At 72.7% G+C, this 54651-nt stretch carries 54 protein-coding genes and 1 tRNA gene (2 of these 55 only partly in view); 27 read left to right on the forward strand and 28 right to left on the reverse strand.

The window, feature by feature from the left end; translation table 11 throughout:
• The 10 genes from ccoP to ACSBPG_RS02170 form a co-directional block, all read left to right on the forward strand.
• Positions 1 to 703: the 3' portion of a cytochrome-c oxidase, cbb3-type subunit III gene (ccoP, locus tag ACSBPG_RS02125; RefSeq protein WP_435535441.1), read on the forward strand. The gene continues 194 nt to the left of window position 1, outside the view; the window shows 703 of its 897 coding nt (coding positions 195-897); its start codon lies beyond the left edge, outside the window; it ends in the stop codon at positions 701 to 703.
• 277 nt (positions 704 to 980) lie between these two features.
• Complete coding sequence (gene ccoG / locus ACSBPG_RS02130; RefSeq protein ID WP_435535442.1) at positions 981 to 2492, forward strand: cytochrome c oxidase accessory protein CcoG; 1512 nt, start codon at positions 981 to 983, stop codon at positions 2490 to 2492.
• Between the two features lie 34 nt (positions 2493 to 2526).
• A complete protein-coding gene (locus ACSBPG_RS02135; protein ID WP_435535443.1) occupies positions 2527 to 3057 on the forward strand; it encodes a FixH family protein in 531 nt (176 codons plus the stop codon).
• Positions 3058 to 5535 carry a heavy metal translocating P-type ATPase gene (locus ACSBPG_RS02140; RefSeq protein ID WP_435535444.1) on the forward strand — a complete coding sequence of 826 codons (2478 nt, stop codon included), beginning with the start codon at positions 3058 to 3060 and terminating at the stop codon, positions 5533 to 5535.
• A complete protein-coding gene (gene ccoS, locus ACSBPG_RS02145) occupies positions 5456 to 5632 on the forward strand; it encodes a cbb3-type cytochrome oxidase assembly protein CcoS (RefSeq protein WP_435535445.1) in 177 nt (58 codons plus the stop codon). Before ACSBPG_RS02140 ends, ccoS begins: the two co-directional genes overlap by 80 nt.
• Before the next feature lie 114 nt (positions 5633 to 5746).
• Positions 5747 to 6484 carry a Crp/Fnr family transcriptional regulator gene (locus tag ACSBPG_RS02150; protein ID WP_435535446.1) on the forward strand — a complete coding sequence of 246 codons (738 nt, stop codon included), beginning with the start codon at positions 5747 to 5749 and terminating at the stop codon, positions 6482 to 6484.
• 7 nt (positions 6485 to 6491) lie between these two features.
• Positions 6492 to 7523, forward strand: a complete 1032-nt coding sequence (locus tag ACSBPG_RS02155; protein ID WP_435535447.1) for a P1 family peptidase — start codon at positions 6492 to 6494, stop codon at positions 7521 to 7523.
• A gap of 58 nt (positions 7524 to 7581) precedes the next feature.
• A complete protein-coding gene (locus tag ACSBPG_RS02160; protein WP_435535448.1) occupies positions 7582 to 9093 on the forward strand; it encodes an ABC transporter substrate-binding protein in 1512 nt (503 codons plus the stop codon).
• 31 nt (positions 9094 to 9124) lie between these two features.
• Positions 9125 to 10072, forward strand: coding sequence for an ABC transporter permease (locus tag ACSBPG_RS02165; protein WP_435535449.1), 948 nt, complete (start codon positions 9125 to 9127; stop codon positions 10070 to 10072).
• Positions 10069 to 10914, forward strand: coding sequence for an ABC transporter permease (locus tag ACSBPG_RS02170; protein WP_435535450.1), 846 nt, complete (start codon positions 10069 to 10071; stop codon positions 10912 to 10914). The genes ACSBPG_RS02165 and ACSBPG_RS02170 overlap by 4 nt, the downstream gene beginning before the upstream one ends.
• Here the strand turns inward: ACSBPG_RS02170 and ACSBPG_RS02175 are convergent.
• Positions 10890 to 13271, reverse strand: a complete 2382-nt coding sequence (locus ACSBPG_RS02175) for a mechanosensitive ion channel domain-containing protein (RefSeq protein WP_435535451.1) — start codon at positions 13269 to 13271, stop codon at positions 10890 to 10892. The two genes, ACSBPG_RS02170 and ACSBPG_RS02175, sit on opposite strands and share 25 nt — an antisense overlap.
• Positions 13272 to 13464: 193 nt before the next feature.
• On the opposite strand from ACSBPG_RS02175, the gene ACSBPG_RS02180 reads away from it, so the two are divergent.
• Both ACSBPG_RS02180 and ACSBPG_RS02185 read left to right on the forward strand, forming a co-directional pair.
• Complete coding sequence (locus tag ACSBPG_RS02180; protein WP_435535452.1) at positions 13465 to 13920, forward strand: GFA family protein; 456 nt, start codon at positions 13465 to 13467, stop codon at positions 13918 to 13920.
• 102 nt (positions 13921 to 14022) lie between these two features.
• Positions 14023 to 14958, forward strand: a complete 936-nt coding sequence (locus ACSBPG_RS02185; protein ID WP_435535453.1) for a bifunctional helix-turn-helix transcriptional regulator/GNAT family N-acetyltransferase — start codon at positions 14023 to 14025, stop codon at positions 14956 to 14958.
• A gap of 195 nt (positions 14959 to 15153) precedes the next feature.
• On the opposite strand, the gene ACSBPG_RS02190 is transcribed toward ACSBPG_RS02185, so the two are convergent.
• Genes ACSBPG_RS02190 through ACSBPG_RS02200 form a run of 3 tightly spaced genes read right to left on the reverse strand, consistent with a single transcriptional unit; the run spans position 15154 to position 17186 of the window.
• Complete coding sequence (locus ACSBPG_RS02190) at positions 15154 to 15543, reverse strand: VOC family protein (protein WP_435535454.1); 390 nt, start codon at positions 15541 to 15543, stop codon at positions 15154 to 15156.
• Positions 15537 to 16535: a saccharopine dehydrogenase family protein gene (locus ACSBPG_RS02195; RefSeq protein ID WP_435535455.1), complete on the reverse strand. Its 999-nt coding sequence runs from the start codon at positions 16533 to 16535 to the stop codon at positions 15537 to 15539. Before ACSBPG_RS02195 ends, ACSBPG_RS02190 begins: the two co-directional genes overlap by 7 nt.
• Before the next feature lie 24 nt (positions 16536 to 16559).
• Entirely contained in the window at positions 16560 to 17186 is a 627-nt protein-coding gene (locus tag ACSBPG_RS02200; protein WP_435535456.1) for a nuclear transport factor 2 family protein, read from the reverse strand.
• 134 nt (positions 17187 to 17320) lie between these two features.
• Here ACSBPG_RS02200 and ACSBPG_RS02205 point away from each other — a divergent pair, with 134 nt between their 5' ends.
• A complete protein-coding gene (locus ACSBPG_RS02205) occupies positions 17321 to 18232 on the forward strand; it encodes an AraC family transcriptional regulator N-terminal domain-containing protein (RefSeq protein ID WP_435535457.1) in 912 nt (303 codons plus the stop codon).
• A 162-nt stretch (positions 18233 to 18394) separates the two neighbouring features.
• Here ACSBPG_RS02205 and ACSBPG_RS02210 read toward each other — a convergent pair.
• A tRNA-Arg gene (locus tag ACSBPG_RS02210) sits at positions 18395 to 18471 on the reverse strand.
• 174 nt (positions 18472 to 18645) lie between these two features.
• Between ACSBPG_RS02210 and gpt the strand changes: the two genes are divergently transcribed.
• Positions 18646 to 19134: a xanthine phosphoribosyltransferase gene (gene gpt / locus ACSBPG_RS02215; protein ID WP_435535458.1), complete on the forward strand. Its 489-nt coding sequence runs from the start codon at positions 18646 to 18648 to the stop codon at positions 19132 to 19134.
• 19 nt (positions 19135 to 19153) lie between these two features.
• Here gpt and egtD read toward each other — a convergent pair whose 3' ends face one another.
• From egtD to ACSBPG_RS02250, 7 genes are all read right to left on the reverse strand, one after another.
• The gene (egtD, locus tag ACSBPG_RS02220) at positions 19154 to 20134 is read right to left on the reverse strand and encodes an L-histidine N(alpha)-methyltransferase (RefSeq protein WP_435535459.1); all 981 of its coding nucleotides are present in this window, start codon (positions 20132 to 20134) and stop codon (positions 19154 to 19156) included.
• On the reverse strand, positions 20134 to 21435 hold the full coding sequence (gene egtB / locus ACSBPG_RS02225; protein WP_435535460.1) for an ergothioneine biosynthesis protein EgtB: 1302 nt from the start codon (positions 21433 to 21435) through the stop codon (positions 20134 to 20136). The genes egtD and egtB overlap by 1 nt, the downstream gene beginning before the upstream one ends.
• Positions 21436 to 21711: 276 nt before the next feature.
• Positions 21712 to 22185 carry a PRC-barrel domain-containing protein gene (locus ACSBPG_RS02230; protein ID WP_435535461.1) on the reverse strand — a complete coding sequence of 158 codons (474 nt, stop codon included), beginning with the start codon at positions 22183 to 22185 and terminating at the stop codon, positions 21712 to 21714.
• 82 nt (positions 22186 to 22267) lie between these two features.
• Positions 22268 to 22627, reverse strand: a complete 360-nt coding sequence (locus ACSBPG_RS02235) for a hypothetical protein (RefSeq protein WP_435535462.1) — start codon at positions 22625 to 22627, stop codon at positions 22268 to 22270.
• Between the two features lie 8 nt (positions 22628 to 22635).
• Positions 22636 to 25194, reverse strand: coding sequence for a cytochrome c oxidase subunit I (gene ctaD / locus ACSBPG_RS02240; RefSeq protein ID WP_435535463.1), 2559 nt, complete (start codon positions 25192 to 25194; stop codon positions 22636 to 22638).
• The gene (gene coxB / locus ACSBPG_RS02245; RefSeq protein WP_435535464.1) at positions 25191 to 26198 is read right to left on the reverse strand and encodes a cytochrome c oxidase subunit II; all 1008 of its coding nucleotides are present in this window, start codon (positions 26196 to 26198) and stop codon (positions 25191 to 25193) included. Before coxB ends, ctaD begins: the two co-directional genes overlap by 4 nt.
• Positions 26199 to 26333: 135 nt before the next feature.
• On the reverse strand, positions 26334 to 26795 hold the full coding sequence (locus ACSBPG_RS02250) for a PRC-barrel domain-containing protein (RefSeq protein WP_435535465.1): 462 nt from the start codon (positions 26793 to 26795) through the stop codon (positions 26334 to 26336).
• Positions 26796 to 26975: 180 nt separating this feature from the next.
• Here ACSBPG_RS02250 and ACSBPG_RS02255 point away from each other — a divergent pair, with 180 nt between their 5' ends.
• The 3 genes from ACSBPG_RS02255 (at position 26976) to ACSBPG_RS02265 (ending at position 28264) form a co-directional block, all read left to right on the forward strand.
• A complete protein-coding gene (locus ACSBPG_RS02255) occupies positions 26976 to 27524 on the forward strand; it encodes a hypothetical protein (RefSeq protein ID WP_435535466.1) in 549 nt (182 codons plus the stop codon).
• A 16-nt stretch (positions 27525 to 27540) separates the two neighbouring features.
• Positions 27541 to 28056: a hypothetical protein gene (locus ACSBPG_RS02260; protein WP_435535467.1), complete on the forward strand. Its 516-nt coding sequence runs from the start codon at positions 27541 to 27543 to the stop codon at positions 28054 to 28056.
• 76 nt (positions 28057 to 28132) lie between these two features.
• Positions 28133 to 28264, forward strand: a complete 132-nt coding sequence (locus ACSBPG_RS02265) for a hypothetical protein (protein ID WP_435535468.1) — start codon at positions 28133 to 28135, stop codon at positions 28262 to 28264.
• Positions 28265 to 28311: 47 nt separating this feature from the next.
• Here the strand turns inward: ACSBPG_RS02265 and pspC are convergent, their stop codons facing one another.
• From pspC to ACSBPG_RS02285, 4 genes are all read right to left on the reverse strand, one after another.
• Complete coding sequence (gene pspC, locus ACSBPG_RS02270) at positions 28312 to 28713, reverse strand: envelope stress response membrane protein PspC (protein WP_435535469.1); 402 nt, start codon at positions 28711 to 28713, stop codon at positions 28312 to 28314.
• A gap of 45 nt (positions 28714 to 28758) precedes the next feature.
• Positions 28759 to 28986, reverse strand: coding sequence for an envelope stress response membrane protein PspB (gene pspB / locus ACSBPG_RS02275; protein WP_435535470.1), 228 nt, complete (start codon positions 28984 to 28986; stop codon positions 28759 to 28761).
• Between the two features lie 101 nt (positions 28987 to 29087).
• Positions 29088 to 29759: a phage shock protein PspA gene (pspA, locus tag ACSBPG_RS02280; RefSeq protein ID WP_435535471.1), complete on the reverse strand. Its 672-nt coding sequence runs from the start codon at positions 29757 to 29759 to the stop codon at positions 29088 to 29090.
• A gap of 31 nt (positions 29760 to 29790) precedes the next feature.
• Positions 29791 to 29940 carry a hypothetical protein gene (locus tag ACSBPG_RS02285; protein ID WP_435535472.1) on the reverse strand — a complete coding sequence of 50 codons (150 nt, stop codon included), beginning with the start codon at positions 29938 to 29940 and terminating at the stop codon, positions 29791 to 29793.
• A gap of 163 nt (positions 29941 to 30103) precedes the next feature.
• Between ACSBPG_RS02285 and pspF the strand changes: the two genes are divergently transcribed.
• From pspF to ACSBPG_RS02300, 3 genes are all read left to right on the forward strand, one after another.
• Positions 30104 to 31186, forward strand: coding sequence for a phage shock protein operon transcriptional activator (gene pspF, locus ACSBPG_RS02290; protein WP_435535473.1), 1083 nt, complete (start codon positions 30104 to 30106; stop codon positions 31184 to 31186).
• A gap of 469 nt (positions 31187 to 31655) precedes the next feature.
• Positions 31656 to 33458 carry a transglycosylase domain-containing protein gene (locus ACSBPG_RS02295; RefSeq protein ID WP_435535506.1) on the forward strand — a complete coding sequence of 601 codons (1803 nt, stop codon included), beginning with the start codon at positions 31656 to 31658 and terminating at the stop codon, positions 33456 to 33458.
• Positions 33459 to 33628: 170 nt separating this feature from the next.
• On the forward strand, positions 33629 to 34177 hold the full coding sequence (locus ACSBPG_RS02300) for a YgjV family protein (protein WP_435535474.1): 549 nt from the start codon (positions 33629 to 33631) through the stop codon (positions 34175 to 34177).
• A 34-nt stretch (positions 34178 to 34211) separates the two neighbouring features.
• Here the strand turns inward: ACSBPG_RS02300 and ACSBPG_RS02305 are convergent, their stop codons facing one another.
• The gene (locus ACSBPG_RS02305; RefSeq protein WP_435535475.1) at positions 34212 to 36272 is read right to left on the reverse strand and encodes a protoglobin domain-containing protein; all 2061 of its coding nucleotides are present in this window, start codon (positions 36270 to 36272) and stop codon (positions 34212 to 34214) included.
• A 346-nt stretch (positions 36273 to 36618) separates the two neighbouring features.
• A complete protein-coding gene (locus tag ACSBPG_RS02310; protein ID WP_435535476.1) occupies positions 36619 to 37131 on the reverse strand; it encodes a ferritin-like domain-containing protein in 513 nt (170 codons plus the stop codon).
• Positions 37132 to 37340: 209 nt separating this feature from the next.
• Here ACSBPG_RS02310 and ACSBPG_RS02315 point away from each other — a divergent pair, with 209 nt between their 5' ends.
• Together ACSBPG_RS02315 and ACSBPG_RS02320 are read left to right on the forward strand one after the other, a co-directional pair.
• Positions 37341 to 37790 (forward strand): ferritin-like domain-containing protein, encoded by a 450-nt coding sequence (locus ACSBPG_RS02315; protein ID WP_435535477.1) that lies wholly within the window; start codon positions 37341 to 37343, stop codon positions 37788 to 37790.
• A 141-nt stretch (positions 37791 to 37931) separates the two neighbouring features.
• The gene (locus ACSBPG_RS02320) at positions 37932 to 38141 is read left to right on the forward strand and encodes a hypothetical protein (protein ID WP_435535478.1); all 210 of its coding nucleotides are present in this window, start codon (positions 37932 to 37934) and stop codon (positions 38139 to 38141) included.
• Here the strand turns inward: ACSBPG_RS02320 and ACSBPG_RS02325 are convergent.
• The 10 genes from ACSBPG_RS02325 to ACSBPG_RS02370 all read right to left on the reverse strand — a co-directional run bounded on the left by ACSBPG_RS02325 (position 38125) and on the right by ACSBPG_RS02370 (position 47616).
• Positions 38125 to 38331 (reverse strand): DUF1289 domain-containing protein, encoded by a 207-nt coding sequence (locus ACSBPG_RS02325; protein WP_435535479.1) that lies wholly within the window; start codon positions 38329 to 38331, stop codon positions 38125 to 38127. The two genes, ACSBPG_RS02320 and ACSBPG_RS02325, sit on opposite strands and share 17 nt — an antisense overlap.
• Positions 38332 to 38429: 98 nt before the next feature.
• A complete protein-coding gene (locus ACSBPG_RS02330) occupies positions 38430 to 40427 on the reverse strand; it encodes a methyl-accepting chemotaxis protein (protein WP_435535480.1) in 1998 nt (665 codons plus the stop codon).
• A gap of 188 nt (positions 40428 to 40615) precedes the next feature.
• Positions 40616 to 42394, reverse strand: coding sequence for a phosphoenolpyruvate--protein phosphotransferase (ptsP, locus tag ACSBPG_RS02335; RefSeq protein WP_435535481.1), 1779 nt, complete (start codon positions 42392 to 42394; stop codon positions 40616 to 40618).
• Positions 42384 to 42719 carry an HPr family phosphocarrier protein gene (locus tag ACSBPG_RS02340; RefSeq protein WP_435535482.1) on the reverse strand — a complete coding sequence of 112 codons (336 nt, stop codon included), beginning with the start codon at positions 42717 to 42719 and terminating at the stop codon, positions 42384 to 42386. Before ACSBPG_RS02340 ends, ptsP begins: the two co-directional genes overlap by 11 nt.
• Before the next feature lie 6 nt (positions 42720 to 42725).
• Positions 42726 to 43127, reverse strand: coding sequence for a PTS sugar transporter subunit IIA (locus ACSBPG_RS02345; RefSeq protein ID WP_435535483.1), 402 nt, complete (start codon positions 43125 to 43127; stop codon positions 42726 to 42728).
• Positions 43128 to 43206: 79 nt separating this feature from the next.
• Entirely contained in the window at positions 43207 to 44127 is a 921-nt protein-coding gene (rapZ, locus tag ACSBPG_RS02350) for an RNase adapter RapZ (protein ID WP_435535484.1), read from the reverse strand.
• Complete coding sequence (locus tag ACSBPG_RS02355) at positions 44124 to 44585, reverse strand: HPr kinase/phosphorylase (protein ID WP_435535485.1); 462 nt, start codon at positions 44583 to 44585, stop codon at positions 44124 to 44126. The genes rapZ and ACSBPG_RS02355 overlap by 4 nt, the downstream gene beginning before the upstream one ends.
• Positions 44586 to 44753: 168 nt before the next feature.
• Complete coding sequence (locus tag ACSBPG_RS02360) at positions 44754 to 45122, reverse strand: hypothetical protein (protein ID WP_435535486.1); 369 nt, start codon at positions 45120 to 45122, stop codon at positions 44754 to 44756.
• Between the two features lie 126 nt (positions 45123 to 45248).
• Positions 45249 to 46949 (reverse strand): stimulus-sensing domain-containing protein, encoded by a 1701-nt coding sequence (locus tag ACSBPG_RS02365; RefSeq protein WP_435535487.1) that lies wholly within the window; start codon positions 46947 to 46949, stop codon positions 45249 to 45251.
• Positions 46918 to 47616 carry a response regulator transcription factor gene (locus tag ACSBPG_RS02370; protein ID WP_435535488.1) on the reverse strand — a complete coding sequence of 233 codons (699 nt, stop codon included), beginning with the start codon at positions 47614 to 47616 and terminating at the stop codon, positions 46918 to 46920. Before ACSBPG_RS02370 ends, ACSBPG_RS02365 begins: the two co-directional genes overlap by 32 nt.
• Positions 47617 to 47816: 200 nt before the next feature.
• Here ACSBPG_RS02370 and ACSBPG_RS02375 point away from each other — a divergent pair, with 200 nt between their 5' ends.
• From ACSBPG_RS02375 to ACSBPG_RS02395, 5 genes are all read left to right on the forward strand, one after another.
• Positions 47817 to 48575 (forward strand): HugZ family protein, encoded by a 759-nt coding sequence (locus ACSBPG_RS02375; RefSeq protein WP_435535489.1) that lies wholly within the window; start codon positions 47817 to 47819, stop codon positions 48573 to 48575.
• A 400-nt stretch (positions 48576 to 48975) separates the two neighbouring features.
• Positions 48976 to 50799: a phosphoenolpyruvate carboxykinase (GTP) gene (locus ACSBPG_RS02380; RefSeq protein WP_435535490.1), complete on the forward strand. Its 1824-nt coding sequence runs from the start codon at positions 48976 to 48978 to the stop codon at positions 50797 to 50799.
• A 161-nt stretch (positions 50800 to 50960) separates the two neighbouring features.
• Positions 50961 to 52952: an ABC transporter substrate-binding protein gene (locus ACSBPG_RS02385; protein WP_435535491.1), complete on the forward strand. Its 1992-nt coding sequence runs from the start codon at positions 50961 to 50963 to the stop codon at positions 52950 to 52952.
• A gap of 245 nt (positions 52953 to 53197) precedes the next feature.
• Positions 53198 to 54058, forward strand: coding sequence for a flagellar motor stator protein MotA (gene motA, locus ACSBPG_RS02390; protein ID WP_435535492.1), 861 nt, complete (start codon positions 53198 to 53200; stop codon positions 54056 to 54058).
• Between the two features lie 4 nt (positions 54059 to 54062).
• Positions 54063 to 54651: the 5' portion of a lipid II:glycine glycyltransferase FemX gene (locus ACSBPG_RS02395; RefSeq protein WP_435535493.1), read on the forward strand. 362 nt of this gene lie beyond the right edge of the window; the window shows 589 of its 951 coding nt (coding positions 1-589); the start codon lies at positions 54063 to 54065; its stop codon lies beyond the right edge, outside the window.

Here is a 54651-nt window from a genome sequence, read left to right on the forward strand (position 1 = left end):
GCTGGGCTGGTCGATGCGCGAGGAGATCGTCGAGAAGCTGGCCGAGGCGAAGGCCGCCCAGGGCAAGTTCCTGACCGCCATCGCCGCCAAGTCGGTCGACGAGATCCAGCAGGACAAGGACCTGCTGGCCTTCGCCATGGCCGGCGGCCGCACCATGTTCAACGAGAACTGCGCGGCCTGCCACGGCGCCGGCGGCCAGGGGGCCAAGGGCTTCCCGACGCTCGCCGACGACGTCTGGATGTGGGGCGGCGGCACCACCGCCGACATCTACCGCACCATCCAGCACGGCATCCGCGCCAACGACGGCGAGACCCGCGGCGTCGTCGGCTCCGGCATGACCGCCTTCGGCAAGGACGGCATCCTCGACCGCACGCAGATCGACCAGGTCTCCGACTACATCCTGTCGCTCAACGGCAGGCAGCACGACGCCGCCAAGGCCGGGGCCGGCAAGACCGTGTTCGAGGAGAACTGCGTGGCCTGCCACGGGCCGAACGCCGAAGGGTCGGAGGCCGCCGGCCTGCCGGACGTCGGCGCCCCGCCGCTGGTGACCAGCAACTGGCTCTACGGCGGCGACAAGACCGCCCTGGTGGAGACCATCACCAACGGCCGCGCCGGCGTGATGCCGAACTGGGCGGCGCGCCTGGACGACACCACGATCAAGCAGCTCGCGGTCTACGTCCACAACCTGGGCGGCGGCAAGTAGGCCGTCGCCGCCGGCGACGCCATGGCACGACGGATGCCGGGGAGGCGACTTCCCGGCATTCGCCGTTTTCCGGCCAAACCTCGCCCAACGCGGTCAAACCCGCGCCTCGCTTGACGTTTTCCTAATGGACCATTGATCCATCGCAATGCCCCCTGCGACGGTTCGTCGCCATAGTCGCGACGCACGCGGAAGCCATCTCGCCCCTCGAACCGCAGCGGTCCGGCGAGCCCTTCCGCGGAGCGCCCGATCAGGCCACCGATCCAACAAGGCACAGCCCATGAGCATGGCGACCGACACGCAGGAGAAGCCCAGCGCCCACCAGCCGCCGCCGGAGCCGGCGCCTCAGGCGGAGAAGCGCCCGTCCAGCTCCCTGTACGCCAAGCACAGCAAGATCTATCCGAAGGCCGTGCACGGCCGCTTCCGCCGCCTGAAGTGGCTGGCGCTCGGCGTGCTGCTCGGCATCTACTACGCGCTGCCGTGGCTGCGCTGGGACCGCGGGCCGAACGCCCCGGACCAGGCGGTGCTGCTCGATCTGCCGGCGCGCCGCTTCTACCTCTTCTTCATCGAGCTGTGGCCGCAGCAGATCTACTATCTCACCGGCGCGCTGATCGTCGCCGCCGTCGGCCTGTTCCTGGCGACCTCGGTGGCGGGGCGCCTGTGGTGCGGCTACGCCTGCCCGCAGACGGTGTGGACCGACCTGTTCGTCTGGGTCGAGCGGCTGGTGGAGGGCGAGCGCGGCGAGCGCATCCGCCTCGACAACGCGCCCTGGTCCTTCGAGAAGCTGCGCAAGAAGGCCCTGAAGAACCTCGTCTGGATCCTCATCTCGCTGGCGACCGGCGGGGCGTGGATCTTCTACTTCGTCGACGCGCCGACCTTCGCCGGCGACCTGCTGCGCCTCGAGGCCAGCTCGACCGCCGTCGGCTTCATCCTGCTGTTCACCGCCACCACCTACCTGCTGGCCGGCTTCGCGCGCGAGCAGGTGTGCATCTACATGTGCCCCTGGCCGCGCTTCCAGAGCGCCATGATCGACGAGGAGAGCCTCGTCGTCACCTACGAGGAGTGGCGCGGCGAGCGCCGCGGCCACGTCCGCAAGTCGCAGAGCTGGGAGCAGCGCCAGGCCGAGGGCTTCGGCGACTGCATCGACTGCCACGCCTGCTACCACGCCTGCCCGACCGGCGTGGACATCCGCAACGGCTCCCAGCTCGCCTGCATCGGCTGCGGCCTGTGCATCGACGCCTGCGACGAGGTGATGACCAGGATCGGCCGCCCGACGGGCCTGGTGAAGTTCGACACCCACACCAACCAGGTGGCGCTGGCCAACGGCAACACGCCGGCGCCGATGCGGCTGATCCGGCCGCGCACCATCATCTACACCCTGATGCTGACGGTGGTGGGCGGGATGATCGCCGCCGGCCTGATCTTCAAGCCGGGCCTCGACGTCAGCGTGCTGCGCGACCGCGCCCCCCTGTTCGTGGCGCTGTCCGACGGCTCCATCCGCAACGCCTACACCTTCAAGATCTCCAACATGACGCGCGACCCGCGGGACTACACGCTGGCGGTCGACGACCTGGCGGGCGCCCGCCTGGCCGTCGCCGGCGAGGGTCAGGGCGCGGAGGCGGCGCGGGTCCGCCTGAGCGCGGCGCCCGACACCGTCGCCACCTATCGAATCTTCGTGACCGCCCCGCGCGCCGATGTGCCCCGGGCCTCGCGGCCGCTAAACTTCACCCTGACGTCGGCGACCGGCGAGACCGCGACCTACGAGACGGTCTTCATGGCGCCGGGCGACTGACCTTCCCCTCCCTCCCGCAAGGATCGATCGGACGATGAGCATGTCCACGGACGTCCGCACCGAGCTGTCAGCGAACCGCCGCGGGGGCCCCACGCGGGCCCGCGGCTGGTACATTCCCTGGCTGTTCGTCGCCTTCTTCCTGCTGGTCTTCACGGCCAACGGGTTCATGGTCTACATCGCCACCTCGACCTACAACGGCCTGGAGACGGAGAACCACTTCGTCAAGGGCATCCTCTACAACAAGTCCCTGGAGGGGGCCCGCGCCCAGGCCGAGCGCGGCTGGCAGGTCGACCTCGCCTTCGCGCCGACCGAGGCGCTGAAGGGCATCGTCGCCGTCACCCTGCACGACAAGCACGGCAACCTGCTGCGCGACAGCACGGTCACCGTGCGCTTCATCCGGCCGACCGCCGAGGGCCACGATTTCGAGACGGAACTGCCCTACCTCGGCGAGGGCCGCTACGCCAAGCCGGTGGAGCTGCCGCTGCCCGGGCAGTGGGACATGCGCCTGACCATCGTGCACGGCGGCGACGACTTCCAGGACCAGCAACGCATCTTCGTCAAGTAAATGGCCGATTGTCTCCATTGCGGACAGCCGCTCGCCGCCGGCGTTCCCGCCGCGGCGGCGGCCGCTGGCGAGGGCGAGGACGGCGCGTTCTGCTGCGCCGGCTGCGCCGCCGCCTACGACATGGTGCGCGGCCTCGGGCTGGAGCGCTACTACGAGCGCCGCTGCGTCGACCCCACGGCGCGGCCGATCCGGCCCGACGCCGACGCGCCCGCCGTCGACTACGCGCCCCACGCCCGCCTCCAGGCGGACGGCACGGCGGTGCTGCACCTGATGGTCGACGGGCTGCAGTGCGCCGCCTGCGTCTGGCTGATCGAGACGGTGCTGGGCCGCCAGCCGGGCGTCGAGCACGCCCGCCTCAACATGACGACGCGCCGCCTCACCGTGCGCTGGCGGCCGCAGGACAGCGACGCCAACACCCTGATGGCGGCCGTCACGGCGCTGGGCTACCGCGCCGTGCCCTTCGATCCCGACCGCCTCGGCTCGGCCCAGAAGAAGGCCGAGACCGAGCTGCTGCGCGCCATGGCGGTGGCCGGCTTCGCCGCCGGCAACGTCATGCTGCTGTCGGTCTCGGTGTGGGCGGGGCACAGCCAGGGCATGGGGACGGCGACCCGCGACCTGATGCACTGGCTGTCGGCGCTGATCTGCCTGCCCGCCATCGCCTACGCCATCCGCCCCTTCGCCCGCTCGGCGGTGCAGGCGCTGGCGCGCCGGCGCACCAACATGGACGTGCCGATCACCCTGGGCGTCGTGCTGGCGACGTCCATGAGCCTGTTCGAGACGGTCAACAGCGGCGCCCATGCCTATTTCGACGGCGCGGTGATGCTGCTGTTCTTCCTGCTGATCGGCCGCTACCTCGACCAGCGGGCCCGCGGCCGGGCGCGCTCGGCCGCCGAACAGCTGCTCGGCCTGCAGGCCACCGCGGTCACCGTGCTGCAGCCCGACGGGCGCACCGCGATCGTCCCGCCGGAGCGGGTGGCGCCCGGCGCCACGGTGCTGATCGCCGTCGGCGAGCGCATCCCGGTCGACGGCCGCGTCGCCGACGGCGTCTCCGACCTCGACACCTCGCTGATCACCGGCGAGAGCGTGCCGGGCGCGGTGCGCCCAGGCGACGGGGTGTTCGCCGGCATGCTGAACCTGACCGCACCGCTGCGCCTGACGGTGACGGCGGTCGGCGAGGGCACCCTGCTGGCCGAGATCGTCCGCATGATGGAGGTGGCCGAGCAGGGCCGCGCCCGCTACGTCGCCGTGGCCGACCGGGTGTCGCGCCTCTACGCGCCGGTCGTCCATCTGGCGGCGCTCGTCACCTTCCTCGGCTGGACCCTGCTGATGGAGGCGCCGTGGCAGGCGTCGCTGATGAACGCGGTCGCCGTGCTCATCATCACCTGCCCCTGCGCGCTGGCGCTGGCGGTGCCGGTGGTGCAGGTCATCGCCTCGGGCCGGCTGATGCGCCAGGGCATCCTGCTGAAGACGGCGACGGCGCTGGAGCGCCTCGCCACCGTCGACACCGTGGTGTTCGACAAGACCGGCACGCTGACCGAGGGGCGGCCGGTGCCGCACCTCGCCGGCCTCGACCCCGCGGCGCTGCGCCAGGCCGCGGCGCTGGCGGCGGCCAGCCGCCACCCGCTGGCGCGCGCCCTGGTGCGCGCCGTGCCCGGCGTGCCGGTGGCCGACGGGGTGCGGGAGGTGCCGGGCGCCGGGCTGGCGCTGGACACCGGTGCCGGCGAGGTGCGGCTCGGCAGCCGCCGCTTCGCCGGGGTGGCCGAGGACGTGGCGGCGGCGGCCGGCGCTCCCGGGCCGGAGCTGTGGCTGGCCCGGCCGGGTGCCGTGCCGCTGCGCATCGGCTTCGTCGACGCGCCCCGCAGCGACGCCGCCGCCGTGGTCGCCGGCTTGCGGGCGCGCGGCCTCGACCTCGTCCTCCTCTCCGGCGACCGCCGGGCGGCCGTCGCCGCGGTGGCGGAGGAGCTCGGCATCGCCGACTGGCGGGCCGAACAGACGCCGGCCGACAAGACGGCGGCGCTGCAGGCCCTGCAGGCGGCGGGGCGGCGCGTGCTGATGGTGGGCGACGGCCTCAACGACGCCCCAGCGCTCGCCGCGGCGACCGTGTCCATGTCGCCCTCGACCGCGGTGGACGTCAGCCAGACCGCCGCCGACGTGGTCTTCCAGGGGGTGCGCCTGCACCCCATCGCCGAGGTGCTCGACGTCGCCCGCCGCGCCGACCGGCTGGTCCGCCAGAATTTCGCCATCGCCATCGTCTACAACCTCTTCGCCGTGCCGCTGGCGATGGCCGGCCTGCTGACGCCGCTGCTCGCGGCGCTGGCGATGTCGTCGTCCTCGCTCATCGTGATCGCCAACGCCCTGCGGCTCGGCCGCCGCCGGGCGGTCGTCCGGGAACCGCGCCATGACCGAACTGCTGTACCTGATCTCCATCGCCCTGACGCTCGGCCTGCTGGGGCTGGGGGCGTTCCTGTGGGCCCTTAAGTCCGGCCAGTTCGACGACCTCGACGGCGCCGCCCACCGCATCCTCTTCGACGACGACGCCCCGGCGCCGCCGGCGCGCCGGGGGGAAGGCCGCTGAGGCGCCCGGCCCGGCAGGCGGCGGTGCGGGCCCTGCGGGCATGCCTGCGAGCATGGTTGCCATCCCCGGGGAATATGACCATGATGGGGCGACGGTTAAGGGACCAAGCCCGCCATGCCCCCGTTCGACCTCGGCCGCGCCCGTGACAAGGGCGCCGCCATCGACATGAACCCGTGCGGCGCCTGCCCGGTGCGCAGCCTGACGGTGTGCGCCGCGCTCGACCCGGAAGAGTTGCGCCGTCTTGCGGACATTCTCCAGACCGTCCGCATCGAGGCCAACCAGACCATCTTCGGCGAGGGGGACGCGGCGGACGTCCTCTACAACGTCACCTCCGGCACGGTGAAGCTGTACAAGCTGCTGCCCGACGGGCGGCGGCAGATCACCGGATTCCTCGTCACCGGCGACTTCATCGGCCTGACGGTGAACGAGAGCTACGCCTACACCGCCGAGACGGTGACCACCTGCACCCTCTGCCGCTTCCCCCGCAAGAAGATGGAGGCGCTGCTGGAGGAGTTCCCGAAGATGCAGCGCCGCCTGTTCTCGATGGCCTCCAACGAGTTGGCGGCGGCGCAGGACCAGATGCTGCTGCTGGGCCGCAAGACGGCGAAGGAGAAGATCTGCTCCTTCCTCCTGATGCTGTCGCAGCGGGCGGCGCGGCGGGGCCACAAGGAGAACCCGGTGCACGTGCCGATGAGCCGGGCCGACATCGCCGACTATCTCGGCCTGACCACGGAGACGGTCAGCCGCACCTTCACCCAGCTCAAGACGGCCGGCGTGATCTCGCTCCAGGAAGGCAACAAGATCCTGATCGCCGACATGGACGCCCTCTACGACATGGCGGAAGGGTGCTGATCCCGTCATGGGCGGCGTGATCCGGACCGGGCCGCGCAACCTCATCACCGACGTCGACGGCATCCGGGTCGGCAACGCCGAGGACCACCGGGTGCGCAGCGGCGTGACCGTCGTGCTGCCCGACCGGCCGGCCCTGGCCGCCGTCGACGTGCGCGGCGGCGCGCCCGGCACCCGTGAGACGGACGCGCTCGATCCCACCTGCCTCGTCCAGGCCGTGGACGCCGTGGTGCTGTCCGGCGGCTCCGCCTTCGGCCTGGAGGCGGCGCAGGGGGCCATGCGCTGGCTCGCCGCGCGGGGGCGGGGGTTCGCCGTCGGCAGCGTCCGCGTGCCGATCGTGCCGGCCGCGGTCCTGTTCGATCTGCTGAACGGCGGCGACAAGGGGTGGGGCGACCGGCCGCCCTACGCCGCCCTGGCCGCGGCCGCCTGCGAGGGCGCCGGCCCGGAGATCGGGCTCGGCAACGCCGGCGCCGGACTCGGCGCCAAGGCGGGCGACCTCAAGGGCGGGCTGGGCAGCGCCTCCGTGGTGACCGGCGAGGGGCTGCAGGTCGGCGCGCTGATCGCCGCCAACCCGTACGGCTCCCTGGTCATGCCGGGGCAGGCGACGATGTGGGCGTGGGCGCTGGAGCGGGAGGGCGAGCTCGGCGGCCAGCCGCTTCCCACCGGCCCGGCGGGAGACGACCTCGGCCTGCCGCCGCCGACCGCCGACGCGGCGGCCGGCGGGAACACCACGATCGGCGTGGTGGCGGTCAACGCCGAGCTGACGCGGGCGGAGGCGCTGCGCGTCGCCACCATGGCCCACGACGGGCTGGCCCGGGCGATCCGGCCGGTGCACACGCCCTTCGACGGCGACACCCTGTTCGTGCTGGCCACCGCGACGCGGCCGCTGCCGGAGCCGCGCCCCTATCATCTGCTCCGCCTCGGTGCGCTCGCCGCCGACGTGGTGGCGCGGGCGGCGGCGCGCGGCGTCTATCTGGCCGACGGGCTCGGGTCCTCTCCCGGATATCGAGAACGCTATCCTGCCGCAGCCCTCCGGCCTTGAACTCCCGCCCTGCGCGCCGCATCATCCGCGCCAACCGGCAGGAGGGGAGGGGATCGGCATGCGGGGTGGGAGGTTCGGCGCGCGGGCGGCGCGCGGGGTGGCCGCGGCGGCGCTGGCGGCGCTGGTGGCGCTGGCGGGCGGGCCCGCCGCGGCCGAGCCGCGCAAGGATCTGGTGGTCGGCATGCACCTCGAGCCGCCGCACCTCGACCCCACGGCCGGCGCCGCCGGCGCCATCGACGAGGTGGTCTACGCCAACGTCTTCGAGCCGCTGCTGCGCGTCGACGCCGACGGCCAGCTCGTCTACGCGCTGGCCCAGGAGTGGAGCGTCTCCGAGGACGGCCTCGCCTACACCTTCCGGCTGCGCCCCGGCGCGCGCTTCCATGACGGGACCACCGCCGACTCCGGCGACGTCAAGTTCACCTTCGACCGCGCCCGCGGGCCGGACTCGGTCAACGCCCAGAAGGGCTATTTCGCCTCCATCGACGCCGTCGAGACGCCCGACCCGCAGACCGTGGTGGTGCGCCTCAAGCGGCCCGACGGGCTGTTCCTCTTCCACATGGCCCAGGGCGACGCGGTCATCGTGGCGCCGGAGAGTGCCGCCGGCAACAAGCAGCACCCGGTGGGCACCGGTCCCTTCCGCTTCGACCGCTGGGCCGCCGGCGACCGCGTCGAGCTGGTGCGCAACCCCGACTACGACGGGCCCCCGCCGGCGCTCGACCGCGTCTCGTTCCGGTTCGTTTCCGATCCCGCCGCGCAGGTCGCGGCGCTGATGGCGGGCGACATCGACAGCTTTCCCCAGTTCAGCTCCTACGAAGCGTTGGACCGCTTCCGTAACGATCCGTCGTTCCGGGTGACGGTGGGCACCGGCGAGGGCGAGACGCTGATGGCCGTCAACAACGCCCGCAAGCCCTTCGCCGACGTCCGGGTGCGCCGGGCGCTGGCCCACGCCATCGACCGCAAGGCCTTGGTCGAGGGCGTCACCTACGGCCTCGCCACGCCGATCGGCAGCCACTTCGCGCCGCACCGCGCCGGCTACGTCGATCTGACCGGCCTCTACCCCTACGACCCGCAGAAGGCGCGGACGCTGCTGGCCGAAGCCGGCTACCCCGACGGCTTCGACGCCACCCTGGTGCTGCCGCCGCCCGCCTACGCCCGCCGCTCCGGCGAGCTGATCGCCGCCATGCTCGCCGAGGTCGGCGTCCGCGTCGCCATCCAGAACGTGGAATGGGCGCCCTGGCTGGAGCGGGTGTTCCGCGGCAAGGACTTCGACCTCACGGTGATCGCCCACACCGAGCCGCTGGACATCGACATCTACGCCCGGCCCGACTACTACTTCGGCTACCGCAGCGAGCGCTTCGACGCGGTGACGGCCGAGCTGGAGCGCACGCTCGACGAGGGGCGCCGCCGCGAGCTCTACGGGCTGGCGCAGCGCATCCTCGCCGAGGACGCGGCGAACGACTTCCTGTTCCAGCTGCCGGTCGTCACCGTGGAGAAGGCCGGGGTGCGCGGCACCTGGGCCAACCGTCCCCTGCAGGCCAACGACGTCACCGCGGTCCACTGGGCGGAGTGACGCGGGCTTCCCTCCGCACGGGGTCCGGCCGTTGATCGTCTTCGTCGTCCGCCGCCTGCTGTCGCTCGTCCTCACCGCATGGCTCGCCACGGTGGCGGTGTTCGTGGTGCTGGAGGTGGTGCCCGGCGACCCGGCCCTCCTGATGCTGGGCGCCGAGGCGCGACCCGACACGCTGGCGGCGCTGCGCGCCGAGCTCGGCCTCGACCGGCCGGCGCCGGTGCGCTACGCCGCCTGGGTCGCCGGGCTGGCCGCCGGCGAGCTCGGCACCAGCCTCACCTACCATCGCCCGGTGGCCGAGCTGGTGGCCGAGCGGCTGGTCGTCACCGTGCCGCTGGCGCTCGGCGCCCTGGCGCTGTCGACCGTGCTGGCGCTGCCGCTCGGCCTGCTGGCGGCGTCCCGCCACGAGCGGCCGGGGGACTGGGCGGTGATGGCGTTCGGCCAGCTCGGCGTCGCCGTGCCCAGCTTCTGGTTCGCCATCGTGCTGATCCTCGTCTTCTCGGTCGGGCTGGGCTGGCTGCCGTCGGGCGGCTTTCCCGGCTGGCGGGCCGGCGTCGGCCCGGCGGCGACGGCGCTGCTGCTGCCGGCGGTGGCGCTGGCCCTGCCGGAGGCGGCGATCCTGGCGCGGGTGGCCCGCGCCGCCCTGCTCGACACGCTGCGCGAGGACTTCGTGCGCACCGCCCGCGCCAAGGGCCTGGGACACGCCGCCGTCATGGTCCGCCACGTCCTGCCCAACGCCCTGGTGCCGGTGGCGACCGTGCTCGGCTTGCAGTTCGCCTTCCTGGTGGCGGGTGCCGTGGTGGTGGAGAACGTGTTCCAGCTCCCCGGCCTGGGGCGGCTGGTCTATCAGGCGGTCGGTCAGCGCGACCTCGTGGTGGTGCGCGACGTGGTGGTCCTGCTGGCGGTCTTCGTCGTCGCCGTCAGCGCCCTTGTCGACGTGGCCCACGCCGCCCTCGACCCACGGCCGCGGAGCCGGGCGTGAGGACGGCCGCCGCCGGCCGGCGGCGCTGGCCGCCCAGCCTGACCGCTGGGCTGGCGCTGACGGCGCTGGTGGCGGCGGTCGCCGCCCTGTCGCTGGTGTGGACGCCCGACGACCCCGGGCGCATCCGCATCGCCGCCCGCCTCCGCCCGCCGGGGCCGGGACACTGGCTGGGGACCGACCATTTCGGCCGCGACGTGCTGTCCATGCTGATGGTGGGGGCGCGCCATTCCCTGGCGGTGGCGGGGGCGGCGGTGGCGCTCGGCCTCGCCGCCGGCGTGCCGCTCGGTCTCGCCGCGGCGGCCTGGCCCGGCTGGCGGGACGAGGCGGTGGCGCGCGCCGCCGACCTGCTGTTCGCCTTCCCCGCCGTGCTGACGGCGATCCTGCTGGCGGCCCTGCTGGGGCCGGGGGAACCCGGCGCCGTCCTGGCGCTCGGCCTGTTCAACGTCGCCGTGCTGGCGCGGGTGACCCGCGGCGCCGCCCGCGCGGTGTGGCGGCGCGAGTTCGTGCGCGCCGCCCTGGCGCTGGGCCGCGGCCCGGCCTCGGTGACGCTGGTGCACGTGCTGCCCAACGTCGCCGGGGTGGTGGCCGTGCAGGCCACCATCCTGTTCGCCGTCGCCATCCTCAACGAGGCGGCGCTGAGCTACCTCGGCCTCGGCGTGCAGCCGCCGGCGCCGAGCTGGGGGCGGATGCTGGGCGATGCCCAGACCCACCTGTTCACCAGCCCGCTGCAGGCGGTCTTCCCGGGAGCGGCCATCGCCGTGGCGGTGCTCGGGCTCAACCTGCTGGGCGACGGGCTGCGCGACCTGCTCGACCCCCGTCACCGGACGGCGCGGGTGACCTGAGGCTCCGTCGCCGCCGCCTCGCGGTCGGGTTGCTGCGCCGCGGCGGCGTCCCCGGCCGGGTCCGGCAGCACCGTGGTGGGGAGGGGCCGGTTGTCGCGGTCCAGCACCAGGTTGACGTGGGGGAAGGGGATGGTGATCCCCGCCTCCTCGAAGCGCTTCTTCATGTGCTTGTTGAAGGCGCGCATGACGTTCCACTGCTTGCTCGGCCGGGTCTTGAAGCGGGCCTTGACGACGACGGAGGAGGCGGCGAAGGAGTCGACGCCGAGGATCTCCAGCGGCTCCAGGATGTCGTAGCGGAAATCCGGGATCTGCTGGATCTCGGCGCCCACCTGCTTCAGCACCTCGATGACGTGGTCGGCGTCGTCGCGGTAGCTGACGCTGACGTCGAACACGGCGTAGGAGAAGTCCTTCGTCAGGTTCTTGATGGTGGTGACGGCGCTGAAGGGAATGGAATGGACGCTGCCCGCCAGGTCGCGCAGGCGGATGGTGCGGATGGAGATGGCCTCGACCACGCCGGAATGGCCGGCCACCTCGACCACGTCGCCGACCGAGATGGTGTCCTCGAAGAGGATGAAGAGGCCGGTGATGACGTCCTTGACCAGGGTCTGCGAGCCGAAGCCGATGGCCAGGCCGACGACGCCGGCACCGGCCAGCAGCGGCGCGATGTTGACGCCCAGCTCCGACAGGACGATCAGCCCGACGACGATCACCAGCAGCACCAGGAAGGCGTTGCGCAGCAGCGGCAGCAGGGTGCGGGTGCGGGCCGAGCGCTCGATGCGGGTGCCGCGCGCCTCGCGCGGCAGCAGGTAGTGCTCGATCGCCGCGCTCACCATCTCCCAGGCGACGATGGCGCCGACCAGGACCAGGGCGATCGTCACCGTGCTGGCCAGCACGCGCTGCCCCACGGGCGTCGACAGCCAGGCGACGGCGTCGATGCCCCAGGCGTCGAGCAGCGAGATGACGGCGATCGTCCAGATCGTCGACTTCAGCACGGTGTGCAGGATCGGCACGTAGCGGTTGGCGCGCTCCTCCAGTCCGGGGAACTGCTCGCGCCATTCCGGCGACACCCGGAAGCCGCGGCGCAGCAGGCGGTCGACGGCGGTGACCAGCAGGCGGGTCGCCACCAGCACCAGCAGGGTGATGACCGTCGCCCGCGCCAGGTATTCGAACCCTTCGTAGACGTTCAGCATCCAGGCGCCGAACGCGACGATCACGTAGAGGATCGCCAGCACGTGCCAGACGTCGGCGAAGCGGCGCCGGGCGGAGCGGAGCACGGCGCGGCCGCCCTCGGCCTCGCGCTCGGCGGCGGCGGCGGGATCGCCGCCCGACAGCGGGTTGCCGCGCAGCCAGTCGGCCACCGCCGTGCGGTTCTGCAGGATCAGCACGATCAGCATGGCGGCGATGATCAGGCCGAGCAGCTTCAGCACCGCCCCGTAGGCGCCGAGCGGCAGCCCCAGCACGTAGGCGCCTTCGGCCAGGAAATAGCCGTAGACGCCGACGGCGAACAGCCGGCGCATCCAGATGTAGGCGTAGGCGGCGGTCTCGTCGCGCATGCGCAGCAGCCGCAGCCCCGGCGCCGTCGGCGCGAAGGCGAAGCTGGCGACCACCATCGCCACCTGGAAGATCACCGTGGCGTTGATGAAGGCCAGCGCCACCAGCCGCACCCGCGGCGCCGGGGCGCTGACGGTGAGCAGCCCGTAGCCGAGCATGGCGAAGGCGACGATGGGCGCCAGCTCCAGCAGGGTGCGCAGGAACAGGAAGGGAAGGCGGGCGAGCGGCACGCCGTAGTGCCGCCCCTCGATGGCGCGGCGCGGACGCAGCAGCAGCCAGCGCGTGAAGCTCTGCAGCACCAGGCCGGCGGCGACGATCAGGATCAGCTCGCCCGCCAGCTCGACCCAGCGGTCGCGCGCCGACGGGTCGGTGCCTTGCCGCTGCAGCCAGTCGACGACCGAGGGAAGGTCGGAGAAGGCGGCGGTGATGGCGACGATCTGGCCGCTCAGCAGGTCGAGCCGCTGGGCCAGGAAGGCAAGGATGCGCCCCCCCAGCGTCTCGGGCAGCGGCACCGCCGCCTGCGCTTGCTCGGCCGCCGCCTCCGGCGCGGCGCGGGCTGCCAGCAGGAGGCGGAGCTGTTCCACCAGCCGTTCGCGGGCGACGGGGTCCTCCAGCGTCTTGATCATCGCTTCGATCTGGAGGACGCCGGGATCGGCCGGCGCGGCGGGCTCCTCCGCGGCCGGGGCGGCGGGCGAGGGCAGGCCGGGCACCTGCGCCGGGGCCGGCGTTGCCGAGCCGGCAAGGGACAGGAGGAACAGGAACAGGGCGGCCAGGCCGCCAATCCAGCGGGTGCTGGTTCGAGACATCGGGATCCCGTCGGCAGTGGTAGACGAGGCTTCGGCGGTGGCGGAGACTAGCCCGCCCTTCCGGGATTGCCAACCGGCACTCCGGTATACGCCACGCGGGCCTGCGTGGATTGGTTAGGCCGATCGGCCGATTCGACCGTGCATCCAACCGCTTCGCCGGGTGTTTATCCGACACGCCGGAGAGGAGGAGACCATGGGCATCACCGATCCCGCCAACCATCCCGCGGCCGGGCCGCCGCGCAGCGGCGGCTGCGCCTGCGGCGCCGTCCGCGTCGAGGCGCTGGGCGAACCGCGCCGCGTCGGCCTGTGCCACTGCGCCACATGTCGCAAACGCCACGGAACGCCCTTCAACGCGTTCGCCGTGTTCGCCCGCGACCAGGTGCGGATCGTCGGCGGCCCCGTCGCCGTCTACCGCTCGTCGGAGCGGGGGCGGCGCCATTTCTGCCAGGCCTGCGGGTCGCCGGTGTTCTACCGCGAGGAGGGAACGGACGAGATCGAACTGTTCCTCGGCTCGCTGGACGACGCCGACGCCTGGGCGCCGACCTACGAGGCCTGGGACCGCCGGCGGGCGGGATGGCTGCCGGCGCTGCCGTCGGTGCTCTGCCGCTACGCCGAGAACCGCACCGGCAGCCAGCCGACCGAGCCGTAGCGTCGGTCATGGGATGTCCGCTGCGGGATCTCCGCCACGGGATTTGGTTGACTCCGTCAAGTTTTTGTCCGACCCTTCGTGCGACGGGACGGGGAGGTCACCATGGCGGACGAGGGCAAGGCGTCGGACGAGCAGATCGCGGCGGTGCGGTCGTTCACGCGGTTCTACACGCGCCAGATCGGCGTGCTCGACGAGGGGCTGCTGAAGAGCCCGTTCACCCTGGCCCAGGCCCGCGTCCTCTACGAGCTGGCCCACCGCGACGGCCTCACCGCCAGCGGCCTGGGCCGCGAGCTGGGCCTCGACGCCGGCTACCTCAGCCGCATCCTCAAGGGCTTCGAGGGGCAGGGGCTGCTGACCCGGACGCCGGCCCCCGACGACGGGCGGCAGACGGTGCTGGCGCTGACCCCGGCGGGCCACGCCGCCTTCGCGCCGCTGAACCGGGCCTCCCACGACGAGGTCGCCGCCCTGCTCGGGCGGCTGCCGGCGGCCGACCGGGCGCGGCTGGTGGCGGCGATGGGCACGGTGCAGCGCCTGCTCGACGAAGGCCCGGCGGACGACCCGCCGTTCCTGCTGCGCCCCCACCGGCCCGGCGACATCGGCTGGGTCGTCCACCGCCAGGCGGTCCTCTACGCCGAGGAGTACGGCTGGGACGACAGCTTCGAGGCGCTGGTCGCCGAGATCCTCGCCCAGTTCCTGCGCGGCTTCGATCCGCAGCGCGAGCGCGCCTGGATCGCCGAGCGCGACGGTGCGGTGGTCGGCAGCGTCTTCCTGGTGCGCCACAGCGACGAGGTCGCCAAGCTGCGCCTGCTCTACGTCGAGCGGTCGGCCCGCGGCCTCGGCATCGGCCGCCGGCTGGTGGAGGAGTGCATCGCCTTCGCCCGCGAGCGCGGCTACCGGACGCTGACCCTGTGGACCAACGACATCCTGGTGTCGGCGTGGCGCATCTACCAGGCCGCCGGGTTCCGCCTGGTGCAGGAGGAACGCCACCGCTCCTTCGGCGCCGACCTCGTCGGGCAGACCTGGACCCTGGAGCTATAGGGGGAGGCCGGCCCGTCGGTCCGAAGGGGGAAGGTGGCGCGCCGCACCGGGTGACGACGGCAACCGCGGCGGCGCTGCAGCCCTCCCCTGGAAGAGTTCGAGTTCCTCTCGGCCCGCCGGTCAGCATGGGCGGGTTTGGCCGGCAGCGCCCGGTGAAGACGAACACGACGCGTTCGTCATCCCGTGCGGCGGCGATCACCCGGCCTGGCAGACGATCTCGATGTTGTTGCCGTCGGCGTCGAGCACGTAGGCTGCGTAGTAGGTCGGGTGATAGCGGGTACGGACACCGGGCGGGCCGTTGTCCCGCCCGCCGGCGACGAGGGCCGCCGCGTGGCAGGCATCGACCGTCGCCCGGTCGGGCGCGGCAAAGGCGATGTGCAGTCCGCCCCGCACGGCCTCACCGCCGTGCAGCCAGAGACACGGATAGCCGTCGCGCCCCATTCCATGGCGCGGGGGGCGGCCGGCCGAGTGCCTGGCGGCAACCGACAGGACGCACGTCACGCCGAGCGGCGCGAGGGCCGCCTCGTAGAACAGCCGAGCCGCGTCGGGATCGGTCACCGGAATCTCGATGTGATCGATCAGCATGATGCCTCCCCTGAATCGACGATGCGCGTGTCGGCGATGGTCTCGGCGAAACCGTTGCCGAACAGGCCGGCCGGCGTCTGGAAACCGGCACGGACGTCGTCGGCGAGCACGCGCCGTGCCGCCTCGGCCGCGGCCAGCGGCGTGAACGTGTATCCGTTCACCGTGTCGAGCACCGAACGGACGAGGGTGCCGTCGGCTCCGGCGACCTCCGCCGCGGCGAGATACCGGTTGGCATCCCGCTCCTCCGCGGTCGGCCCGTCGGGAAGTGCCGAGAGATCCCCTTGCGGGAACGCGTTCCCCGGGACGTGCACGAAGGTTTCGACATCGGGTACGCCGGTCGTCCGGCCGATGGTGATGACGTCGGGCAGCGTCACGGGGACGCAGGGGACCGGCCCATGCCCGAAGTCGAACGGAACCAGATGATGGGCGCCGCGAGCGACCAGCCTTCCGTCCTTGCGGACCAGCGTTTCCGTCGAGATGTTCTCGCGCGCGCTGATCGCCGAACCGCGCGACAGCGAGCCGGAGACATGCAGCGCGACGGCGATCCTTCGCGGTGTCTCGACGCGGCCCGCCGTGTGGCCGGCAAGGCAGCCGAGCATCGCGACGCTTCCGCCGCTTCCCGGCAGCAGCATGACGCCGGCGGCCTCGGCCGCGGCATCCCACCGTTCCGCCAGACGATAGCTGTCCAGTTCGGCGGCCGTGTCGAGGTAATGGACGCCGTTGCGGATGGCCGCCCGCATGAGCGGCCCGGCGGTGCGCATGTAAGGACCGGCGCAGTTGAGGAGGACCGAGACGTCCGAGAGCGCCGCGTCGATGGCACTGTCCTCGTCGAGGCCGAAGACCCGGTGGTCCACCCCGAGCGCGGCAGCGAGTTCGGCAAGGGGGTCGGCCGTTCGGCCCGCGAGGACGAGCGGAAGGCCAGCGGCCCTTGCGTGCTGGGCGGCCATGCGACCGGTGTAGCCGGTGGCGCCATAGATCATCAGTGTTTTCATGCCGATGCTGCTTTCCTGGTCGGGTCACTCGAGATCGGCGTCGATGCGGACGATCAGCCCGTCGGCATCGATGGAGATGTCCAGACGGCCGATCTCGTGACCGAAGTCCCCCGTGAAATCGACCCGCACGCGCGCTTGGCCGTCGCCGATGCGGTCGATCGAGAGGATGCGGGTGACCGTGCGATGGCCGACGAAATACCTCTCGATGTACGCGCGGATGCCGGCATGACCATCGAAGCGGTGGCCGGTCGATGGGTCGTCGATCACTGCATCCGGCGCGAACAAGGTCACCGCGGTGTCGGCGTCGAAGGCGTTGGTCGCGGCGATCAGGGCATCTGCCGCCGCGCGCAGGGTGCCGGCGGCCGTCGCGTCACCTTCCATGCTGCCCATGCTGCCAACCCTTGCAGACGAGTTCGAGGCCGTGGCCGTCCAGGTCCCGGACTTGCGCCGTGTCGTCGCGGGGATCGTCGTCAAGCTGCGGCCCGGGTGGATGGATCCCGCTCGCGCCGGCCGCGATCGCGCTGACGGCCTCGCCGCCGCTTCCCTGTTGCCGTTGTCGGTGAGGATGACGCCCATGCCGGGCCTGGCGCACCGGATCGCGGCGCTCGCGCCGCGGCTGCGGCTGCCGCCGGTGATGATGACGATGCTCATTTCGCGTTCCTTCGATGGCATGAGCAAGTCATAGCCGCGAAGCCCGCGCCGCCGCTCGCACGATCCTCTTCGGATCTTGCCTGTTCCTGCTTTCCCGTTGATCGGCTGACGGCCCCTGTGGAACAACGATGCCGATGGACACGGAGCTTCAGGAACTCAGGCGATTGGCGTCCCGGGCGGAGAACCGTCGGACCGAGACCGGTATTCCGCGCGTCGCCATGGTGCAGGGACGGATTCCCGAGCATCAGCTTGCCGCCGTCTACGATCCCATGGTGAACCTGATCTTGACGGGATCGAAGACGATGGCGGTCGGCGACCGCACGTTCCGCTATGATCCGGCAACCTATTTCGTGATGTCGGTCGACCTGCCGGCGGTCGGCAGCGTGCATCCCTCCGATGACGGAGCCCCCTATCTGGCGATCAGCCTGACGCTGGAGCCGCCGATCGTCGCCAATCTGCTGGCGGACCTGCCCAAACCTGCCGGAGGCGAGCTCTACAGCCCCGGCTTCTCGGTCGCGCCGGTCACCCCGGAGCTGCTTGACGCCTGGCTTCGCATGCTGCGCCTGATGGAGCGTCCGAACGAAGTCGCCGCCCTTGCTCCGGCCTACGAGCGCGAAATTCTCTTCCGCGTGCTGCAGGGGCCGCTCGGCTGGATGCTGCGTGACATTGCGACCCCCGACACCGCTCTTTCGCGGATCGGCGTCACCATCCGGTGGATCAGGGAGAACTTCACCGAGCCTCTGCGTGTCGAGGCCCTGGCGGGGATGGCGGCCCTCAGCGTTTCCGCTTTCCACCGCCATTTCAAGGCGGTGACGGCGTTGAGCCCGCTCCAGTATCAGAAGCGTGTCCGCCTGTTGCATGCGCGGTCGCTGCTGATGGCCGGCGAAGGCAACACCACCGCCGTCGCCTTCGATGTCGGCTATGAAAGCCCCAACCAGTTCAGCCGGGAGTACGCCCGGCAATTTGGTCTGCCGCCGTCCCGGGACATGGCGCGGTTGCGCCGGAGCCACCCTCGGGACGAGCGCGCCGTCTCGGCCGCCGGCTGATGAGGCCGCGGAATGGCGGGCCCGGGGGCGTCGGGGATCGCACCGAGCTGCGCGCAGGCCTGCCGCCGTGGACCCAAGCGAACGCGACGACGGCGCCCGACCATTCGGCCGGCGCCTGGCGAACCATCGATTTTCAGGGGAGCGATTTCAGGGGAGGGAAAGTGGCGCGCCCGAAGAGATTCGAACTCCTGACCCCCAGATTCGTAGTCTGGTGCTCTATCCAGCTGAGCTACGGGCGCGCTGTCTTTCACGTCCGCCGGGGGCGTCCCCGTCGGAGGCCGGCACGTTACTCAAAGGGCCGGACGGGCGCAAGCCTTTTCCGGTGGGCCCGGGGCAGAAAATGACGGCGGCCGATGGACGCGGTGCGGCGCTTCGGCTATAAGGCGGCCCACTGGTTTCCGGAGTGCTGGATCGTGGCCGAAAACATCCCCTTCAACCGTCATTTCCCGGTCTCGTGGGAAGAGTTGCACCGCAACGCCAAGGCGCTGGCCTGGCGCCTCATCGACAAGGGGCCGTGGAAGGGCATCGTCGCCGTCACCCGCGGCGGGCTGGTGCCCGCGGCGATCATCGCCCGCGAGCTGGAGATCCGCCTGATCGACACGATCTGCGTGTCCACCTACGACCACCAGCAGCAGCGCGACGCCCGCGTGCTGAAGGGCGTGGAAGGCGAAGGGGAGGGCTGGCTGATCATCGACGACCTCGTCGACACGGGCAAGACGGCCCACGTGGTGCGCGCCATGCTGCCCAAGGCGCATTTCGCCACCATCTACGCCAAGCCGGCGGGCCGGCCGCTGGTCGACACCTTCATCACCGAGGTGAGCCAGGACACCTGGATCCACTTCCCCTGGGACATCGAGCTGCAGTACGCCCGGCCGATCGCCGACCGCCACCGCGAAGGCTGAGGGGCGGCCCGGGACCCGGTCACCCGTCCGCCCGGACCCCGTTCTCCCGGACCCCATCCTCCCAGACCAGGGCGTAGACGGCGAACAGCGCCTGCGCGTCGGTCCACACGCAGCACGTCCGCCAGCCCGCGGCCTCGGCGAGGGCGCGGAACTCGTGCACCGCGTACTTGCACGAGATCTCGGTGAGGATGCTCTCGCCCGCGGCGAAGCGCACGGGCTGTCCGGCGACGGTGGCGGTCTGGGCGCGGCGGCTGACCAGGTGCATCTCGATGCGGCCGCGCTCCTCGTCGTAGACGGCGCGGTGGGCGAAGCCGTCGAGATCGAAGGTGCCGTCCAGCTCCCGGTTGATGCGGGCCAGCAGGTTCAGGTTGAAGGCGGCGGTGACGCCGCGGGCGTCGTCGTAGGCGGCCTCCAGCACGGCGCGGTCCTTCCTGCGGTCGACGCCGATGACGAGGCGGCTGCCGGCGCCCAGCCGGCGGCCGAGGCGCTCCAGGAAGGCGCCCGCCTCGGGTGGCGTGAAGTTGCCGATGGTGGAGCCGGGAAAGAAGGCCAGGGTGCGCTGCGGCGCCACGCCCCCGGGCAGGGTGAAGCCGGCGGCGTAGTCGGCCGTCACCGGGGTGACCGCCAGGCCGGGATAGTCCTCGGCCAGGCGCGCCGCGGCGGCCACCATGTGGTCGTGGGAGATGTCGACCGGCACGTAGGCGGCCGGCGCCTCCAGCGCGTCGAGCAGCAGGCGGACCTTGACGCTGGAGCCGCTGCCCAGCTCGACCACCGTCGCCGCCGGGCCGGCGAAGGCGGCGACGTCGGCGGCGTGGCGGCGCAGCAGCGCCATCTCGGTGCGGGTGGGATAGTACTCCTCCAGCTCGCAGATCGCGTCGAACAGGGCGGAGCCGCGGCGGTCGTAGAAGTACTTGCTGGGCAGCGCCTTGTGCGGCCGCGCCAGGCCGTCCAGCACGTCGCTCAGGAAGCCGGCGGCGGGGGCGGGAACGAAGCCGTCCATCACGCGTCCTCCGCCAGGCGCAGGCCGGCGAACATCCAGCGCTGGTGCGGGTAGAAGAAGTTGCGGTAGGTGGCCCGCGCATGGCCGTCCGGCGTGACGCAACAGCCGCCGCGCAGGACGAACTGGTTGGCCATGAACTTGCCGTTGTACTCGCCGACGGCGCCGGCGGCCGGGCGGAAGCCGGGGTAGCGGGCGTAGGCGCTGGCGGTCCATTCCCAGACGTCGCCGAACATCTGCACCGGGCGCCCATCGTCCGCGGCGGCGTCGGGCACCGGGTGCAGGTGGCCGCGGCCCAGCGTGTTGCCGACCGCCGGCAGGCCGGCCGCCGCCACCTCCCACTCCGCCTCGGTGGGCAGGCGCGCGCCGGCCCAGCGGGCGAAGGCGTCGGCCTCGTAGAGGCTGACGTGGCACACCGGGGCGTCGTCGGCCACCGGCACCTCGCCGCCCAGCGTCATGACGTGCCAGACGCCGTCGCGCTGGCGCCAATAGCCGGGGGCGGTCCAGTCCTGGGCCTGCACCGCGGCCCAGCCGTCGGACAGCCACAGCGTCGGCGTGGCGTAGCCGCCGTCGGCGATGAACGCCTTCCAGGCGCCGTTGGTCACCGGCCGCGAGAACAGGCGGAACGGCTGCAGCAGCACCTCGTGGCGCGGCCCCTCGTTGTCGAAGGCGAAGCCGTCGCCGCCGTGGCCGATGCGGCGGACGCCGCCGTCGAAGGCCAGCCAGCGGCCGGCACCCCCGGCCGCGGGCGGCTCCGGCCGGTCCGTGCGGTAGGCCGGCCGCAGCGGGTTCTCGGCGAACAGCGACAGGATGTCCATCAGCAGCAGCTCCTGGTGCTGCTCCTCGTGGGCGAGGCCGAGCGTGACCAGCGGGACGAGCGGCGCTGCGCGGTCGGCGTCCTCCAGGAAGCGCAGCATCGCCGCGTCGACGTGGGCGCGGTAGGCGGCGATCGCGGCGATGCCGGGCCGGGTGATCATGCCGCGCCGCGGCCGGGCGTGGCGCGGACCGGCGGCCTCGTAATAGGAATTGAAGAGGTAGGCGTAGTCGGGGTCGAACGGCCGGTAGCCGGCGGCGTGCGGGCCGAGGACGAAGGTCTCGAAGAACCAGGTGGTGTGGGCGCGGTGCCATTTGGCCGGGCTGGCGTCCGGCATGGGCTGGACCGTCTGGTCCTCCGCCGTGAGATCGCGGGCCAACGCCTCGGTGGTGTCGCGCACCTGGCGGAACCGTTCGGCGAGGGCCGGAGCGGCCTCCTCCGTACGCGGCCGGAGCCTGGTGGATGGGGCGGTGACGGCAGCCTGCCTCATGGGTCCTCCCTGGTCCTTGCCGACGGCGCGCCGGGCGGCGCCGTCGTCCCGGGAACGCCCCGGAAAACGCGAAACGGCCGGTTTTGTCCGGCCGTTTCGTGCGGGGCCGCCCCTGCCGGAGGAGTCCCGCTGGCAGTCCCCGCACCCATCCATACCACCGGCGGCCCCGTCGATCAGCGCTCCAAAGCGGGTAAGGCGCCGTCAATTGGGTCTAGGCCGGCAGTCCTATGCCCAAGGGCGGGGCGCCGGCGGCGGTGCGGCTCAGCGGGCGCCGTATCAGCGGGCGCCGTAGAGGTCGCCGACGGTCATGTCGTGCTCCTCGGCGTAGTCCTCGAAGTCGCCCTTCTTGAACTCCTGGAGCGCGTCGACCTGCTCCTCCGTCAGCGGCAGGGTCAGGCGCTCGTTCACATAGCGGAAGTGGTCGAGCGGAATGGCGAAGTCGCGGTCGCTGGTGTCGAGGAACTCGTCGGCGTCGAAGACGGCGTAGAGCTGGCCGTCGCGGCGGACGATCTCCTCGATCTCGCCGATCTCCTTGCCGTCGGCGCCGTAGACGTCGGCGTCCTCGAGGTCGTCGATGCGCTGCTGCATCAGCATGGGGTCGAGATCGCCGCCGGCCGCCATGCCGGCCGAGGGAGCCGCCGAGGGGGCCACCGTCGGCGCCGCCGGATCGAGCGTCGTCTGGGCCAGCGCCGGCGCGGCGCTCAGCAGGGCGGCGGTGGCGGCGGCGGTCAGCAGGGTCTTCACGGACATGGTCAAACTCCCGGTTCGGATGTCGCTCTCCCCCATGCAACAGCGGAGTCCGCCGAGAATTCCCAAGCTCGTGCTCGCGCGTTCAGCCGCACGCCGGGACCTGCAGCGCCGGCAGGCCGATCCACAGGATCGCCAACCACGACAGGCCGGCGAAGGCCGCCGTCATCCAGCGCACGAAGCCGCCGGCCTCGCCGGAGGCGCCCGCCGCCGGCCAGGGGCCGCGCCAGGCCCGCACGGCGACAAGGCCGGCGGCGGCCAGCGCCAGCAGGGTCGCCAGGGCGACCCCGGCGGGCACCAGGCCGATGCCGAACAGGGTCGCCCCGGCGAAGCCGCGTGCGCAACCCAGCGCGGTGAAGGCGTAGACGACGGCGAGGTGGGCGGCCCAGATCAGCAACCCGGCCATCATGCCGGCCAGCAGGCCGGCGAAGCGTCGCGATCGCATGGGCCCCCCTACCCGGCGGCGCGGGGGAACAGGTGGAGCACCAGCAGCGCCGTGATCCCCTGTCCCGCCATGTAGTGCCAGAGCAGCATGGTGTTGTCGAACGTCAGGCGGCGCCGGGCGTGCAGCAGGCCGCAGGCCGAGCGCGCCAGCGTGTAGAGCGCCATCACCGTCAGCACGCCGACGTGGAAGCCCTGCCAGCACAGGATGGCGAAGACGATGGCGGCGTAGGCGTCCTCCGAGGGGACCAGCCCCGCCACCCGCCAGTGCGGGTAGAGGCTGGCGGCGAAGGCGGCGGCCATCAGCACGAGGCCGGCCAGCAGGGCGGCCCGCACCGTCCCGTGCCCGTTCCGGCCCAGGGCGCGGCCGGCCCAGACGAGGGCGGCGCTCGCCGCCGCCCACAGGGCGAGGCCGGCGCCGAGCCACCACAGGGGGGCGACGCGGGCGCCGTCGGCCGGCCACACGTCGGGGCTGACCGTCCACAGGAAGAAGTAGGCCCACAGCAGCGACACGAAGGCGGCGGCATCGACCAGCATCAGCACCACCAGCGCCCACCAGGAATGGGACATCGGGCCGTGGGCGCCGACCGGCAGGCGGATGCCGCCGCCGACGTCGACCGGCCGCTCGTCCTCGCCGTGGTCGGAGCCGCGCCACAGCCAGACGCAGATCGCCAGGATCGCGACGACGCCGGCCGCCGCCGCCGGGATCACCAGCTTGAAGGTCAGCAGCAGGAAATGCACCGCCGTCGCCACCGCCGCGGCGGGGGCGGCCCAGCTCGGCCCGGGGATGCGCATGACGTACTGGGGCTTGGCGTCGACCGGGCTGGTGATGATGGTCTCGCGCCCGCCCGTCGGGGCGTCGGGCAGGAAGTGCTGGCCGCGGTCCACCTCGTCCGCCAGGCCCGGCTGGTCCCACAGCGGGTAGAGGCTGTCGACGCGGGGGATCGAGCGGGCGGCGTAGTTGTCGAGGGGCAGCCACTCCAGGGTCGCGGCGTCCCACGGGTTGGCGTTGACCTTACCGCCCATGCGGAAGCGCCGGGCCATGTCGATGAGCACCAGCACCACCCCGGCCGCCAGCACGAACGAGCCGGCGGTGGAGATCAGGTTGAGCCAGTCCCAGCCGAGGCCGGTGGGATAGGTGTAGACCCGCCGCGGCATGCCGAGCAGCCCGGTCAGGTGCATGGGGAAGAAGGCGATGTTGAAGCCGGCGAACATCAGCCAGAACGCCCACACGCCGAGCCGGTGCGACAGCGGCTCGCCGTTCAGGGTCGGCCACCAGTAGTAGAGGGCGGCGAACAGCGGGAACACCATGCCGCCGATCAGCACGTAGTGGAAGTGCGCCACCACGAAGTAGCTGTCGTGCACCTGCCAGTCGAAGGGGATGACCGCCACCATCACCCCGGTGAGGCCGCCGAGCACGAAGATGAAGAGGAATCCCAGCACGAACAGGGTCGGCACGGTCCAGCGGATGACGCCCTTGCCGAAGGTGGCGATCCAGGCGAAGACCTGGATGCCGCTGGGGATCGACACGGCCATGCTGGCGGCGGAGAAGAAGGCCAGCGACAGGGCGGGGATGCCGGTGGCGAACATGTGGTGCACCCACAGCCCGAAGCTGATGAAGCCGGTGCCCACCACCGCCAGCACGATCCAGCGGTGCCCCACCAGGGTGTGGCGGGCGAGCGCCGGCACCATCATCGACACCAGTCCGGCGGCCGGCAGGAAGATGATGTAGACCTCGGGATGGCCGAAGAACCAGAACAGGTGCTGCCACAGCAGCGGGTCGCCGCCCTTCTCGGCGATGAAGAAGGGCCAGTGGAAGGCGCGCTCCAGCTCCAGCAGCGCGGTCGCCATGATGACCGCGGGAAAGGCGAAGACGATCATGCCCGCCAGCACCAGCAGCGACCAGGCGTAGACCGGCATCTTGTCCAGCGACATGCCCGGCGCCCGGGTGCGGAAGACGCCGACGGCCATCTCGACCGCGCCGGCGATCGCCGAGATCTCGATGAAGCCGATGCCGAGCAGCCAGAAGTCCGTGTTCTCCCCGGGGGAGTAGAGGTAGGAGGTGAGGGGCGGGTACATGAACCAGCCGCCCTCGGGCGCCAACTGGACCAGCAGCGAGGCGAAGAAGGCGAGGCCGCCGACGAAATAGGCCCAGAACGCGTAGGCCGACAGGCGCGGGAAGGGCAGGTCGCGCGCCCCCAGAATGCCGGGCAGGAGGTAGACCCCGAACGCCTCCATCACCGGGACGGCGAACAGGAACATCATCGCCGTGCCGTGCACGGTGAAGAACTGGTTGTAGGTCTGGTGGCCCAGCAGGTCGTTCTCCGGCACCGCCAGCTGGGTCCGCATGACCAGCGCCAGGACGCCGGCCAGCACGAAGAACAGCAGCGCCGTGCCGATGTAGAGGACGCCGATGTAGGTGTTGTTGACGACGGAGAAGACGCGCCAGCCCGTCGGATTCTGCCAGATCCGCCGCAGCCGCTCGAGTTCGCCGGGCGGCCGGGGGGAGGGGTTGAGCGGCATGCCCGGCGGCGGCAGATCGTGGCCCCGTTCGTCGCGGACGGCGCTCATTTCAGCCCCGCGAGGTAGGCGGCGATGGCGCGCAGCGTGACCCCGTCGAAGACGTCGAAGGAGGGCATGCGGTTCTCCGGCTTCAGGTGCTGGGCGCTGGCGATCCAGCCGGCGAGCGCGCCGGCGCCGTTGGGGAACATGCCGGCACCGATGGTGAGGCGGCCGCCGACGTGGGTGAGGTCGGGGCCCGAGGTGCCGTCGGCCGGCGTGCCGCGCACCGTGTGGCAGGCGCCGCAGCCGGCCTCCAGGAAGGCGGCGCGTCCCGCCCGCCCGAAATCGTCCGCCGGCTCCGCCGCCGGCCGCGCCGTGCGCTCGGCCCAGGCGGCGAAGGCGGCGGGCTCCAGCACGACGACGTCGAACGCCATCAGCGCGTGCTGGGCGCCGCAGTACTCGGCGCACTGGCCGCGGTAGACGCCGGGCGTCTCGGCGACCAGGCTGAAGCGGTTGGTGTGGCCGGGGATCATGTCGAGCTTGCCGGCCAGGGTCGGCATCCAGAAGCTGTGGATGACGTCGGCGGTGGTCAGCACGAACTCGACCCGCCGGCCGGCCGGCACGACGATCTCGTTGGCGGTGCGGAAGGTGCCGCCGGGGCCGGCGTAGCGGACGTCCCACCACCACATGTAGCCGGTCACCTCGATGCGCAGGTCGACCGGCTCCCCGGCGGCGACGAGGCGGCGGGTCACCGCGAACTCGTAGACCTGGAGGGCGAACAGGACGACGATCGGGAAGACCAGCCCGCCGCCGAGGATCCAGCCGATGCCGCCGCGGAAGCGTTCCGGCCGGACCAGCACGGCGTAGAGCACCAGGCCCATGACGCCGACGAAGATGGCGCCGCCGCCGACGAACAGGACCTGGCCGATCTCGAAAATGGCGCGGGCGTCGGCACCGGCGGGGGCGAGGGCCGACTGCGATCCGCCGCAGCCGGCCAGCGGCACGGCCAGCGACAGGGCGGCCCCGGCGGCGGCGGTCCTGGGATGCGGGCGGCGGCGGGGGCGGCAGGCCACGGTCGTCGTCCTCCGGGCGGGGCAAGGCGGGGCGGGCGGCGACCGGTCGGGCGGTCCGCCGCCTTGTAAACGACACGGCCACGCTCGTGTTCCGCCCGGCGGTGCCGGTCCGCTCCGCGCCGGCGGCGGTTTTCCTTACTGGGCCCGCTTGGCCCCGCCCTTGTCGCCCAGCGAGACCATGTTCTCGCCGTACTCGAAGGCGGGCATCGCCGCGACCTGGTCGCGGGTGACCGTGCGGGCGGTGACCGTGTCGCCGGCGACGTCGAGCAGGGTGTAGTCGACGGCGATCAGCTTGTCGCCGGTGCCGTCGGCCGCCCCGGTGTCGATCACCGCCACGTTGGCCCGTTCGGTCTCCTGGTCGAGCACGATGTCGGAGAGCGTGCCGAGCGAGCGGCCGTCGCTGCCGGTCACCGTGCGGCCGAGCAGGCCCTGCAGGGCCGCCATGTCGCCGGGCATGCCGCCGGCGGTGCCGGGCGCCTGGGGCTGCGCCGTCGCCTGGCCCGCCCGGCCGGCCGCCGCGCCGCCCTGGTCGGCCAGGGCGGCGCCAGCACCGCCCAGCGTCAGGATGGCCGTCGTCAGCAGAAGAATGCGCCGCATAGTGTCCTCCTTCGTCGTCGCGCGGTCGCCGGGCAACGGCCCGGTTCGCCTGCCAACCGGGCGATCCGGCGGAGGTTCCGCAAGGGGCCTATGCGACTCGGCACGGTTGCGATGGCGCGCAATTAGCGGTACGACTTTGGTGATAGTTGACGCGCGGCGGTCGCGCGGGCGGGGTCCGGCATGTGGCAGACCTTCACGACGGCGTTGGTGATGGCCCTGTCCTTCTCGGCCGTGGCGTTCGGAATCGCCAAGGCCGTGGTGGTGGTGGGGACGCGGCGCATCGAGCGCCGGCACGGCTTGGTCGGCATCCGCGACACGCTGGCCCGCCGGGCCCGCCTCGAACAGCGGCTGGAGGCGCGGCGCGGCGAGCGGACCGCCGCCCTCAAGGCGATCGACGCGCGGACCCAGGACGTGCTGCTGCGCCGCCAGCAGCTCGACCGCCGCCTCGCCGAGGCGACCCGCGGCGGCGATCCGGTGTTCCGGCTGATCGGCGAGGAGATGGTGGGCCATTCCCGTTTCCACGCCGAGGTGATCAACCGCTACGTCGGCGTCGGCGCCTCCTCCAGCGTGCCGGTCGACCCCAGCTGGGCGCAGCCGCAGGCGGTGGAGGTGTGGGCGCCCGGCCTCCAGGAGGCGCGCCGCGAGGTGGAGCGGCGCTATCCGCCCTCCTTCGGCTACAAGGTGGTGCGGCTCCACGAGGTCGGCGTGGCGCTCAAGGCGGCGTCGTGAGGGGAGGAGGGGCGCGATGCTGGCCTACATCTTCGCCGCCGTGGTCGCGCTGTTCTGCCTGGGGTTCTCCCTCAAGCAGGCGTTCCAGCGCCTGCGCGACGCCGAGGAGACGGTGGCGAAGGCGGCGGTGCGCCGCCAGGCGCAGGTCGACCGCATCCGCCGCGCCGCCCGCACCACGCTCGGCCTGGCCCGCGAGATCCGCGAGGCCGAGCGCCGCCAGCGCGATCTCGAGGCGGCCTGCGGCGAGCTGGAAGGGCGCCTGCTGGCCAGCAACGGCATCGACCGCCGGCTCTACGTGCTGGACGACCGCCGAACGCCGAGCGACCTCACCTGGGTGGTGCGCGTCGCCAACCCGGACTACGCCCGGCGGGTGCAGCCCGACCTCGATCCCGCGGTCCTGGAGACGTGGCGGCGCGGCCGCCGCTTCCTGGTCTGGGCGCTCGACGAACGCAAGGCGCGGGACAAGGTGTACGCGCGCTTTCCCGAGCACAAGGGCTTCTACATCCAGGGGGCTGCGCGTCGGGAAGGATGAGAGTACCTCCATTGCGTGGTGCGCTTCTCCCGACGCTTTCGGTTCACCGGCGTTATAGGCTCAGGAGGATCGACACATGGACATGGATCTCATCGTCGTGACGGTTGCCCTGGCGCTCGGTGTGATCACCGCGATGCACGCGGGCGAAGCGAAGCGCCTGCCCATCCGCATCCGCAGCCGCGAGGACCGGCGGCGGCGCCGCCGCTGAGCGGGGCGCCCTCGGCGGTCTGCTCAGCGGTCCCTTCAGCGGTCCCTTCAGCGGTCGAGGTCGCGGATCGCCCGGTTGAGGGCGTGCTCCTTGGAGGTGACGTAGGTCTCCATGGCGCCGATCCGCTTCTCGAAGTCGCGGAAGCGCTGCGCCAGGCCCGCCAGGGTGCGGTCGGGCTTGGTGGCGACGGAGCGCCAGAACACCTCCTCGTCCGGGGTGCGGTAGAGCTCGGGCGGGCGGGTCGGCAGGGCCACCGCCGCCACGACGTAAGCGGCCAGCACCAGCGGCGTGAAGACGAACATGCCGACGACGACGGCGAGGCGCACGAGGAACGGGTCGATCCCGAAATAGTCGCCGATGCCGGCGCACACCCCACCGAGATAGCCGCGCTGCGGGTTGCGGTAGAGACGGTGCGGGTTGGGGGAATCGAACGGCGATGGACGGGACATCGGTGCCTCTGTCTAAGCGGAGTGGTGTGGACCGGGCGACGCGGCTCAGATCTTCGCGCGCCAGCCCGGCGCCTCGGCGTCGAGCACGCGCTCCAGCGCGTGGATGCGGCCTTCCATGCGGTTGGCGGTGTCCCACAGCTCGGCCAGCAGGCGCTCGTCCTGCGCCGACAGGCCGCGGTTCGACCGCCAGCGGGTGAGGTAGTGGAACACGATCCACAGGGGTGCCACCACCACCAGGAACAGCACCGCCAGCACGAACCCGAAGCCGCTCATCACGGGTCAGCCCTTTCGTTTCTTGTTGGGAATCGCTGCTTGGAGGGTCCGGCCCCCGGCCGCGCCGGCGCGCGGCGGGGCGGGGAACCGGAACGCGCGGGTCAGCCGGCCTTGCGGGCGGCGATGCGGGCCTTCAGGGCGGCCAGCTCCTCGTCCACCTTGTGCTCGGCCTCGAGCTCGGCGATCTCCTCCGACAGCGACTTCTTGCGGCCGACGTCGTAGGCCTCGACCCGGCCCTCCAGCTCGTCGAGGTTGCGCTCCACCTGCTCGAAGCGGGCCAGCGCGTCCTCGATGCGGCCGTCGTTCAGCTTCTCGCGCACCTTGACGCGGTTGGCCGCGTTCTGGGACCGCGCGACCAGCGCCTTCTCGCGGGTCTTGGCGTCGGTCAGCTTGGCCTGCAGGCGGGCGATGTCGTCGTTGGCCTTGTCCAGCGCCTCGTCCACCTGGGCGAGCTGGCGGGCCAGCGCCTCGGCCTGCTCGGCCACCTTGGCCCTGGCCGACAGCGCCCCCTTGGCGAGGTCCTCGCGGTCGCGGGTGAGGGCGATCTCGGCCTTGCGTTCCCACTCGTCGCGCTCGCGGTGGAGCTCGCCGACCCGGCGCTCGATCTCCTTCTTCTCGGCGATGATCTTGACGGTGGAGGAGCGCACCTCGACCAGCGTGTCCTCCATCTCCTGGATGATGAGGCGGATCAGCTTCTCCGGCTCCTCGGCGCGGTCGAGCAGCGCGTTGAGGTTGGACTGGACGATGTCGGTCAGGCGCGAAAAGATGCTCATTGTCTGCTTTTCCTCGGATGCGCGGACGGGGTCAGCCCAGGAGAGCGCCGGCGACGACGCCGGCGAAGAAGAACATCCAGGATTCCGACGGCCGGCTCATGAGGTACGCGCGGACGCGGCGGATCGTGGCCGACCCGGTGCGGGTGGTGCGGTGGTAGCGGGTGTAGCTGTCGTCGGTCATGCACGGTCTCCTTTGCCCCATGACCAAGCAACCGCCGTGCCAGCGGCCGAAGGGCCGCGGAATCCCGCCCTTTCGCCGGTTCCGGCTTGACCGCCGGGCCGGGATGCCTTAGCTGATTCGACCGAGTCATCGCCGTTTTCGCCACATCATCGCCGAATCCGCCATGTCCAATCCCAGCCCGTCGGCCTTGCCGCCGCTGCTCGGCGAAGCGCCGGCGTTCCTCGCCATGCTGCAGCACGTGTCGCGGGTGGCGCCGCTGGAGCGGCCGCTGCTGGTGATCGGCGAGCGTGGCACCGGCAAGGAGCTGGTGGCCGCCCGCCTGCACTATCTGTCGCGGCGCTGGGACCGGCCGTTCGTCAAGGTGAACTGCGCGGCGCTGCCGGAGACCCTGCTCGATTCCGAGCTGTTCGGGCACGAGGCCGGCGCCTTCACCGGCGCCGTGCGCCGGCAGGTCGGGCGCCTCGAGCAGGCCGACGGCGGCACGCTGTTCCTGGACGAGATCGCCACCGCCAGCCCGGCCGTGCAGGAGAAGCTGCTGCGCGCGGTGGAGTACGGCGAGATCGAACGGGTCGGCGGGCGCACCCTGACGGTCGACGTGCGGGTGGTCGGCGCCACCAACGCCGACCTGCCGGCCCTCGCCGCGGCCGGCCGCTTCCGGGCCGACCTGCTGGACCGTCTGGCGTTCGACGTCATCACCCTGCCGCCCCTGCGCCACCGGCCGGAGGACGTCCCGGTGCTGGCCGACCACTTCGCCCTGGGCATGGTGCGGGAGCTGGGGCGCGCCCTGTTCCCCGGCTTCACGGCGGCGGCGGCGGCGGCGCTGCTCGCCCACCCCTGGCCCGGCAACGTGCGCGAGCTGCGCAACGCCGTCGAGCGGTCGGTGGCCGCCACGGACCCGGACGAGCCGGTGGCGGCGGTCCTTCTCGATCCCTTCGCCTCCCCGCACCGCCCGGCCGCGCCGCCGCCCGGCGACGGCGCGCCGGCCGCGGGGGAGCCGGCGGCAGGGGAGTCGGCGGCTGGGGAGTCGGCGGCAGTGGCGGCGGCAGAGGCGGCGGCGGACGCCGGGCCGTCGGCCGGGGGCGGCTTCCTCGACCGCGTGCGGGCGTTCGAGGTGGGGCTGCTGCGGGACGCCCTGGCCCGCCACCGCTTCAACCAGCGCCAGACGGCGCGCGCCCTCGGCCTCAGCTACCACCAGCTGCGCGGCTATCTGCGCAAATACGGGCTGACCGGCGCCGAGACGGGGTGAGTCACCCTTTCGCAACGTCGGCGCGGCAAATCCCGCGGCGGCGCCGCCCGGCCCTTTTGCCGCGCCGGCGCGGCGGCGTATACCTGCGGTTGGGCATCGTCCCGCCGCACCGCCGGCAGAGACCCGACAGAGACCCAACAGACACAGCGTGAGCGCATCCGTGACGTCGGACCGACCGAACGACCTGCTGCCGGGCCCCCGGCCCATCCGCAGCCGTGAGCCCGTCCGCCGGCGGCCCGCGTTCCGCATCCGCCTTCCCGGCGGCGGCCCGCCCGACGAGCCGCCGCGCTCCCCGCCGCCGCGCCGGCCGGCGGGGCGGGGCGGGCGCCCCGCTGCCCGCCGCCCGCCGCCCCGCGGCGGCTGGGTCGGCCGCCTGCTGAGCTGGGCCTTGGTCGCGGCCATCTGGATCGGCGTCTTCGCCGGCGTGGTGGCGGCCTATTTCGCCTACGGTCTTCCCGACGTCAGCGGCATGGCGCAGCTCGAGCGGCGGCCGACGGTCACCGTGCTCGCCGCCGACGGCACCCAGTTCGCCCGCTTCGGCGACCTGCAGGGCAGCGTCGCCAGCGTCGACGAGCTGCCGCGCCACCTCGTCGACGCCGTGCTGGCCATCGAGGACCGCCGCTTCCGCTATCACTTCGGCGTCGACCCGATCGGCTTGGCGCGGGCCTTCTACACCAACTGGCGCAGCGGCCGGGTGGTGCAGGGCGGCTCGACCATCACCCAGCAGCTTGCCAAGAACCTGTTCCTGACGCCGGAGCGGTCGCTCAAGCGCAAGGTGCAGGAGGCGATGCTGGCGCTGTGGCTGGAGTACCGCTTCACCAAGGACGAGATCCTCACCGCCTATCTCAACCGCGTCTATCTCGGTGCCGGCGCCTTCGGGGTCGAGGCGGCGGCGCGCACCTATTTCGGCAAGCCGGCGTCGCAGGTCGACCTGCACGAGGCGGCGATCCTCGCCGGCCTCCTCAAGGCGCCGTCGCGCTTCGCCCCGACCGCCAACCCCGACGAGGCGGAGGAACGCGCCCGCGTCGTCCTGGCGGCGATGGAGGACGCCGGCTTCCTCACCGCCGAGGAGCGGCGGGCGGCGCTCTCGGCGCCGCCGGTGCCGCGGGCCAAGCCGGGCGGCGACGGCCGCTACTTCGCGGACTGGGTGACCGAGCTGGTGCCCGGCTTCGTCGGCGCCGGACACGGCGACGTCGTCGTCCGCACGACCATCGACCTGCAGCTGCAGCGTGCCGCCGAACAGCGCCTGGCCGACGTGCTGAACGGACCGGGCGCCGCCGCCGGCGTCGGCCAGGGGGCGGTGGTCGCGATGACGGCAGACGGCGCGGTGCGGGCGCTCGTGGGGGGACGCGACTACGACGCCAGCGAGTTCAACCGCGCCACCCAGGCGCTGCGCCAGCCCGGCTCCGCCTTCAAGCCGTTCGTCTATCTCGCGGCGCTGGAGGCGGGATGGACGCCGGACTCGACGGTCGAGGACGCGCCGGTGCGCGTCGGCAACTGGGCGCCCGGCAATTACGAGAACAAGTACCGCGGCACCATCACCGTGGCCCAGGGGCTGGCCTACTCCTCCAACGCGGTGACGGTGCGGCTGATCGACCGCACCGGGGTCGAGCGGGTGCGGCGCCTCGCCTCGCGGCTCGGCATCGGCGCGCCGCTGACCCACGACCTGTCGCTGGCGCTCGGCACCAGCGAGGTGACGCCGCTGGAGCTGACGGCGGCCTACGCCGGCATCGCCAACCACGGCGTCCCGGTGCTGCCCTACGCCATCACCGAGATCCGCGACCGCCGCGGCGCCGTGCTCTACCGCCGCCAGGGCGGCGGCGCCGGCCCGGTCGTCGACCCCGCCAACGCCGCCCGGCTGACCCGCATGATGGCCGGGGTGCTGGAGTACGGCACCGGCAAGAGCGCCCGGCTCGACCGGCCCGCCGCCGGCAAGACCGGCACCACCCAGGACAACCGTGACGCCTGGTTCGTCGGCTTCACCGGCGACCTCGTCGCCGGCGTCTGGCTGGGCAACGACGACAACGCGCAGATGAAGCGGGTCACCGGCGGCACCCTGCCGGCCAAGCTGTGGCAGGCCTTCATGACCGACGCCCACCAGGGCCTGCCGCCGCGGCCGCTGCCCGGGGCCCAGGGGGCGGCGCCGATGGCGGCGCTGGACGTGCCGCCGTCATCGCCGTCAACGGCGGAGACGGTGACGGCGGCGGAGGGCAGCATCGGCGGCCTGATCGACCGCCTGCTCGGCGCGCCGGCCGGGGCCGACGGGAACTGAGGCGGCGGCCGGCCCGGCCGGCCCCCGCCACCCCATCATTCCAGGCATGCGGCGGGCGCCGTCTCCACCCCCGTTTGGTCACGGCGCCGTTGAGGATCGCGTAAGGGACGCGGGACTAGGGTCCGGCGCCTTGCCGCACGGCGGCGGGCGTTGCCAATGCGAGTTGTCCCATGACGGCGTTTCTCCTCGATTATCTCTCGACCAACCTTCTGGTGTCCGTGACCGGCCTGGCGGCGCTGCTGATCGGCACCGCCTCGACGGTCATGACCGACCGGCGCAGCATCCTGGCGGCCCAGGCCGCGGGCTGCCTGCTGTTCGCCTTCCACTACTACGGGCTGGGCGCGCGCACCGGCATGATGATGTCGGGCCTCTGCCTGATGCAGATGGCGGCCGCCTACCCCGCGGTGCGGCCGCGCTGGTGTCCCGCCCTGTTCCTGGCGACCGTGGCCGCCGGCTTCGCCGTGGCGGCGGCGACCTGGCAGGGCCCCATGTCGGCCCTTTCGGCCACCGGCTTCGCGCTGGGCACCCTGGGGCGCTGGCAGACGCGGGTGCGGCGCATGCGCGTCTGCTTCGTCGTCGCCACCGTCGCCGGCCTCGGCCACGACGCCCTGGCCGGCGCCGTCTTCGGCCTGGCGGCCGGCGTCCTCGGGCTGTCCGGCAACCTGGTGAGCCTGTGGCGGCTCACCCACCCGCGGCTGGCGCCGCCGCGGGCCGCCTGACGGCGGCCCCCGCCCCGATCCCCGCCCGGCGGCGTCACTCCGCCGCCCGCCGCAACGGCGCGGGGACGGCGGCGGCGGCGGGGTATTCGCTGCCCAGCCGGTCGAGCAGGCGCAGCACCTCCGCCGACTCCCGCCGCAGCTCCTCGAGGTGGCGTTCGGCGGCGGCGCGACCGCCGGCCTGCAGCGCCAGCAGCACCTCGCGCCCCTTCTCGTGGACGCGGTGGTGCGGCCCGGCGAGCTGCTGGTAGGCGTCGAGGCGCAGGGTCAACGGGTCGTTGACGTGGTCGTACCAGCGGCCGAGGCGGCACGAATGGTGGGTCGACAGGTCGGCCGGCAGCATCGGCCGCCGGCCGGCGAGGGCGTCGGCGACGGCGTCGACGAAGGCCCGGTGGTCGGACTTGGCGAGGTCGACGATGCGGTGCATGTCGGCCAGGCTGATGCGGTCGACGTCGTCGGCGGAGATCGTCTCGTGGTCGAAGCGGACGTGGATGCCGTCGCCGCCGGACGCCACCACCGTGCCGCGCCCGGCCGGCCGGCCGGGCAGATCGACCTCCACCGCGGTGCCCTCGCGTAGGCCGGCCGCCACCTCGACGAAGCAGCCGTGTTCCGACAGGTCGCGCATGATGCCGCGGACCGCGCCGCCGGCGGCGTGCACCACGGTGTCGTGGAGGGTGGGGCGCCGCCGGGTGCGCCGGCGGTTGGCGAGATCGGAGGAGTTGCGGATGGCGCGGGCCAGCAGCAGCGGCATCTGCACCAGCGATTCGCGCATCCGCTCGGCGCTGCCGCCGACGGTGCGGGCGGCCTGGGTGGCGGTGACGGTGTCGGCCTTCACCGTGTCCATCATGCCGCCGACGCGCCGGGTGTTCTCCGCCACCTCGGCGACGTTGCGGGCGATCTCCCGGGTGGCGGCCGCCTGCTCCTCGATGGCGGTGGAGATGGAGGCGTTGATCTCCTCCAGATGGTGCACGGTGCCGGTGACGCGGTCGATGCCGGCGATCGCCGAGTCCGCCACCTGCCGCATGGCGGCGACCTTCCCGGCGATCTCGTCGGCCGACTGCGCGGATTGGGTGGCGAGGTTCTTCACCTCGGTGGCGACCACGGCGAAGCCGCGCCCGGCCTCGCCGGCGCGGGCCGCCTCGATGGTGGCGTTGAGCGCCAGCAGGTTGGTCTGCTCGGCGATGGTGCGGATGATGTCGAGGATGCCGCCGATCTCCCGGGCGGCGTCGCTGAGCTGGCCCATCACCGTCTTGGCGCGGTCGGTGTCGGCGACGGCGGCGCGGGCGGTCTGGGCGGCGTCGCCGACCTGCCGGGCGATCTCGGCGATGGCGGCGTTCAGCTCCTCGGCCGCCGAGGCGACGGTCTGGGCGGAGTCGAGGGAGGTGTGCGCGGCCGCCGTCGCCGCGGTCACCGTGCCGTCGACCGAGGCGCAGACCCGGTCGAGGTCGCCGACGGTGTGCGCGAGGTCGTCGGTGAAGCCGAGCACGCTGTTCACCATGTCGGAGGATTCCTGGTCGATGCGGTCGACCATCGCGTCCACCGCGTGGACGCGGTCCTCGGTGTACTTGCCCCAGTAGACCGAGAGCGCCGCCTCCATGTCGAAGAGGACGGCCGCGGTGGCGGCCTGCTGCAGGCGGACGATGGCGGCGACGCCGCGCCCGGTGACGAGGCGGCCGGCCCGCCCGCGGGCGATCGCCGCCAGCAGCTCTTCGAGGATGAAGGTGTAGCCGCCGATGTACCAGTCGGGGGTCAGGCCGACGCGGTGGTGCGCCAGCCCGACGGCGCGCACAGACGCCCAATAGGACTCGTCGAGGCGTCCCTCGAACAGGCGGGCCCAGTGGGCGAGCTGCGCCCGCCTGGCCGCCTCGACCCGCTCCGGCCCGGCGAACATGCGGGCCAGCGCGGGCTGCGCCAGCGTGTGCTCGTAGAAGCGTCCCAGGATCGCCGGCAGCGCACCGGCGACGAGCGGCTGGAGCGCGCGCAGGCAGGCCCTCGTCTCGTCGTCGATGCCGAAATAGGCGGCCCGGGCCGACCGGCGGTCCGGCTCCGAAGGACGGCGGTCGTCCGGCCGCACGGTCGTGGTGGCGTCGCTGTTCATGGGTGATCCTCTGCCGTACCCGCGGTGGCGGCACGGCGGAGATCCCCGCCGCGCCGGCAGAGGATGCGCCCCGGCGCCCCACCCCTCGTCTGTCGCACGCGATTGTTATGAGGTATCGCGTTTCGCCGGGAACATTAGCATAAGGGGATGCAGGCAGGCGAGCCGCCCGACGCCGCGCCGCCGCCCGCCGGGCGGGAGCCGGAAGGCGGCGGCGCGGGCATTGCGAGCGCTTCTAGAGCGGGATCGCTCCAGGTGGGATCGCCTGGAGTGTGAATTTCCGCTCTAAAATCAGACGTTTAGAGAAAGATTCACGCTTCTGGCCGGATCGGCCAAAAGCGATCTTGCCCTAGCGCTTGGCCTCGGACGGCTGCATGCCAGCCTGGCGCTGCAGGAAGGTCTGCGTGATCTGCGGCAGATGGCCGTGCAGCCAGTCCGCCATCTCCTGCTCCTCGCGCAGGTTCTCCTCGCACAGGCGCCGCACCTCGGTCTCGCCCAGCTCCTCGGCGGCGCCGATCAGCGCCCGGTAGTTGGCGATCTCCCACTGCTCGAAGGCGAAGCTGAAGATCGCCGCCTTCACCACCTCGTCGCTGGCGAACAGGCCGGACATGGACTGGGCGTTCCCCAGCAGCATGCCGATGCCGCTCTTGATCGACGAGGTGTCGGTGCCGAGGCGCTTCAGGCAGTCGCGCACCCGCTGCGCCTGGCGCTCCGACACGGCCTTGTGCTCGCGCACCTTGCTCAGCAGTTCGGGGTAGTGCTGCAGGCGTTCGGTCTGGCGCTCCAGCATCTCGATCGCCTGGGTCTCCATGGCGTATGCGTCGCGCAGCCAATCCACCAGGGTGTCCTTGATTCCGGCCACGACATCCTCCTCACGTTGCGGGTTCGTATCGGCACGTTCGTCCGTCGGCAGGCATCCTTCCGATGCCGAACCGTGACAACAGCGGCCGTCGCCGAGCGTCCCGTCGCGCCGTCACCGTCCCGCCCCGCCTGGAACATGCGGCCGGCCGGCGGGTTTATCTTCCCCGTGGGGCTCCGGCGGGAGCCGGCCAGCGGAGGGGAGCGGCGACCATGGACAAGCTCAGGACGGAGACCGTCGACACGCTCAACGATCTCATCCGCATCGTCGAGGACAGCCACGAAGGCTACCGCCAGGCCGCGGAATCGAGCGACGAGGAGGACCTGCGCGCCCTCTTCAACGACCTCGCCGCGCAACGCGGCGCGATCGTGCGCGAGTTGCAGCGGCTGGTGGCCCGCGAGGGCGGCGCGCCGGACATCGGCGGCACCGTGCTGGGCGGCGCCCACCGCTTCTTCCTCGGCCTGCGCACCGCCGTGCTCGGGCGCGAGCGCGACGTCATCCTCGCCGAAGTGGAGCGCGGCGAGGAGGAATGCCTGCGCCGCTACGAGCAGGCGCTCAGCCGCGACCTGCCCGACGGCATCGGCCCGGTGATCGCCGAGCACCTCGCGCGCATCCGCACCGACTGCGGGCGCATGGCTGCCCTGCGGGGGGCCGCCGCCTGAAGGGAGGCGGCGCGAACCGCCGGCCGTTGCCCCGCGCGGTCATCGCCACCATTCTATTGCGACGCAGCATAGCCCTTGAGATATGGCCGCGTTTGCGCTAAGAAGCTAGCAAAACGGCCACTCATTTCGAGGATGGAACCGATGACTGTCGAAGAGTTGTCGCGGCGCGGCGCGTTCGCCCTCTACCGTGCGGAGAACCCGCACCGCATCGCCGAGCTGGAGAAGCGTGCGGACCCCGAGGCGGCGATCGCCGCCGATTTCGAGACCTACCGGAACCGCTACGAACGCAAGTTCGCCGACGTCCGCCTCAGCCTCGAGGCGGAGGGTCTGGCCGTCACCCGCGCGGCGTGACCCCCGGACGGGTGCCGGCACGCCGGCGCCCGTCCAATTCGGCGAGCAGCGCCCGCTTGCCGTCCGGCGACAGGCCGCCCCAGGCCTTGATCTCGGCGATGGTGCGCCGGCAGCCGACGCAGGTGCCGTCGCCGTCCAGGGTGCAGACCCGCACGCACGGCGACTGCACGTAGTTCTCGTCGAACGCCATCGCTCTCCCCGTCGGCGGCCCCGCCTGCTACCACCCGCGGCACCGGCCATCAACCCCAGAATGGGAAGGGGATTGCCGGTCCGCCGTTGCCGGCCCGCTCACGCGGCGGGCGCGGCGTTCGTCCGGATGCCGGCGACGAAACGGTCCACCTCCTCCTCCAGGTCGCGGGCGAAGCGGTGCAGCGTCTGCGCCGCGCCGGCGACGCCGCGGGCACCGTCGAGCGTCTCGCGGGCGGCGTCGGAGACGCCGTGGATGTGGCCGGCGACGTCGTGCATCGCCCGGGCCGCTTGCGCCGTGTTGCGGGTCACCTCGCGGGTCGTCGCGACCTGTTCCTCGACGGCGCCGGCGATGGCGGTGGTGTTGCCGTCGAGGTCGCGGATGGTGCGGGCGATGCCGTTGATCGCCGTGACGGCCTCGGTCACCGTCGTCTGCAGGGTGGCGATCTGCCCGGCGATCTCGCCGGTGGCGCGCGCCGTCTGGCCGGCCAGCGCCTTGACCTCGCCGGCGACGACGGCGAAGCCCTTGCCGGCCTCGCCGGCCCGCGCCGCCTCGATGGTGGCGTTGAGCGCCAGCAGGTTGGTCTGCTCGGCGATCTCGTTGATGAGGTGGAGGACGTCGCCGATGCGGTCGGCGGCGGTCGACAGGCCGGTCACCGTCCGCAGGGTCGCCTCGGCGTCGTCGACCGCCCGCTGCGTCCGGTCCGAGGCGAGGCTGACCTGGCGGCCGATCTCGGCGCTCGACACGCTCAGCTCCTCGGACGCGGCGGCCACCGCCTGCACGTTGGCGTTGGTCTGCTCCGACGCCGTCGCCACGGCGGCGCTGCGCTCGCTGGTGCGGGTGGCGGTCGCCGCCATGCGGCCGGCGGTGCCGTTCACCGCCTCGATCGCCTCGGCAATGCGGCGGACCAGGCCGCGGATGGCGCTCTCCAGGGCGTCGGCCGTGCCCAGCATCGCCGTCCGCTGCGCCTCCTCGGCGGCCCGCTCGGCCGCCGTCCGCTCGGCTTCCAGGCGTTGCTTGTCGAGGGCGTTGGTGCGGAACACCTCGACGGCGGCGGCCATGGCGCTCAGTTCGGTGCGGGCGCCGGCGAAGGGCACGGGATGGGAGAGGTCGCCGCCGGCCACCGCCGCCATCGCCTGCGCCATGGCGGCCAGCGAGCGGCGGATGCCGCGGCCGATCAGCGCCGCCAGCACGGCGCCGACGGCGGTCAGGGCGGCGAGGCTGACGAGGATCGCGGTGGATGCCGCCGCCTTGCCGGCTTCGGCGGTGCGGAAGACGGCGGCGGTGGCGGCGTCGCCCGCCTCCTGGAGGTCGCCGAGCGCGGCGCGCAGGCCGGTGGTCGCCGACTCGATGGCCATGGCCGTGTCGATGGCGCGCCCCACCTCGGCCTCGAGCCGGCGGGTGCCGGCCTGGGCCGCGGCGAGCAGTGCCGGATCGCCGACCGATTCGGCGATCTCGCCGGCGAGACGGACCAGGGTGGCGGACTTGCCCTCGATGTCGGCCACCGTCACCGCCTCGTCCTCGCCGGCCAGGCGGCTGCGCACCGTCTCCATCTCGGCCACCGCGGTCTGCATCTGCCGCGAGCGGTCGAGGTTGGCGACCGCCTCGTCCGCGGCGGCGCCGGCCGGGTGCCGGGCGTCGGGGGCCGCCGCGCCGGCCTCGGCCTGCCCGGCTTCGCGCAGGGCCTTGCGCGCGGCGCGCAGGGTCTGCACGGCGCCGCGCGACAGCTCCCGCACCGCCTCGGCCGAGGACTGCAGCGCCTCGAGGCGCCTGGCCTCCAGGTCGGCGAGCTGCAGGAAGGAGGCCTCGACCCTGGGGATCACCTCCAGGCCCGGCGAGTCCGGCGCGATGGCCCGCAGGCCGGCGCCGATCGCCTCGAGATCGGCGCGGAGCGCCGCCACGGCGTCGCCCCCGGCGACGAGGGACCGGGGGCGCACCGCCAGGAGACGGCCGACGTGCTTCTCGATGGTCCGGCCGTGCGCCGAGCGCGCCACCTGTCCCGAATAACGTTCCAGACTGCCGTAGCCGATGGCGCCGACGGCCAGGGTGAGGGCGAGGACGGAGGCGAACCCCAGGGCGATCTTCGTCGTGATCTTCATCGGCATTCCCCATCCCGACCGACGTCCGTCCGCAAGGATAGGAAGCGAGAGTTTAATTTTCTGTTGCGCTGCAATATGGCGAGTTGCCGTAGGACAGGCTAAGAGAAAAGCCGTATGACCGGGCGGCGGCAAGGCTTGCCGCGGCCGAAGACTTGGGCGTTTGCTGCGTGGCGGGCCGGCGCGGCCCGTCACGCCATGGCGTTGAAGTCGTCGAGCAGGGTGGCGATGCGGCCGCTGTCGGACTGGTCCATGATGACGCGGGCGCGCCGCGTCGCCTCGACCAGGTCCAGGGTGCGGATGCGCCGCTTCACCGCGGGAATGCCCAGCGGCGCCATCGACAGTTCGCGCACCCCCAGCCCGAGCAGCAGCGCGGTGTAGCGCGGGTCGCCGGCGATCTCGCCGCACACCGAGACCGGCGTGCGCGTGCGCAGCGCCGCTTCGACCGTGAACTGGATGAGGCGCAGCACCGCCGGATGCAGCGGATCGTAGAGCGCCGCCACCTGCTCGTCGCCGCGGTCGATGGCCAGCGTGTACTGGGTCAGGTCGTTGGTGCCGATGGAGAAGAAGTCGCAGACCTGGCTCAGCGCGTCGGCCGACAGCGCCGCGCCGGGCACCTCCACCATGACGCCGAGCGGCGGCAGCGGGTCGGCGATGCGCACGCCGCGCCGGCGCAGCCGGCGCGCCACCTGGGCGACCATGGCGCGCACCTCCTGCACCTCGGCGACCGAGCTGATCATCGGCAGCAGCAGGCGCAGCGGGCCGTGCGCGCCGGCCCGCAGGACGGCGGCGATCTGCGTCTCCAGCAGCCGCGGTTCGCGCAGGCCCAGCCGCACCGCGCGCAGGCCGAGCGCCGGGTTGGCGGGGTCGCCGTAGCGCCCGTGCAGGCCGCCGGCCAGCTTGTCGCCGCCGATGTCCATGGTGCGCACGGTGACCGGCCGGCCGCCCATGCCCTCGGCGATGGCGCGGATCACCGCGTACTGTTCCTCCTCCTCGGGCAGGTCGTCGCGGTTCATGTAGAGGAACTCGGTGCGCAGCAGGCCGATGCCCTGGGCGTCGTTCTCCAGCGCGTTGTCGAGGTCGCGCGGCAGTTCCAGGTTGGCGTGCAGGCCGACGGCGACGCCGTCGCGGGTCACCGCCGGCAGCCGCTTGAACGCCTTGAGCGCCTCGCGCTCGCGCTCGCGCGCCTGGCGGCGGCCGTCGTACTCGGCCAGGGTGACGGGGTCGGGATCGATGATGACACGGCCCTCCACGCCGTCGACGATGACCGGCGTGCCGTTGCGCACGCCGGTCAGCAGCCCGGCCGCCCCGAGGACCGCCGGCAGGCCGAGCGAGCGCGCCATGATCGCCGTGTGGCCCTCCGCCCCGCCCAGCACCGTCGCGAAGCCGGCCACCCGGCGCGGGTCGAGGAGGGCGGTGTCGGCCGGCGTCAGGTCCTCGGCGAGGACCACCGTGCCGGGGGGCAGCATCGAGAAGGCGCGGTACTCGTGCTGCATCAGGTTGCGGATCAGGCGCCGCCCGACCTCGCGGACGTCGCCGACCCGGGCCGCCAGATAGGTGTCGTCCATCGCCGCGAAGCTCTGGGCGATGGCGGCGATCTCCGCCTGCACGGCGGCCTCCGCGTTGATGCGGTCGTTGCAGATGCGCCGCTCGACGCCGCGCGTCAGGCGGGAGTTGGTGACCATGGCGAGATGGGCGTCCATCAGGATGCCGATCTCCTCCGACGCCGATTCCGGCAGCACCAGCGCCTTGCTCTTCAGCTTGCGGATCTGCCGGCGCGCCTTCGCCGCGGCCTCGCCGAAGCGGGCCACCTCCTGGTCGACCCGGTCGGCCTCCAGCGGGTATTCGGGCACCCGGATGGACCCGGTCTCGACGATGTGGGCCGGCCCGATGGCGATGCCGGGGGAGACGCCCAGGCCGCGCAGCGCCCGCGCTGACGCGGCGGCGGATGCGGTACGGTCAGTCTTCATCGAACTTCCGCGCGATCAGGTCGGCCAGCGCCGCGACGGCGGCCTCGGCCTCGATGCCGTGGGCGCACAGCTCCACCGTGGTGCCGGGACCGGCGGCCAGCATCATCAGGCCCATGATCGAGACGCCCGAGACCAGCGTCTCGCCGCGCCGCACCTCGACCTCGCAGGCGAAGCGGCCGGCCAGCTTGACGAACTTCGCGGCGGCGCGGGCGTGCAGTCCGCGCTGGTTGCAGATGGTGACCGTTCGGCACACCTCCGGGTCGGCGGCGGGAGGCGCGCCATCGCGCCGGCCAGCGGGCGGCGTGGCGTCGTCGGCAGTGGCCATGGTTCCCTATCCGTCGGACAGCAGCGAGGAGGCGACGTTGATGTATTTCTGCCCGGCGTCGCGCGCCGCGGCGACGGCGTGGGCCAGCGTGTCGTGGGTGCGCACGCTGGCCAGCTTGATGAGCATCGGCAGGTTGACGCCGGCGATCACCTCGACCCGCGCCTTGTCCATGATGGAGATGGCGAGGTTGGACGGGGTGCCGCCGAACATGTCGGTGAGGACCACCACGCCGGACCCGTCGTCGACCTCCGCCACGGAGGTGAGGATGTCCTGCCGGCGCTGCTCCATGTCGTCGTCGGGGCCGATGCAGACGGCCCGCACCTGCGCCTGTTCGCCCACGACGTGCTCCAGGGCGGCGATGAATTCCGCCGCCAGCCGACCGTGGGTCACCAGAACCATACCGATCATCGCACGTCCTTCATGCTGATTCCCCCGCCGTCACGCCCCCACCCCGGCGCGGGGAGACCGTCCGGCCCCGGCCCCGGCATCAGCCGGGCCGCGAGCCGGAGCGTTCGAGGTCGCGATGGGTCAGCCCCACCCTCACCCCGAGATCCCGAAGCCACGCCGCCAGCCGCTCCGCCACGAACACCGAGCGGTGGCGCCCGCCGGTGCAGCCGACCGCGATGGTCAGATAGCTCTTGCCCTCCTGGTTGTAGCGCGGCAACAGCGGGCGCAACAAGTCCGTCAGATTGCGGAAGAAGGAGGGGAAATCGGGGTCGCTCTCGACCCGCGCGGCCACCGGCGCGTCGAGGCCGCTCAGCGGCCGCAGCGCGGGATCCCAATGGGGATTGGTGAGGAAGCGCACGTCGAACACCAGATCCGCCTCCCGCGGCAGACCGGCGCGGAACGAGAAGGAGGTGATGAAGACCTGCAGCGCCGGCTGCGCGTCGAGCGCGAAGTGCCCGGCCAGCAGGCGCCGCAGCTCGTGGATCGACAGCTCGGTGGTGTCGATGGTGACGTCGGCGCGCCCGCGCAGGGGGCTCAGCAGCGTCCGTTCGCGCTGGATGCCGTCGGGCACCGGCCGGTCGACGGCCAGCGGGTGGCGCCGCCGCGTCTCGGTGAAACGGCGCTGCAGCACCTCGTCGCCGCAGTCGAGGAACAGCAGCCGCACGGCGACGTCGGCGCGGACCGCCAGGGCGTCGAGGTGGGCGAGCAGGGCGTCGGCGTCGAAGTCGCGGGTGCGGCTGTCGACGACGATGGCGAGCGGGCGGTGCCCGGCCTCCCCCTGCTCGATCAGCGCCGGCACCAGCGACAGCCGCAGGTTGTCCACCGCCTCGTAGCCGAGATCCTCCAGCGCCTTCAGGGCGACCGACAGGCCGGCCCCCGACATGCCGGTGATCAGCACGATGCGCCGGGGCTCCCCGGCGGGCGACGATGCGGACGGGGAGACGGAGCCGGGCGCGGTCATGGCGTGGCGGGCGGGCAGGGGACGGGGTCGCGCCCCAGGGTGCCCGCGGCGGCGGCGGCGGCGGCGAGCCGCAGCTTGGCGGGCGTCGAGGCGTCGAACGGGGCGAGGCGCAGGCGCGGCACCGGGGCGCCCAGCAGATCCGCCGCTTCCGGCTCCGGCAGGCGCTCGACGGCGTCGTCGGCGACCAGGTCGACGACCAGCGCCACGGCGGCGCGGGCCACCGCCGGCACCGGCAGGATGCCGACCCCGCGCACCTCCAGAAGGCCGGCCAGCGCCGCCGGGGCGGCCGCCACCGGCCGGCCGCCGTCGAGACGCAGCTCCACCCGGTCGTCGGCCACCAGCCGGGCACCGCCGTCGATCAGACGCAGCGCCACGTCGGACTTGCCGACGCCGGACGGCCCGCGCAACAGCACGCCGACACCGCCGACGTCGACGCAGGTGCCATGAATGGTTTCCATATTCACGCGAAGGTGATCGCGGCCGGGAGATATGTCAATGGGATAGGGGAGCCGGCGCCGGGATTCGCGTTCACCGCCCCGGTTCCGCCGCCGCGCCGTCGGCGGAGGCGCCGAATCCGCCGCCGATTCCACGGCCTCCCGCGCCCCGCGGACGGGACGGAGCCGCGCTCACTCCTGGGCGTCGCCGTCGGCCAGCAGGGGGCGGCGCGACTCCCGGCGGATGTCCTCGAGGCGCCGCGCCAGGGCGTCGCGGCGGCGGATCATCTCGTCCAGATCGTCCAGCTCCGACGCCTCCCGGCAGGCGTCGCGGAAGTCCTTCTCCTCCTGCAGCCGGCCCAGCAGCACCTTGTAGGAATCGGCGATCCGCGCGAGATGGCGCTGGGCGCCGTGCAGCGCCCGGGCGAGCTGGGCCCGCTCGGCGGTGGCGGCACGCATGATTCGGGCGAGCTCGCCCTGCTGGCGGCCGGCGTCGCTGATCAGCCGGGCGAGGCGGTAGCGTTGCAGGCTCACGACCTCGGCGCCGCGGGGTCCGTCCATCGGGCTCTCCATCCAGTACGGGCCTTGGGGCCGGCGGTCCCCGAACGCGGCATGGGAACGGTCATTCTCCACCGGAACGGACGCCGGCGCAATCGTCGCGTGCTCCGTCGTCCCGTGTCCCGTGCGTCACTCGGCGCCGGGCAGCCGCACCGTGAACAGGGCGCCGGCGGCCCGGCCGTCGGCGCGGCGGCGGTTGGCGGCGGTGATGGTGCCGCCGTGCGCCTCGACGATCTGCTTGGAGATGCTGAGGCCGAGGCCGGAATGGGTGCCGAACTTCTCGCCCGCCGGACGCTCGGAGTAGAAGCGCTCGAAGATCGCCTCCTCCTTGCCCTCGGGGATGCCGGGGCCCTCGTCGGCGACGGTGACGACGACGCTGCCGTCGGCCGGATCGCGGCCGGCGGCGAGATGGACGATGCCGCCCGGCGGCGAGAAGGAGAGGGCGTTGGCGATCAGGTTCCGGAACACCTGGGTGAGCCGCCCCTCGAGGCCGGCCACCACCAGGCCGGCGCCGGCGGTGCCGTCGACCACCAGGCGCGGCGTCCGCTCGTCGCCGTCGCCGGTGTCGGCCTTCAGCTCGGCCAGCATGGCGACCATGGCGCCGACGTCGACCGGCTCCGGCTCGGCCCGGCTGAGCTCGGCGTCGAGGCGCGAGGCGTTGGAGATGTCGCTGATCAGCCGGTCGAGGCGCTGCACGTCGTCGGCGATGACGGTCATCAGCCGCTCCCGCCGTTCCGGGTCCTTGACCCGGGTGGCGGTCTCCACGGCGCTGCGCAGCGAGGTCAGCGGGTTCTTGATCTCGTGGGCGACGTCGGCGGCGAAGCGCTCGATGGCGTCCATGCGGCCCCACAGCTCCGCCGTCATCGCCCGCAAGGCGCCGGAGAGGTCGCCGATCTCGTCGCCGCGGGCGGTGAAGTCGGGGATCTCGGCGTGGCGGCCGTGGCCGGTCCGCACCCGCTCCGCCGCGCCGGCCAGCCGGCGCACCGGCCGGGCGATGGTGCCGGCGAGGTAGAGCGACAGCAGCACGGTCACCCCCAGCGCCACCGCGAAGACGCGCAGGATGTCGAAGCGCACCGAGCGGATGGCGTCGTCGATCTCCGCCCCGTTGCGGGTCAGCAGCACGGCGCCCAGCACCTGCTTGTAGCGCTGCACCGGCACCGCCACGGTGAGCATCAGCCCGTTGTCGCCGTCGCCGGCATCGCTGCGCCACACGGTGGAGCCGACCTCGCCGGCCAGCGCCCGCTCGACGTCGGCGGAGCGGTGCGGGCCCGCGGTCGGCGGCTCGCGGTAGAGGGGAAAACCGGCGCGGTCGGGGATGGCGTCGGTGAACCAGTCGTAGACGCGCACCGCCGCGCGGGTCAGCGCGCCGCTCGTGTCGGGGGGCGGCAGCTCCTCGATCTGGATGGTGCCGGGCGAGCCGACCAGCACCCGGCTGTCGGAGATCAGCGCCCCGTTCTGGCCGTAGAGGCGGGTGCGCGTCTCGGTCGTCTCGACGAGGCGGCGGACCATCTGGCGCGCCAGTTCCGGCGACAGGGTGTGCACCTCCTCGCCCTCGGCGGTGAAGGCGCGCTGCACCGCCCCCTCGCCGAGCGCCGAGGCGAAGATGCGGGCCTCGGTGCGCAGCGCCTCCAGCTCCGCGGCGATCAGGCGGTCCTGGTAGCGCCCGAGATAGAGCAGCCCGGCCACCAGCAGGGCCAGCGCCAGCACGTTGACGGCGAGGATGCGCAGGGTCAGCGGCGACGGCCGCCGCCAGCGGCGGCGCAGCCACGCCCAGGGCCGGAGGCGCCGTCCCTCCCGCTCACTGCTCCTTGTAGCGGTAGCCGACGCCATACAGGGTTTCGATCTGTCCGAAGTCCGGGTCGGCGGCCTTGAACTTCTTGCGCAGTCTCTTGATGTGGCTGTCGATGGTGCGGTCGTCGACATAAACGTGCTCGCCGTAGGCGGCGTCCATCAGCTGGTCGCGGCTCTTCACGTGGCCGGGGCGCTGGGCCAGCGCCTTGACCAGCAGGAACTCGGTGACGGTGAGGTCGATGGCCTGCCCCTTCCAGGCGCAGGCGTGGCGACCACTGTCGAGCACCAGGGGCCCGCGCGTCAACACCTGGCCCGGCTCGACGGCCGTCGTCTCGCGGACCAGCGCCTCGCGGCGCAGCAGGGTGCGGATGCGCTCGATCAGCAGGCGCTGCGAGAACGGCTTGCGGATGTAGTCGTCCGCCCCCATGCGCAGGCCGGTCAGCTCGTCCACCTCGTCGTCCTTGCTCGTCAGGAAGATGACCGGCAGGTGCGAGGACTGGCGCAGGCGCTGCAGCAGCTCCAGCCCGTCCATGCGCGGCATCTTGATGTCGAGCACGGCCAGGTCGGGCGGGCGCTGGGTGAGGCCGCGCAGCGCCTCCGCGCCGTCGGTGTAGGTGCGCACCTCGAAGCCTTCGGCCTCCAGCGCCATCGCCACCGAGGTCAGGATGTTCCGGTCGTCGTCGACGAGGGCGATGGTCTGGGCCATGGGAGGTGCTCCGGAACGGTGGGTGGTGACGGCACGGCGTGGACATCCGGCGTTTTCCGGGGCGTCCGCCGTTCCTGGGCGCCGGAGGGGAACGGCGGGGTGGCCAGTTTTCCCTTCCTTCGCGGCAGTCTACGCGCCAATATGGCAGCAAAACGGCGGCTTGGAAGAGCTTGCCCCAGGGGTGGACGCACGCGGAAGGCATGAGTTCGAATCGAGCACCGAGCGGCCCCGCGGCCGATCAGGGGCGTGACGGGGGGGCGCCACGCAACCCGTCCGCGGAGCCGGCGGAGGCGCCGGCCGCGACCGCCCGCCGGGTGCTGCGGACGGTCGACCGGGCGGCGCTCGCCACCGCCATGCGCGAGGGGGCCGGCGACGCCGGATGGCCCTATCCGTCGCTGGTGCTGACGGCGCTGGACCACGACGCGACCCCGCTCCTGCTGCTGTCCGCCCTGGCCGAACACACCGCCAACCTCGCCGCCGACCCGCGGGTCGGGCTGCTGTTCGACGGCACCGCCGGGCTCGCCCAGCCCCTGGCCGGGCCGCGCGTCGGCGTGCTGGGCCGGGCCGAGCGCAGCGGCGAGCCGCGCCACCGCGCGCGCATCCGCGCCCGCCATCCCGGGACGGCGCTCTACATGGATTTCGCCGATTTCGCCGTCTACCGCGTGGCGGTGGAGCGGGCGCATCTCGTCGCCGGGTTCGGCCGCGTCCACTGGATCGACGGGGCGGACCTGCTGCTGGGCGCCGCCGTGCCGGGCTTCGCCGCCGTCGAGGCCGCCCTGCTCGACGGCCCGGACGGCGACGCCTGGGCCGGCGGCTGGACGCCGACCGGCATCGATCCCGAGGGGGTCGACCTGCGCCGCGACGCCGCGGTCGCCCGCGTGGCGTTCGACCGCCCGGTGGCCGACCTCGCGGCGGCGCGGGCGGCGCTGGCGCAGGCCCGCCGCGCGGCGCCGCCGTGAGCCGGCGGCCGGAGATGCCGGGCGGCCGCCGCGGAGCGGCCGGGCGACGCCGACAGCCCGACACCGACAGCCCAACGACAACGACGAGGAGAACACGACCGTGCAGCAGTCCGGACCGACCCCGACCCTTCGGCGCCACCGGCGCCGCGGGGGCATCCGTCCGCGGGCCGCTCCGGCCGGCGCCGGCCGGCCCGGAGCACGCCGGCCGGAGGCATGCCGGCCGGCCGTGCGGTCGGCACCGCGGCGCCCGCGCCGATCATCCGCCCGTTAACCCAACAAACCCAACAAACCCAACAAAGAGGATTCGCCGGGTTGCCGCCGCCGGCGGGACGGTGTCCGGGGGAGGACACCTCCCGACGGGCCGGTGGCGGGAGCCGACGGAACACGCTGAGAGGACGCTATGACTGGATTGACGCGCACACGGAACACGAAGCTCCTGGACTGGGTCGAGGAGATCGCCACCCGTTGCAAGCCGGAGCGGGTCCACTGGTGCGACGGCTCGCAGGAGGAGTACGACCGCCTGTGCGACGAGATGGTGGCGGGCGGCACCTTCATCCGCCTGAACCCGGCCAAGCGCCCCAACTCCTTCCTCTGCCGCTCCGATCCCGGGGACGTGGCGCGCGTCGAGGACCGCACCTTCATCTGCACCGCGACGAAGGAGGCGGCCGGTCCCACCAACAACTGGATGGACCCGGCGGAGATGAAGGCCAAGCTCGACGCCCTCTTCGAGGGCTGCATGCGCGGCCGCACCATGTACGTGGTCCCCTTCAGCATGGGCCCGCTGGGCTCGCCCATCTCGCACATCGGCGTGCAGATCTCCGACAGTCCCTACGTCGCCGTCAACATGCGCCTGATGACCCGCATGGGGCAGAGGGTGCTGGACGAGCTCGGCGATTCCGACTTCGTGCCGTGCCTGCACTCGGTCGGCATGCCGCTGGCCGACGGCCAGGCGGACGTGGTGTGGCCGTGCGACGCCGAGAACAAGTACATCGTCCACTTCCCCGACGAGCACGCCATCGTCTCCTACGGCTCGGGCTACGGCGGCAACGCGCTGCTCGGCAAGAAGTGCTTCGCGCTGCGCATCGCCTCGGCCATGGGGCGCCAGCAGGGCTGGCTGGCCGAGCACATGCTGATCCTCGGCGTCGAGAGCCCGGAGGGCGAGAAGACCTACGTCGGCGCCGCCTTCCCCTCGGCCTGCGGCAAGACCAACTTCGCCATGCTGGTGCCGCCCGACGGCTTCGAGGGCTGGAAGGTCCGCACCATCGGCGACGACATCGCCTGGATCAAGCCGCAGCCCGACGGCACCCTGCGCGCCATCAACCCGGAGGCCGGCTTCTTCGGCGTCGCCCCGGGCACCAGCCTGAAGTCGAACCCCAACGCCCTGAAGACGCTGAACGCCAACTGCATCTTCACCAACGTGGCGCTGACCGACGACGGCGACGTCTGGTGGGAGGGCCTGACCGAGGAGCCGCCGGCCCACCTCATCGACTGGCAGGGCAACGACTGGACGCCGGCCAGCGGCCGTCCGGCGGCGCATCCCAACTCCCGTTTCACCGCGCCGGCCAACCAGTGCCCGTCGATCGACCCGGCGTGGGAGGACCCGGCCGGCGTGCCGATCTCGGCCTTCATCTTCGGCGGCCGCCTGTCCAAGACCTTCCCGCTGGTGTTCGAGGCGAAGACCTGGCGCCAGGGCGTGTACTGGGCGGCGACCATGGGCTCGGAGGCGACCGCCGCCGCCGTCGGCCAGGCCGCCATCCGCCGCGATCCCTTCGCCATGCTGCCGTTCTGCGGCTACCACATGGGCGACTACTGGAACCACTGGCTGAGCTTCGAGGGCAAGGTGCAGAACCTTCCCCGGATCTACCGCGTCAACTGGTTCCGCAAGGACGCGAACGGCAAGTTCGCCTGGCCCGGCTTCGGCGAGAACATGCGCGTCCTGAAGTGGATCGTCGACCGGGTGCGCGGGCGCGCCGGCACGCCGATGGAGAGCCCCTTCGGCTACATGCCGCACTACCGTGACATCAACTGGAACGGGCTGGACTTCTCGGAGGAGCGGTTCCACCGGATCATGGACGTCAGCACCGACGAGGCGAAGGCCGAGGCCGAGGACCAGGCCGACTTCTTCGCCCGATTCGGCCATCATCTGCCGGCCGAGTTGGAGGAGGAGCGCGCGGCCTTCCTCGCCCGGCTCGACGGCGCGCCGCAGGTGGTGCGCGCCGGCTGATCCGGCCGTCGCGCACGCGAGGAACGGGCCGCCCTGCGGGGCGGCCCGTTTCGCGTCGGGGTGGTCGCCGCGCCGGGCGAAACCCGCCATTCCCGTCGCTCGCCGTTCGTGGTACGCCTATACGGGCGTATGCGCCGCCGAATGCGACGAGGAGGGCGAGAATGCACCGGGCGAACCGTGGACGACGTGCCTTCGGCGGCTTCGCCTGGCTTCTGGCTGTGCTCCTCTGGCCGGCCGCGGGTCCCGCGGCGGCACAGCCGCTCTACAAGGATTCCCCCGTTCTGACGGACGCCGTGGCGACCGGGGCGCTGCCGCCGGTCGGCGAGCGGCTGCCGCGCACGCCGCTGCTGGTCCAGCCGGTGGAGAAGATCGGCGGCTACGGCGGCACCTGGCGGATGGGGATGATCGGCGACGGCGACGGGCTGCTGGTCTACCGGACCGTCGGCTACGAGCATCTGGTGCGCTGGGACCCGGCGTGGCGGCGGGTCGTCCCCAACATCGCCCAGTCCTTCGAGGTCAACGCCGACGCCACCGAGTTCACCTTCCGCCTGCGACCGGGCATGCGCTGGTCGGACGGGCATCCCTTCACGGCCGACGACGTCCTGTTCTGGTACGAGGACGTCCTGCTCGACCCCGAGCTGACGCCGCGCCACATGGGCTGGATGGCGAGCGGCGGCGAGACCGGCCGCGTCACCGCGCCCGATCCCCACACGGTGCGCTTCACCTTCAAGGCCCCCAACAGCACGTTCCTGTCGCGCCTCGCCTCGGCCTACGACACCAAGGGGCCGACCGACTTCCCGCGCCACGCGCTGGCGCGCTTCCATCCCCGCCACAATCCCGACGGCATCGCCGGCGAGATCGCCGCCGCCGGCGTGGCGAACGCGGCCGAGCTGTTCCGGCTGAAGGCCCACATCGACCATTACGTGTCGAGCACCGCCGCGCTGCTGCGCCGCCCGGTGCCGCCGGGAGCGGCGCGGGTCGCGGCGGAGCCGGTGCCGACGCTGGCCGCCTGGGTGATGGACCATTGGGAGGACGGCGCGCCGCCGCGCTTCGTCCTGCGCCGCAACCCCTACTACTGGAAGATCGATCCGGGCGGGCAGCAGCTGCCCTACATCGACGAGGTGGTGGTGCAGCACGTGCAGTCCCCGGCCGAGCTGCGCCGCCTGGTGGAGGCCGGACGGATCGACATGCAGGCGCGCAACATCCCGGCCAGCGTCCCGCGCGACGCCCTGCCGGGGCTGCTGGCGGCGGGCGGCTACCGCACCTTCGAGACGCTCTCGGCGGAGAACAACACGCTGGCGCTGGGCTTCAACCTGACCCACCGGGACCCGGCCAAGCGGACGCTGTTCGGGCAGCACGGGTTCCGCGTCGCGCTTTCCGCGGCGATCGACCGCAAGGCCATCATCGACACGGTGTTCGGCGGCAAGGGCGAGCCGTACCAGCCGGCGCCGCGTCCGGAGTCCCGCTTCTACCACGAGCGGCTGGCCCGCCAGCACCTCGCCTACGATCCCGCCGCCGCCAACGCCGCCCTCGACGCGCTCGGCCTGGCGGAGCGCGACGCCGAGGGATTCCGGCGGCGCCCCGACGGCGAGCGGCTCGGCTTCGAGATCCTGGTGCGGCGCGACCGCGCCAACTTCGTGAAGGTGGCCGAGCGGGTGGCGGCCGACTGGCGGGCCGTCGGCATCGACGCGCGGGTGGCGGCGCGCGACCGCGGCGCCGTCAACCAGGCCCGCGAGGCGATCGCCTTCGACGTGACGATCGCCGCTCCCGACGGCGGCATCGACCCCGTCATCGAGCCGCAGGACTACCTGCCGATGACCGACGATTCGGTCTTCGGGCTGGCCTGGGTGCATTGGCTGGAAGGGCGCGACAGCGGGCTGGGCGAGCCGCCGCCCGAGCCGGTGCAGCGGCAGATCGACCTCTACCGCCGCATCCGTCAGACCATGGACGCCGAGGAGCAGGCCCGGCTGATGCGGGGCATCCTCGACATCGCCGCCGAGGAGTTCCTGCTGATCGGCGTCTCGCTGCCGCCGCCGGCCTACGGCGTGGTCCGCGAGGAGTTCCGCAACGTGCCGTCCTTCATGGTCGACGCCTGGATCTACCCGACGCCGGGGCCGACCAACCCCTTCCAGTACTTCTTCGCGGCGCGCTGAGCGCCGGCGCCTACTCCTTTCGTGACAGGCTCCCGTGCGGCGGCTAGAATCCGCGGCGCCGATCTTCCTGTGACCATTGGCCGGAACGGCCTGTGACCATTGGCCGGAACGGCGCTGGAGGCCGGCCGGCTCCATCGGCGTTTACGCTATTTTTAAGGGCGTCGGCCTCATGGTGCGGCGTGGCGCGCCGGTTCGGCGCGCCGTGCCGACCGCCGTCGGCAGGCAAGCGCTGGGAGACCTGAGGAATGTTCGTCATCATCGGCTTCGCCATCGTGGTCGGCAGCGTGTTCGGCGGCTATGCCATGGGTGGCGGCCATCTCGGGGTGCTCTGGCAGCCGTTCGAGTACCTGATCATCCTCGGGTCCGCCGCCGGCGCCTACTTCATCGCCAACCCGAAGAGCGTGATCACCCACACCGGCAAGGAGATCGGCCACCTCTTCAAGGGACCGAAGTACAAGAGGGACGACTTCCTCGAACTGCTCACCATGATGTACCAGGTCTTCAAGATCGCGAAGACCAAGGGCCTGCTGGCGCTCGAGCAGCATATCGAGAAGCCCGAGGATTCGCCGCTGTTCCAGCAGTTCCCGAAATTCTACAGCGATCACCACGCCATCGCCTTCCTGTGCACCTACCTCCGCCTGATGTCGCTGGGCGCGGACAACCCGCACGAGCTGGTCGACCTGATGGAGGAGGACATCGAGACGGTGCACCACGAGCACCAGCGCGTGTCCGACGCCATCCAGGCGGTGGCGGACGGCGTGCCGGCGCTCGGCATCGTCGCCGCCGTGCTCGGCGTGATCCACACCATGGGCGCCATCACCGAGCCGCCGGAGATCCTCGGCAAGCTGATCGGCGGCGCGCTGGTCGGCACCTTCACCGGCGTGCTGGTGGCCTACGGCTTCGTCGCCCCCATCGCCGGCGGCCTGAAGAACATCTACCACGCCGAGACCAAGTACTATCAGTGCATGAAGACCGGCCTGCTGGCCCACCTCTCCGGCTACGCCCCGGCGATCTCGGTGGAGTACGCGCGCAACGTCCTGGAACCGGAGTACCGGCCGAGCTTCGCCCAGGTCGAAGAGGCGACGGCCGCCCTGCCGCCGGCCTGAGCGCATGGCCGACCCGTCCGTCCGCATCGTCTGGAACGAGGGCACGCTCGGCGCCTGGACCGAGGCGTTCGCGCGCGTGCCGCGCTCGACCCTGCCGCAGTCCTTCGCCTACGCCCAGGCGATGGGGCGCACCCACGGCCACGTGCCGCGGCTCGGCATCATCGAGCAGGACGGCGCCGCCGTCGGCCTGGTGCAGGTGCTGGAACGGCGCGCCCTGAAGCTGTTCCGCCAGCGCCAGCTCCACCGCGGCCCGCTGTGGTTCGCCGGCGGGCCGCCGCCCGGCGCGCTGGAGGCGACCTTGCGCCTGCTGCGCCGCGCCTGCCCGGACAATCCGCTGAACCGGTTCAGCTTCCTGCCGGAGGTGCCGGCCTCGGACGAGGCGGCGGCGCTGCTCGAGCGCTGCGGCTTCGTCAAGGTGGGACCGGGCTACCGGACGGTGTGGCTCGACCTCGCCAGGAGCGACGAGGAGCTGCGCGCCGGCCTGGCGCGCGACTGGCGCCAGCGCCTGAAGGGAGCGCAGAGGGCCGGCCTCGTCCTCGACCTCGATCCCGAGGCCAAGAACCTGCCCTGGCTCGTCAAGCAGGAGCAGGAGC

This window comes from Azospirillum sp. ST 5-10, from assembly GCF_051225715.1.
GTDB lineage: Bacteria > Pseudomonadota > Alphaproteobacteria > Azospirillales > Azospirillaceae > Azospirillum.

Excerpts from the sequence above, each read along its gene's own strand:
- rapZ (WP_435535484.1), bottom strand. The coding sequence starts at position 44,127 with ATGACCGCGCCCGGCTCCGTCTCCCCGTCCGCATCGTCGCCCGCCGGG.
- ACSBPG_RS02365 (WP_435535487.1), bottom strand. The coding sequence starts at position 46,949 with ATGGCGTCGGCTACCGCTACAAGGAGCAGTGAGCGGGAGGGACGGCGC.
- ACSBPG_RS02295 (WP_435535506.1), top strand. The coding sequence starts at position 31,656 with ATGGCGCAGCTCGAGCGGCGGCCGACGGTCACCGTGCTCGCCGCCGAC.
- ACSBPG_RS02235 (WP_435535462.1), bottom strand. The coding sequence starts at position 22,627 with ATGCGATCGCGACGCTTCGCCGGCCTGCTGGCCGGCATGATGGCCGGG.
- ACSBPG_RS02175 (WP_435535451.1), bottom strand. The coding sequence starts at position 13,271 with ATGTCTCGAACCAGCACCCGCTGGATTGGCGGCCTGGCCGCCCTGTTC.
- ACSBPG_RS02160 (WP_435535448.1), top strand. The coding sequence starts at position 7,582 with ATGCGGGGTGGGAGGTTCGGCGCGCGGGCGGCGCGCGGGGTGGCCGCG.
- ACSBPG_RS02340 (WP_435535482.1), bottom strand. The coding sequence starts at position 42,719 with ATGGCCACTGCCGACGACGCCACGCCGCCCGCTGGCCGGCGCGATGGC.
- pspF (WP_435535473.1), top strand. The coding sequence starts at position 30,104 with ATGTCCAATCCCAGCCCGTCGGCCTTGCCGCCGCTGCTCGGCGAAGCG.
- ACSBPG_RS02305 (WP_435535475.1), bottom strand. The coding sequence starts at position 36,272 with ATGAACAGCGACGCCACCACGACCGTGCGGCCGGACGACCGCCGTCCT.
- ACSBPG_RS02375 (WP_435535489.1), top strand. The coding sequence starts at position 47,817 with ATGAGTTCGAATCGAGCACCGAGCGGCCCCGCGGCCGATCAGGGGCGT.
- ACSBPG_RS02315 (WP_435535477.1), top strand. The coding sequence starts at position 37,341 with ATGGACAAGCTCAGGACGGAGACCGTCGACACGCTCAACGATCTCATC.
- egtD (WP_435535459.1), bottom strand. The coding sequence starts at position 20,134 with ATGGACGGCTTCGTTCCCGCCCCCGCCGCCGGCTTCCTGAGCGACGTG.
- ACSBPG_RS02380 (WP_435535490.1), top strand. The coding sequence starts at position 48,976 with ATGACTGGATTGACGCGCACACGGAACACGAAGCTCCTGGACTGGGTC.
- ACSBPG_RS02150 (WP_435535446.1), top strand. The coding sequence starts at position 5,747 with ATGCCCCCGTTCGACCTCGGCCGCGCCCGTGACAAGGGCGCCGCCATC.
- ACSBPG_RS02200 (WP_435535456.1), bottom strand. The coding sequence starts at position 17,186 with ATGAGCATCGTCATCATCACCGGCGGCAGCCGCAGCCGCGGCGCGAGC.
- ACSBPG_RS02205 (WP_435535457.1), top strand. The coding sequence starts at position 17,321 with ATGGACACGGAGCTTCAGGAACTCAGGCGATTGGCGTCCCGGGCGGAG.
- ACSBPG_RS02185 (WP_435535453.1), top strand. The coding sequence starts at position 14,023 with ATGGCGGACGAGGGCAAGGCGTCGGACGAGCAGATCGCGGCGGTGCGG.
- ACSBPG_RS02330 (WP_435535480.1), bottom strand. The coding sequence starts at position 40,427 with ATGAAGATCACGACGAAGATCGCCCTGGGGTTCGCCTCCGTCCTCGCC.
- ptsP (WP_435535481.1), bottom strand. The coding sequence starts at position 42,394 with ATGAAGACTGACCGTACCGCATCCGCCGCCGCGTCAGCGCGGGCGCTG.
- ACSBPG_RS02255 (WP_435535466.1), top strand. The coding sequence starts at position 26,976 with ATGTGGCAGACCTTCACGACGGCGTTGGTGATGGCCCTGTCCTTCTCG.
- ACSBPG_RS02265 (WP_435535468.1), top strand. The coding sequence starts at position 28,133 with ATGGACATGGATCTCATCGTCGTGACGGTTGCCCTGGCGCTCGGTGTG.
- ACSBPG_RS02180 (WP_435535452.1), top strand. The coding sequence starts at position 13,465 with ATGGGCATCACCGATCCCGCCAACCATCCCGCGGCCGGGCCGCCGCGC.
- ACSBPG_RS02300 (WP_435535474.1), top strand. The coding sequence starts at position 33,629 with ATGACGGCGTTTCTCCTCGATTATCTCTCGACCAACCTTCTGGTGTCC.
- pspA (WP_435535471.1), bottom strand. The coding sequence starts at position 29,759 with ATGAGCATCTTTTCGCGCCTGACCGACATCGTCCAGTCCAACCTCAAC.
- ACSBPG_RS02155 (WP_435535447.1), top strand. The coding sequence starts at position 6,492 with ATGGGCGGCGTGATCCGGACCGGGCCGCGCAACCTCATCACCGACGTC.
- ACSBPG_RS02135 (WP_435535443.1), top strand. The coding sequence starts at position 2,527 with ATGAGCATGTCCACGGACGTCCGCACCGAGCTGTCAGCGAACCGCCGC.
- ACSBPG_RS02195 (WP_435535455.1), bottom strand. The coding sequence starts at position 16,535 with ATGAAAACACTGATGATCTATGGCGCCACCGGCTACACCGGTCGCATG.
- ctaD (WP_435535463.1), bottom strand. The coding sequence starts at position 25,194 with ATGAGCGCCGTCCGCGACGAACGGGGCCACGATCTGCCGCCGCCGGGC.
- ACSBPG_RS02325 (WP_435535479.1), bottom strand. The coding sequence starts at position 38,331 with ATGGCGTTCGACGAGAACTACGTGCAGTCGCCGTGCGTGCGGGTCTGC.
- ACSBPG_RS02360 (WP_435535486.1), bottom strand. The coding sequence starts at position 45,122 with ATGGACGGACCCCGCGGCGCCGAGGTCGTGAGCCTGCAACGCTACCGC.
- pspC (WP_435535469.1), bottom strand. The coding sequence starts at position 28,713 with ATGTCCCGTCCATCGCCGTTCGATTCCCCCAACCCGCACCGTCTCTAC.
- ACSBPG_RS02230 (WP_435535461.1), bottom strand. The coding sequence starts at position 22,185 with ATGTCCGTGAAGACCCTGCTGACCGCCGCCGCCACCGCCGCCCTGCTG.
- motA (WP_435535492.1), top strand. The coding sequence starts at position 53,198 with ATGTTCGTCATCATCGGCTTCGCCATCGTGGTCGGCAGCGTGTTCGGC.
- ACSBPG_RS02370 (WP_435535488.1), bottom strand. The coding sequence starts at position 47,616 with ATGGCCCAGACCATCGCCCTCGTCGACGACGACCGGAACATCCTGACC.
- ACSBPG_RS02190 (WP_435535454.1), bottom strand. The coding sequence starts at position 15,543 with ATGCTGATCGATCACATCGAGATTCCGGTGACCGATCCCGACGCGGCT.
- ACSBPG_RS02320 (WP_435535478.1), top strand. The coding sequence starts at position 37,932 with ATGACTGTCGAAGAGTTGTCGCGGCGCGGCGCGTTCGCCCTCTACCGT.
- ACSBPG_RS02260 (WP_435535467.1), top strand. The coding sequence starts at position 27,541 with ATGCTGGCCTACATCTTCGCCGCCGTGGTCGCGCTGTTCTGCCTGGGG.
- ACSBPG_RS02285 (WP_435535472.1), bottom strand. The coding sequence starts at position 29,940 with ATGACCGACGACAGCTACACCCGCTACCACCGCACCACCCGCACCGGG.
- ccoG (WP_435535442.1), top strand. The coding sequence starts at position 981 with ATGAGCATGGCGACCGACACGCAGGAGAAGCCCAGCGCCCACCAGCCG.
- ACSBPG_RS02385 (WP_435535491.1), top strand. The coding sequence starts at position 50,961 with ATGCACCGGGCGAACCGTGGACGACGTGCCTTCGGCGGCTTCGCCTGG.
- ACSBPG_RS02355 (WP_435535485.1), bottom strand. The coding sequence starts at position 44,585 with ATGGAAACCATTCATGGCACCTGCGTCGACGTCGGCGGTGTCGGCGTG.
- ACSBPG_RS02345 (WP_435535483.1), bottom strand. The coding sequence starts at position 43,127 with ATGATCGGTATGGTTCTGGTGACCCACGGTCGGCTGGCGGCGGAATTC.
- ACSBPG_RS02250 (WP_435535465.1), bottom strand. The coding sequence starts at position 26,795 with ATGCGGCGCATTCTTCTGCTGACGACGGCCATCCTGACGCTGGGCGGT.
- egtB (WP_435535460.1), bottom strand. The coding sequence starts at position 21,435 with ATGAGGCAGGCTGCCGTCACCGCCCCATCCACCAGGCTCCGGCCGCGT.
- ACSBPG_RS02140 (WP_435535444.1), top strand. The coding sequence starts at position 3,058 with ATGGCCGATTGTCTCCATTGCGGACAGCCGCTCGCCGCCGGCGTTCCC.
- ccoS (WP_435535445.1), top strand. The coding sequence starts at position 5,456 with ATGACCGAACTGCTGTACCTGATCTCCATCGCCCTGACGCTCGGCCTG.
- pspB (WP_435535470.1), bottom strand. The coding sequence starts at position 28,986 with ATGAGCGGCTTCGGGTTCGTGCTGGCGGTGCTGTTCCTGGTGGTGGTG.